This is a genomic window from Rhizobium sp. TH135 (assembly GCF_002855515.1).
Taxonomy (GTDB): Bacteria; Pseudomonadota; Alphaproteobacteria; order Rhizobiales; family Rhizobiaceae; genus Allorhizobium.
The window spans coordinates 333828-385677 of the sequence record NZ_PKRP01000006.1 but is presented as its reverse complement, the minus strand read 5'-3'; the positions used below and the strand labels follow the sequence as shown (position 1 = coordinate 385677).

Sequence of the window (51850 nt, the reverse complement as noted above, 5' to 3'; positions counted from 1 at the left end):
GTCGATCGCCTCGGGCGCCTCCGCCACGCGACCCCAGGCATAGAGAGAGCGCGACAGGATCGATTCGCGCAAAGGGTCGGGAAGGGCAGCCGCGATCTTGTCGAGCACGCGGGCCGATGCCTCGCGCAGCTCGAGATCCGCCGTGCGCTTGGTCAGCGCCATGCCAAGCACGATCGCTTCCGTTTCCTCCGGCGTGAACATCAGCGGCGGCAGGTGAAATCCGGGGCGCAGGATATAACCGATCCCGCGTTCGCCCTCGATCGGCACGCGCATCGCCTGAAGGGCAGCGATGTCGCGGTAGATCGACCTTTGCGTTACCTCAAGCTGTTCCGCCATCTGCTGCGCCGTTATCGGGTGGGCAGCAAGGCGAAGGATCTGGATGATCTCGAACAGCCGGGACGCCTTGCGCATGGGGGATCCTCGATCTCAACTGACACACCTTTGTCACTAGCCCTTGTCTAAAGCATCTCCAACGCATTGAAAACAGGCCATTCCCTGCGGAAGGCCTACCCATTTAAGGAGAGCCTACTGACATGACCTATGCCGAAAACCTCTGGCTCTTTTCCGCCCTACTGGCGGGCATCATCATCGTTCCAGGCATGGACATGATCTTCGTCATCGCCAATGGGCTGACCGGTGGCCGACGCGCAGGCATTGCCGCGACATCAGGCATCATGCTCGGTGGCGCCTTCCATACCCTGTTCGGCACCGTCGCCGTGACAGCGCTCTCGACGCTGGTGCCTCAGCTCGCCGGCCCGATGCTGGTGATCGGCTCTGCCTACATGATCTGGATCGGCTATACGCTGGCCAAAAGCGCCATCGTCATCGACGGCATCGAGGCCTCGAAGCTGCATCGAACAGCGCGCATCTTCGGCCAGGGCCTCATCACCTGCCTGCTCAACCCGAAAGCCTGGTTGTTCATCCTTGCCGTCTATCCGCAATTCATGCGCCCCGAATACGGCCCCTTCTGGCGCCAGGCGCTGGTCATGGGCGCGCTTACCCTCCTGCTGCAGGCACTCGTCTATGGCGGATTGGCCTTTGCTGCGGCCAAGGGGCGGGATGCGCTGGTCTCGAAGCCCAAGATCACCATCTGGATCGGCCGCGCCGCCGGCTGGCTGCTGGTCGCGGTGGCAGCGTTGATGCTGGTCGAAGGGTGGCGCAGCTGGTGAGTTGCCGGGGAGGGCAGCAGGGGCCTTACAACCCCACCGCCTTGCGCAGTGCCTCGTTCATCCGCGACTGCCATCCCTCACCACCCGCCTTGAACCGCTCGATCACCTCGGCATCGAGCCTGAGGCTGATTGCCTTCTTCGGCGTCTCAGATTTCGGCCGCCCGAGCTTGCGGTCGATCGAGGCAGCGAGTTCGGGAAAGACCTCGCGGAAGGGCCGCAGTTCTGCGAGCTCGGCCTCTGTCATCTCGGGATTGTCTTCCACTTCGTCCCAATCGGCCTGCGTATAGCCGCGGCCTTCGCGAAAACCGGGCGACACTGACTTTGTCTTCTTCATCGCAATGCCCTCCTTTCAGCCGGATTGGCCGCACGCATCGAAATCACAGAGAGTCCCTCTGTTCCGAGCCGCACGAAAATCACGGCAACGGTCCCGTCTGCCAGACGTCCGATCGCCTGCAGCCGGCCTCGTTTCGCCGCGCGGATCAAGGCGCGCTCGAAGAACTCAAGCGAAAGGTCGGAGAAATCCAGCCCATGCTTGTCGACATTCGCGAGCCGCTTCGGTTCATCCCAGACGATCACCATAGTTTATGTATATACGGAAATTCCGCAAGCCGGCATCCTGCCTTTTGAGGGGGATTCCGCTCAGCTCCTGGCCGGTAACAGGATCACCGCCGCCCCGACGAGGCAGATCGCGGCCCCCGACAGGTCGAACCGATCCGGCCTTCGCCCCTCGATCAGCCAGAGCCAGCAAAGCGAGGCCGCGATATAGACCCCGCCATAGGCGGCATAGGCGCGGCCTGCGGCATCGGATGGCACGAGGGTCAGAAGCCAGGCGAACAGCGCAAGCGACAGAACGCCAGGTGCTATCCAGAGCGGCGAGCGGTCGAGCTTCAGCCAGGCCCAGAAGGCGAAACATCCGGCGATTTCGGCAAGGGCTGCGAGCGGGTAGAGGATCAGGGTCATGGCGCCGATCCTGCCATGGGTGGCAAATTGGCGAAAGGGCAGGGGGGGCAAGCTCAGCCGGAGCGGCCCTGCAGGTTCAGCACATGGCAGACGCGCGGCAAAAGCTCTGCCTCCTTCGGGAAGCAGACGAAGAAGCCCTGCACGCTGTCGAAGCCAAGCTGCACGGCGGTTTCCATCTGTGCCTCGCTCTCGACACCAGCTGCCGTCACGATCATCCCGAGATCATGGCCAAGCGCAATCACATGGCGCACGATCGCCTTGTCGACCGGATTGGTCGAGGCCGAGCGCATCAGCCCGTGGTCGATCTTCAGGCGCCGGAAGCTGTGATTGCGCAGCGCTGATAGGCCGGCATGGGTCGCGCCGAAATTGTCCATGGCAAGCGAAAAGCCGCAGTAATGCAGTGCCTCGAGCGCCAGCCCCACCGCCTTCGACAGCGGGCCGTAGAAGGCAGGCTCTGCCACTTCGATCTCGAGCATATCGGGCGTCAGGCCGAAATCCTGCACCATGTCGCTGAGCCTCAGCGCAAAATCGCCGGCGCAAAGGTCAAAGGCCGTGGCATTGACGCTGATCCGCCCGAAGTCATGGCCCTCCGCCCGCCAGCGCGCCGCCTGGCGCAGCGTGGTCGACAGCACGAAGTCGCGGATCGACAGCGATAACATCGGGTCGCGAAACACCGAGCGAAAATCCTGCGCCACAGCCAACCGGCCGGGCGAAATTCGCCAGCGCAACAGCGTCTCGACGCTGTCCACTTCACGGTGGTCGACGGAATAAATGGGTTGATAGGTGAGCTCGAAGCGACCGCGTTCAAGCGCGCGCTTCGCGTTGTTGACCAGAACGATGTGATCCAGACTGCTGTCCACGCTCAACCCCATGTAACCCCCGGGCGCACCTGCCCAGGAATTGTGGTGATCTTCATTCTATATCAGGGATGGTTGCACGGAAGTGAACAAAAACTGGGGGTGAATGGCGAGCTTTCGCCACTCAGTTCTTGTGTTTTGCCGATAAACCGCAACTTCACCGCCGAAGACTGCCCAGAATGCCACGCACCAGCGCCCGACCGACCGAGGTCGCAACCGAGCGCGCCGCACTCTTCATTGCCGCTTCGATCACCGTCTCGCGCTGATAACCGGAGCTGCGCTTTGTCGTCCGCGTGCCTTCCTTGTCGGCTGGCTCGTCGCCAAATCCGGGCAGCGTCCAGCGTCCGGCAGCGCTATCGCCACCTTCGGCCTTCTCCTCGGCCGCCCGCTTGGCCGCTTCCGCCTCCGCCGCCTTCTTGGCGCGGGCAGAGAGGATTTCGTATGCCGATTCCGAATCGAGATCGATGTCGTATTGCCCGGCGACCGGCGAGAGGTTCATCACCTTCTCCCGCTCGGCATCGCTGATCGGCCCGACGCGCCCCGATGGCGGGCGGATCAGTGTGCGCTCGACCATGGAGGGAATGCCCTTGGCCTCCAGCGTCGAGACCAGCGCCTCGCCGATGCCGAGCTGGGTGATTGCGGTGGCGCAATCGAAAGCCGGGTTCGGGCGGAACGTATCGGCCGCCGTCTTCACCGCCTTCTGCTCCCTCGGCGTATAGGCGCGCAGCGCATGCTGCACCCGGTTGCCGAGCTGGGCGAGCACGGTTTCCGGCACGTCGAGCGGGTTCTGCGTCACGAAATAGACACCCACACCCTTGGAGCGGATCAGCCGCACGACCTGTTCCACCCGCTCGATCAGCACCTTCGGCGCGTCGTTGAAGAGAAGGTGTGCCTCATCGAAGAAGAACACCAGCTTCGGCTTGTCGAGATCGCCCACTTCCGGCAGCTCCTCGAACAGCTCGGAGAGCAGCCAGAGCAGGAAGGTCGCATAAAGCCTGGGGTTCATCATCAGCTTGTCGGCGGCGAGGATAGAGATCGCGCCACGCCCGTCATTCGTCGTGCGCATGATGTCGGTCACCTTGAGCGCCGGCTCGCCGAAGAAGTTCTCCGCCCCCTGCTGCTCGAGGATCAGCAACCCGCGCTGCAGCGTCGCGATCGAAGCGTTGGAAATCAGCCCGAACTGGCTGGAAAGCTCGGTCGCGTGCTCGGCCATGTAGGTGAGCAGCGCCTGCAGATCCTTGAGATCCATCAGCGGCAACCCGCCTTCGTCGGCGATCTTGAAGGCGATGTTGAGTGCGCCTTCCTGCGCTTCCGAGGCATTCATCAGGCGTGAGAGCAAAAGCGGCCCCATCTCGGCCACCGTCGTGCGCACCCGGTGACCCTTCTCGCCATAAAGATCCCAGAAGATGACGGGGAATTCGGCCGGCGCATAATCGGTAAAGCCGATCTGCTCCGCCCGCTGGGTAATCCAGTCCTTCGGCTCGCCCATGGCGGCAATGCCGGAAAGGTCGCCCTTGATATCGGAGGCAAACACCGGAACGCCGGCCTCGGAGAAGCTCTCGGCCAGCACCTGCAGCGTCACCGTCTTGCCGGTGCCGGTCGCCCCGGTCACGATGCCGTGGCGGTTGCCGTATTTCAGCGCCAGATATTCGGCCTTGTTCAGGCTGTCGTCCGGATTGCGGCTGGTGCCGAGATAGAGCGAGCCTTCTTGCAGCATGCGGACGTTTCTCCCTGCGTCATCAACACTTCAGCTTGCTCTTATAGGAGGAGTGTGGAACATCGACAACGGTTGGATGTCTCAAGCTGAAACAGGCCCGGCCAGGACCGTCAAAGGTGCCGCCGTCGTGCCTCGCAGATCGACTGCGGGCGCCGTCGCATCCCCGGCAATTTTCGCCGGAGGCGGCCCCGGGTGCTTGAGTTCGGAAACGACTTCCATTACGTTGACGTTAACGTCAAAAAATCGCCTCAGGAGGACTTCGAGAATGAGCGAAATCGTCACCCGCATCGCCGACAATGTCGGCATTTCCCCGGACAAGGCTGAAACCGCCCTCGGCATGATGCTCGGCTTCCTGCAGCGCGAAGCAGCCGACGGCCCGGTCGCCCGCATGATCGAAGCCATCCCCGGTGCCGCTGAACTCGTCGCCAAGCACAATGGCGAAGGCGCCGGCGGCGGTGGTCTGCTCGGCGGCCTGATGAGCGCCATCGGCGGCGGCGGCATCATGGGCCTCGGCCAGCAGCTGATGTCCCAGGGCCTCGGCATGGGCGAAATCTCGACGCTCGCCAAGGAAACCATGGCGGTTGCCCGCGAATACGCCGGCGCCGACGTCGTCGACGAAGTCGTCGCCTCGGTCCCGGGCCTCAGCCAGTTCGTCTGAGACGAGCAGCAGGCTTAGAAATGACAAAAGCCGTCGGGGCAACCCGGCGGCTTTTTTGCGTTTCAATCATTGGCGCTACAACGCCGGCGACTGCTCCTCTCCCCTCGGGGAGAGGGTGGCCGAGCGCAGCGGAGGTCGGGTGAGGGGGAACCGCAAGCGCCTTTCCGCCCTATGGTTGCAGGCATGATCCGCCGCGACGACTGACGCCTCACACCTGAACCGGGATCCCAGCCCCCATCGCGCCTAACCCGCATCACCAGGCCGGAAAATCCCCCTCCTGCCCGGCACATCAAGGCAAGTGAGCACCCCCGCATTCAACCTCTGTGCATGGTCCTGACAGTGCTCGCGCATCACGTTTATGATTTTTAACAATTCGCAAGACTACATTCAGTAACCATTAACGCGACCGTGTTTTAGATTGTGGCAATGTGCAATGAGGGCGCTGCCAATGCTTTCGAATATCCTGAACGCGAATAAGCTTGCCGACGACATGAAAGCGCTTTCAGCGACCCAGGCCATGATCTGGTTTGCGCCAGATGGCACGGTCCTGGATGCCAATGAGAACTTTCTGAAAACCCTCGGCTACCGTCTCGACGAGATCGTCGGCAAGCATCACCGCATCTTCTGCGAGGACGCCATCCGCCAGTCGCCGGATTACCAGCGCTTCTGGTCCGATCTCGCGGCTGGCCGTTTCCAGGGTGGGCAGTTTCGCCGCCAGACCAAGGCTGGCGAAGATGTCTGGATCGAGGCGACCTACAATCCCGTCTATTCTGGCGGCCGGGTAACTCGTATTCTGAAGATCGCATCCGATATCACCGCAACCAAGATCGTCGCCCTGCATGACAACAATCGGCTGCGCGCCATCGATCAGTCGCAGGCGATCATCGAATTCGAACCGGATGGCACCATCGTCGAGGTCAACGACAACTTCCTGAAGGCTATGGGCTATGACCGCTCGGAGGTTATCGGCAAGCAACATCGTATGTTCTGCGACCCGAACTATGTCGGGACCTCCGACTATGCCGGTTTCTGGGACGACCTGCGTGCCGGCAAGTTCACCGCTTCGAACTTCGTGCGTTATGGCAAGGGCGGCCGCGAGGTCTGGATCCAGGCCGCCTACACGCCGGTGTTTAATTCCCGTGGCAAAGTCTACCGGGTCATCAAGGTCGCAACCGACATCAGCGGACGCATGAAGGCCGTGAAGATCATCGGCGCCGCGATCAAGAAACTTGCCGAAGGCGACCTGACCGTGCGCCTCAACGATCCCGTGGACGCGGTGCTGGAGGCGACGAGACTGGATGTCAACACCGCCGCCCATGCGCTGGATGATACCTTGAGCGGCATTGTTCATGCCGTCCAGGCCCTGTCGGACAATGCGGCCGTCATCAATGATATCGCCAATGGCATCGCCACCAATGGCGAGCGCCAGGCGGCAACGGTGGAAGAAACGGCCGCTGCCCTGGAAGAGATCACCACCACGATCAAGGACACGACGGGCCGCACACAGGCAACCACGAAACTGGTCGGCGAGATGCGCTCCAATGCCGAAGGCTCCGGTCTCGTCGTCAAGCAGGCGACAACGGCCATGGGCGAAATCGCCAGCTCTTCCAAGGAAATCGAGAACATCATCGGCGTGATCGACGAGATCGCTTTCCAAACCAACCTTCTCGCGCTGAATGCCGGCGTGGAAGCCGCCCGTGCAGGCGAAGCCGGCAAGGGCTTTGCGGTTGTCGCCCAGGAGGTCCGCGAGCTTGCCCAGCGCTCGGCCAGTGCCGCCAAGGATATCAAGGGCCTGATCGCCAAGGCCTCCGATGCCGTGCAGCACGGCGTCAGCCTGGTCGACAAGACCGGTCATGCCTTGCAGTCGATCGTCGACCAGGTGCAGGAAATCGACGGCAATGTTGATGCCATCGCCATTGCCGCCCGTGAGCAGTCGCAGGGCATCGGCGAGATCAACGGCGCCATCAACACGCTCGACAAGGTGACCCAGCAGAGTGCGGCGACCGGCGAGGAAGCGAGCGCCACGGCAGCCTCCCTTGCCGAAAGCGCACGCGAACTGTTCACCATGGTCTCCCGCTTCCAGACCACGGGCGCAAGGGGCGGACAGGCGCCGCGATCGATGGGTCGGGCGGCCTGACACTGCGCTCTCTACGCCGCGACCGCTGAGCCTAACACCTCATACCCTTTTACATCACGCGTCCTGCCATCCACCTGGCGGGACGTTTATTTGCTGGCCTGGCACACGAAGACAACGACCAGGCTCATGCCGGACCGCCGCGCCTTGTCCTGCGGCATGCCCATTCCGTCGCGCCAGTCGCAAGCCGCGGGCAGCGGAATTCCAGATGCGCTCGTGCAACACATCTGCCAGCCCCCTCCATCAGTTCAAACCGTCTCCTGCGGAACGAAACCCGGCAGCCTGTCGTTGGGTGAGAGATAAAGCCCGAACCCAGGGACGGAGAACCTCGATGACCAGCGACAACAGCACTCACCCGAAAAACGATCCCCGCAATCCGACCGATCGGACCAGCCCTCCTGCCGACCGCACAGCCGAAGGCAATGATCGCCAGTCGGTTGACCGCGACCTCGACGAGCAAATCGATGCCACCCGTCAGGACGCCGCGCGCGAGGCAGGCCGCCTCGGCGGCACCGACACCTTTCTGGTGGATCAGGACATGGAAGACGTCGACCAGCGCGAAGCCCCGGATGGCCCCGACGGCCGCCCATCGCCACTCGCCAATGCCGACAATGCCGAGCGCTGAATTGCGGTCCAGGATTGGCCGCTGATATCAGGCTTCTCATAACAGAAGGAGGATCGGCATGGACTGGCAGAGCATGCTGTTTCAGGGCTGGCCCGGCATCGGGCGCACGCTTCTCGTCGGCACGCTCGCCTATGCCACGCTTGTGCTTTTTCTGCGCATTTCGGGCAAACGCACGCTGTCGAAGCTGAATGCATTTGATCTTGTGGTCACGGTTGCCCTCGGCTCGACGCTCTCTGCCATTCTGCTGCAGGAATCGATCGCGCTGGCCGACGGCGCAACGGCGCTTGGCCTGCTCATCCTGCTGCAATATCTCGTCACCTTCGCCTCTGTCCGCTCGCCGTTGGCGGCCAAGGCGATCCGCTCGGAGCCGACGCTGCTCGTCCGCCACGGAAGTTTCTGCCGTCAGGCCATGCTGCAACAGCGCATCACCGAGGACGAGATCATGAGCGCGGTGCGCTCCAATGACCGTGACGATCTGGAACAAGTCGAGGCCGCGGTTCTCGAAAGCGACGGCACACTCAGCATCATCAAGCGATGAACACAGCGTGTCGAAGCAGCATCAGCCTCGATCTTCCCCGCCTCGCTCGTCCGCGTCCGCCTTGCCGCGATGCAGGGACAGTTCGCTGCGCTCGCCCTGCCAGGGCCAGCGCCCGGAGATCTCGACTTCCAGCGACAGGCTGAGAAAGGTGCGGATGGCCACGATGACGGCGAGCACCAGCACGGAATCGAGGCTCGGCTCCACGGCCACCGTGTTGATGATGTCGCCGGCAACCATCAGCTCCAGCCCGAGCAGGATCGCCCGACCCATGCCCGCCCGCAAATTGCGATAGGACGACAATGTGCGTGGGGCTGTCAGATAGCGATAGCCCGCCCCGGCAATCCCGACAACGATCACCGCCACCCCCACCGCCTCAATGGCCCGGGTGACGATATGCATGATGCTGGTAAAATCCATGATCAGCGCTCCCTCCGAAGGCTGAACGCTTACGGTCCCAATCCGTTGCAAAGATCGCGCGGCCTCCGTGGCACCTTTTTCAAACTCGCGCGTTGAAGCTCTGAACAGAAAAACAAAGGGAGAGACCCGATGCAGGATTTCGATCTGAGCGCCATGACCGCAGACGAACTCGACCAGCTGATCGCCGATGCGACCAGGGAGCGCGAGACGCGCAACGCCCCGGGCGAACATGCGCGCACCGAAGACGGCGTGAAAGGCCAGGACGTCAACGATCCGAACCATGGTGCAATCACCACGCCTTCGCCGCATCAGGTCCGCGATGTCGGGTTTGATGGTCTGCAGCCCGGTGCCCGGGTTGAAGGCACGCGCGTGATCGATGCCGACGAAGTGTCGTCTGCCGAGCGCATCGAACAGGCCGCCCGCCGGGTCGTCTGACAGACCCTAGAGTACTGATGGCCAGCCCCCGGGCCATCGAGGCCGCCATGCATCGTCCCCCGGATGCATGGCGGCCATTCCATGTCTGGCATCCGGTTTGTGCAGTCTTGCCTCGCCCGATTGTGAGCAGCCGATGATCGGTGCCGCTCACCGCCGATTGCCAGCGCCGAACGCCCGCGCTAGACCGGCTGCGTGATCACCGCTTTCGCTTCCTATCTCGCCCTGTTTCTGGCTGCCTTCATCGCCGCGACCATCGTGCCGGCGCAGTCGGAAGCCGTGCTTGTCGGCCTGATCGTCGCGGGCGATCGCTCGCTCGTCCTTCTGCTGCTCGTCGCAACGACAGGCAATGTGCTGGGTTCGGTGGTCAACTGGCTGCTCGGCCGTTTCATCGAGCGTTTCCGCGACCGGCCCTGGTTTCCGGTGTCCCGGCCAAGGCTCGCTCAGGCCGAGGCCTGGTATCGCCGCTTCGGCATCTGGTCGCTGCTTTTGTCCTGGGTGCCGATCATCGGCGATCCGCTGACCGTCGTCGCCGGCGTCCTGCGCACGCCCTTCCTCACCTTCCTCGTCCTCGTGACGGTCGCCAAGGCCGGGCGCTATCTGGTCCTCGCGGCGGTGACGCTCGGCCTCATGTGACGTGACAGGGCAGGGGGGCGGGCGCTTTCCGCCTTAGGCGGTGATCTTCACCCCGGCTGCCAGTGCTGCCGAAATCAGCGCCTTGCGGCCGTCTTCTTCCTTTGCCTTGCCCTGGGCCACAGCGCCGAGCACCAGCAGGGCCTTGTCCAGCGCCTCGCTCTCTTCCTCCGGCCAGTCCTCGATCAGCGCCCAGGACGCGCCGAGCGAACAGTCGACCACAACGTCTTCGCCCTCTTCGCCGATCCCGTGCAGGATTACGGGTTTGCTCCAGGTCTGGCTCATGTCTTCACGTCTTTCCATCGTCTCAAGCGGCGCGTCAGCACCTGTTCGTGGCGGCTCTATAACGGTCAAATCGCTTTTCCGCCATCGTCGATCCACTCAAGCGCGTTTCGGCAGCAGCCCGTCGAGCGATGGGAAGATCTCGTCCGGCGCAAACTCCGCATATTCGTCCGGCGCACCGGATCGATTGATCCAGTGGCAGCGAAAGCCAAAGGCCTTGGCACCCGCGATATCCCAGCGGTTGGAAGACTGGAAGGCGATGTCCGGTGTGGCAATCCTGTAGGTCGAGGTGACGAGCGCATAAGCGGAAGGTGCGGTCTTGTAGATCTTCAGCGCATCCACCGAGAAGATATCGTCGATCAGGTGCCCGATGCCGGCGGCGTCCACCGCCTCGTCCAGCATGCGTGGCGTGCCGTTGGAGAGGATGGCAATCTTCGCGCCGGTCTCTCGCAGAGCGCCGAGAACCGACGGCACCTCGGCAAAACAATCGAGCCGCTTGTAGGCCTCGAGCAGATCAGCCCGCACTGCAGGTTTCACTGCCGGATACCGGGCAAGGCAGAAGTCGAGCGCATCTTCGGTCAGCGCCTGAAAATCCCGATACTGCCCCATCAGGCTCGTCACCCAGGTATATTCGAGCTGCTTCACCCGCCAGAGATCGGAAAAGGCTGCCGCATCCGGCCCGATCGCGTCGGCATGCCGGCGCACGGCCGCATGCACGTCGAACAGCGTGCCATAGGCGTCGAAGACATAGGCCGCTGGCCCGGTATTGAGCCCTTCCTCATCCTGCGATGCGATTGCGTCTGTCATGAAGCGTCCTCCTTGAAGGAGGGTAGGGCGCAGGCGCCCACCGTTCAAGCGGCGAGCGACCCGCGCGAGGCCGTAATCAGCTGAGGCGTGCCGCAAGCCGCTTTCGGTCGTGTTCGACGGTCGAAAAGCCACGCGTCGTCAGCCGGAACTGGCGCTTCTGAAACTCGCCACGGATCTCGATCAGACCCTGTTCCTCAGCCTCTGCCAGGGTCTTCAGGCTCGTGCCCTTCGGCGGCGTCTGCCAGTCCCGGCCTTGAGCCGCATGCAGCAAAACCATGATCTTAATCATCGGGGTCTCTCTCCGGACATTGCCGATCTTAGCCCACTCAGTCTTGAGGCCAGGCCGCAGATCGGATGACGCGGGCACAGCGAATGTCCGCCGGCGCGTCAAAACTTGAATTGCGTGCTGCTATGCCTGAGCTTTTCGCGAGCGTCGATTCGAAATTTCGCGAGCGCTCCACCCTTCACCTAGCATTGAGACGGCCGCCCGGAATGATTACCCACCCAGATCCTGGTCAATCTCCGTCAGCGCCCGGTCCACATGGCCCTCGAACACCAGCGTCTCTTCCTCGGTGATGATGAGGATCTCCGGCGCGCCGCGCACGCGTACATGCTGCGATTGCGCCAGCCCCTCGTCGAGGCCGCGGGTCAAGAGATCCATGAAGCGCGTGCCCGGCCCGGTGATCGCGATCGGCATCGTCTCCTCGGCAAGGCTCAGCATCCGCGACAGCCCCTGACCGAGGGCCAGCCCCGCCTGGCGGAAGGCATATTGCGAGGCACGGTGCCCCTGGCGGGCGCGGCTGGCAATCTTTTCCATTTCAGCAAGCGGCACGAACTTCGCTGGGATCGTGTCCGGCGGCACTTCGAATGCCATGCGCAGGATGCCGTAGAAGCCGGCCGAGGCCTCGATGCAGCCGATCGCCCCGCAGCGGCAGAGCTTGCCGTCATCGGCATGCAGCATATGGCCGAAATTCGGCGCCCGAATTTCGAGATCCCCGTGCTGGTCGCGATAGGCAATCCCAAGCCCGATCGAATGGCCGAGCGACAGCGTGGCAAGCGAGGCGAGCGGCGTGGCGCGGTTCTTGGCCAGCCGAAGCGCCAGCGCATGGGTCACCAGCAGGCTCTCGTTGAAGAGATGGATGCGGCTATTGCCGAAATCCGAAAGCGCCGTCTCGAAGTCGAGTTCCTCATAGCCGAAGACCGGCGACCACAGGAGCTTCGCCCCCTCCCGGTCGACCAATCCCTTGCTGGAAATCGAGATCGTCGAGATGGCGGAGGCCGGCAGGCGCGAGCGCTGGATAAGCCGGCCGATCGCGGCGCGAAACCCGTCGAGAAAACGTCTGGGTGATTCCGGCCCCTGTTCGCGCGCCTCTTCGAACCGGTCGATCATCGTGCCGCGATAATCGGCCAGCGAATACTGCACCGCATGCGAGGAGATTCGGACCGCAATCACATGGGCTGCATCCCGCCGCCGGGCAAAGAGCGCACGTGGCCGACCGCGCTGGCCAGGGTTGGAAACCTCGCGCCGCTCCAGCAATCCATTCTTTTCGAGATGGGCGGTAATCGCAGAAACCGTGGCGGACGAAAGCCCCGTCGCTGCCGAAAGATCGGTATGCGCCAGCGGCCCCTCACGCCGGAGCACCTTCAATACCAATCCGTTGTTCTGGTGGCGAACGGCCTCCGTGCTCGCCCTTGGACTGGCTGTCATGATGGGCTTGTCGCCCGGTCTCGTCTGGTCCACCGCATGCTCCTCCCAAAGCATTTGGTCACTGTCTTGGCAAGCCTCCTCCGGGCCGTGTTGACAGCGTGAGAATCTTCTGACAGTTATTTTCTCGACTGTCGAGAAAAACCATTGGACGGGGGTCCATGGGGTAAGGGCAGTTTCGCAGCGGGTCGTATGGTTGGGAGGTCTTCCGACGGTCCGCTATCACCTTGGGAGGTTTAAAATGAAATCCGTTATGAAGCTGATGGCAGCGACTGCCGTCATCGTGAGCCTGCATTCTGTTGCCAATGCCGAAGGCCTGACCGTCGGCGTCTCCTGGTCGAACTTCCAGGAAGAGCGTTGGAAGACAGACGAAGCCGCGATCAAGGCAGCCCTTGAAGCCGCCGGCAACAAGTACATCTCTGCCGACGCTCAGACGTCTGCCGCCAAGCAGCTGACCGACATCGAAAGCCTGATCGCACAGGGTGCAAACGCCCTGATCGTTCTGGCCCAGGATTCGGAAGCCATCGGCCCGGCCATCGAAAAGGCCACTGCTGAAGGTATCCCGGTCGTCGGTTACGACCGTCTGATCGAAAACCCGGACGCCTACTACATCACCTTCGACAACAAGGAAGTGGGCCGCATGCAGGCTCGCGAAGTGTTCAAGGCGAAGCCGGAAGGCAACTACGTCTTCATCAAGGGCGCCTCGACCGACCCGAACTCTGACTTCCTCTATTCGGGCCAGATCGAAGTTCTGAAGGAAGCCATCGACGCCGGCAAGATCAAGAACGTTGGCGAAGCCTACACCGACGGCTGGAAGCCGGAAGCTGCCCAGAAGAACATGGAGCAGTTCCTGACCGCCAACAACAACGCCGTTGACGCCGTTGTTTCGTCCAACGACGGCATGGCCGGCGGTGTTGTCGCAGCTCTGGAAGCCCAGGGTCTCGCAGGCGCCGTTCCGGTCTCCGGTCAGGACGGCGACAAGGCCGCTCTGAACCGCGTTGCTCTCGGCACCCAGACCGTGTCCGTCTGGAAGGACAGCCGCGAACTCGGCAAGAAGGCTGCTGAAATCGCCAACGAACTGGCCGCTGGCAAGTCGATGGACGAAATCGAAGGCACCGTGAAGTTCTCCGGCGGCCCGAAGGGCGTCGAAATGAACTCCTACTTCATCGCTCCGCTGCCGATCACCAAGGAAAACCTCAACACCGTCATCGACGCGGGTTGGATCTCCAAGGAAGAAGCATGCCAGGGCGTTGCCGCCGGTTCCGTTGCTGCCTGCAACTGATCCGTCCGTGACTGACCACAGAGCTTGAGCCGGAACGCCGCAGCCGTTTGCGCTGCGGCGTTTCGACTGATCGAGAGCATGGCAGCAGGAGAGTGTCGGACGGCTTCAAGGGGCCACCGCCGGCGTGATCCATCAGCCGCCGAAGAATGAGATGCCTCGATTCGCATGGCGGGTAGAACGCCCGAACGCCCGCGCGAGACGCGAGCCCTTCGCAAGCCGACAAACGACTGGGGAGAATTATTCGTATGGCGGATCACAGCCTTGCCACGCCCGCACATGGTGCTCGGGCATCCAATGTTTCAGCGGTAAAACGCTTCTTTCAAGCCACGGAAATCGACACGCGCCTGCTGGGCATGGTGATCGCGCTGGGGATCATCTGGGTCGGCTTCGACATCCTGTCGGACGGCCTGTTCCTCACCTCGCGTAACCTCTGGAACCTCTCGGTTCAGGCGGCTTCGGTTTCGGTCATGGCGACCGGCATGGTGCTGGTCATCGTCACCCGCAACATCGACCTTTCGGTCGGCTCGATCCTCGGTTTCGTCGGCATGATCATGGCGGTGCTTCAGGCCCGCATCCTGCCGCCGATCATCGGCTTTGAGCATCCGATGATGTGGATCATCGCGCTCACCGCCGGCATCCTCGTCGGCACCGCGATCGGCGCCCTGCATGGCGTCATCATTGCCTTCCTCGGCGTGCCCGCCTTCATCGTCACGCTCGGTGGCCTGCTCGTCTGGCGCGGTGCGGCCTGGATGGTCACCTCGGGTGCTACCGTCGCGCCCATGGACACCACCTATCGCCTGATGGGTGGTGGTGCGGATGGTTCGATCGGCGTCACCGCCAGCTGGATCGTTGGCCTCGTCGCCTGCCTGATGATCGTGCTCACCATTCTCAACACCCGCCGTCAGCGTCGGCGCTTCGGCTTCCCGCTGCGTCCGATCTGGGCTGAATACTTCCTCGTCGCCTCCGGCTGCGTGGCCGTGCTCGGCGCCGTCTGGGTGGCCAACAGCTATTACATGCCGGTGAACCTCGCCCGCAAATACGCCGAAGCAAACGGCATCGCCTGGCCGGAAGGTGGTCTGCAGATCGGTCTCGGCATCGCCGTTCCCGTTCTCATTGCCATCGGCATCGCCATGGTCATGGCCTTCATCACCAACCGCACCCGCTTTGGCCGCTATGTCTTCGCGATCGGCGGCAACCCGGAAGCGGCTGAACTTGCCGGCATCAAGGTGAAGTGGGTGACCGTCAAGATGTTCGCGCTGATGGGTGCACTCTGCGCCATCGCCGCTGCCATCTCGACCGCCCGCCTCAACGCTGCGACCAATGCGCAGGGCACGCTCGACGAGCTCTACACCATCGCCGCAGCCGTCATCGGCGGCACCTCGCTTGCCGGCGGCGTCGGCACCATCGCCGGTGCCATGCTCGGTGCCATCGTCATGCAATCACTGAATTCGGGCATGGTTCTGCTCGGTCTCGACACACCGCTCCAGAGCATCGTCATCGGTATCGTGCTCGTCGTCGCGGTCTGGCTCGACACCGTCTACCGCGCCCGTGCGAAGTAAGGGGAGTTGAACTCATGTCGGAAAATCGTACCCCCCTCGTGGAAATGCGCAACGTTTCCATCTCCTTCGGCGGCATTCACGCCGTCGATGACGCCTCGATCGACCTGTTCCCGGGCGAAGTCGTGGCACTGCTCGGCCACAACGGTGCCGGCAAGTCGACCCTGATCAAGATCCTGTCGGGCGCCTACAAGCGCGACAACGGCGATATCCTGGTCCGAGGCGATTTCGCCGATATCAACAATCCGCGCGACGCCAAGAAGTATGGCATCGAGACGATCTACCAGACGCTCGCCGTCGCCGATAACGTCGATGCCGCCGCCAACCTTTATCTCGGCCGCGAGCTGCGCACCGCATGGGGCACACTCGACGACGTCGCGATGGAAGCCAAGGCCCGCGAAGTCATGGGGCGTCTCAACCCCAACTTCCAGCGCTTCAAGGAACCGGTAAAGGCACTGTCCGGTGGTCAGCGCCAGTCGGTGGCGATCGCCCGTGCGATCCTCTTCGACGCCCAGATCCTGATCATGGACGAACCGACGGCGGCCTTGGGTCCGCAGGAAACCGCCCAGGTCGGCGAACTGATCCAGCAGCTGAAGAAGGACGGCATCGGCATCTTCCTGATCAGCCACGACATCCACGACGTCTTCGACCTCGCCGACCGCGTCTTCGTCATGAAGAACGGCCGCGTTGTGGGCCACGCCCGCACCGAGGATGTCACCAAGGACGAAGTGCTCGGCATGATCATCCTCGGCAAGTGCCCTCCGGGAGCAGTGCCCGGACCGGGTGCCATGCAGACGGCTTGAACGTCGCGACAATGAAGTGAGACAGGCGAGGGGGCGTTAAGCTCCCTCGTTTGCGTTTTGGGCGCGCTGATACGCACCCCAAGGTCGGTAGCCTAACCGGTCACCTTTGGCGCTGAGGCCCCGCCAGTCCGAGAAAGACCAGCATCGCCTGATTAAGCCGTACGATGTCCTCGTCATCCAGTCGCCCGACCCACTCACCGAGTTTGGATTTCGAAACCGTCGTGATCTTGTCCACCATCAGCCGAGAGGGCTGCCGCAGGCCATTGCTGGTGGTCGGGAGAACCGGGAGCCTGAACAAAGGCGCTTCGGTCTCGTCGGAGGTGAAGGCGCATAGGGTGACCGACCCAGTCTGGTCAAAACTGTCGTCTTGCACGATGACCGCCGGGCGCGGTTTTTCGGCATAGTCATTGCCCCCGGCCACCGTCCAGATATCTCCGCGTCTCATTCATCGGTCCAGTCGGAAACCGCGTCGATGAAGTCTTGGTCGACCTTTGCCTGCTCGCTTTTGGCGACAGCCAGCGACTGCCGGCTGGCTTCCGCCTTGAAGGAAGGAGATCTGATGTCCGGCACCCAGATCTGGATGGGTCGAAGTCCCTGCGCTCGTAGCCGCTGGCGATGCTCGGCGACCTTGATGCGTGACGACTTAGGCTTGGATGCCGATGTCATGTAAGGCTCCTACAAGCATGGTTACATGTAACCTATCACGTACTGCAAACACGCCAAGATATCCCGATATGCACTCTGCCCTTGGTCCTGCATGTCACCCGCCTGTGGTCCGCCCCAACGCAAAGAACCGGGCACAAGGCCCGGTCCCATCTGTTTTGCCATCCGTACTCGCGTCGCCGCGCGATGCCTTACAGCGTGTAAGCGTAATCCGCCGGCTGGAAGCGGTAGTGGTCGCCATCGACGAAGATCCGGCCGAAGCTCGGGAAGGCGATATGGGTGGCGGCGATCAGCATGTTGTCGGCCGAGACCATGTCGAAGATCCGGCGACGGCTGGCGGCGGCCTCGGCAGGATCCATGTCGAAGGCAAAGCCGACATCCGGCTTCTCGGCATGGATAGCCGCATTGTGCACGGTATCACCGACGATCAGCATCTGGTCGGCGCCTGAGGCGACGCGCAGGATGCTGTGACCGGGCGTATGTCCGGCAGACAGGATCATCTCGACGCCTGGGAAGATCTCGCCATCCTTTGCCAGACGCGTGCGCGCCTCATAGGGCTTAAGCGCCTTGCGGGCGAGATCGAACATCGGCTTCAGGCCGTCAGGGGCGCTGGAAAGCGCGCCGTCATCGAGCCAGAAGCCTGCTTCCTTCTCATGCAGAACGAGTTCGGCATTGGCAAAGATTGCCGCGCCATCCGCGCCGACCAGGCCATCGGCATGGTCGGGATGGGCATGGGTCAGGATCACCGCATCGATCTGGTCGGGCGTGATGCCAGCGGCAGCGAGGTTCGCGACCGTGCGGCCAAGCGTCGGGCCGAACATCTGGTTTGCACCAAGCCCGGTATCGACGAGATAGGTCTTCTCGCCGGAATTAATGACGAAGGCATTGACCGAGGTCGGCAGGCTTTCGGTGAGGCCGGCCTGGTTGAGAATGCCGACGAGGTCGGCCTTGTCAGCGCCGGAGAAGTTGTCGACCGACAGCGGGGCAAAGCCATCGAGCAGGGCGGTGATTTCGAGGCTTCCGACCTTGCGGCGATAAAAGCCCGGCGCCTGGACACCCGCAAGCGGTGCTGCGGCAAATGCCGAGGTGGAAAGAGCAGCGCCAAGGCCGGCAGCAGCCCCGGTCAGCAACAGGGAACGACGATTGATCAGCATGGTAGATCTCCCATTCGAGATAGCTCGGAGCACCATTTCCGTCACGCGGACACCGCGCGCAATAGGTTGCGCGAACATATCTGTCACGCGAGAGATTTGCGCACAAGTCGTAATATCGCCTGACGTGATATAAGTTGCTTTGAGGTTGCCTGTGTCGGGTCGCCCAGCCTATACCACCTGCCGATGACAAGACGTTGTCAGTACAAGCGGTGACCAGCCCGGTCAGTGAAGGGCGCGGCACCCGGATGGAGACGAACGCATGGCGGACAAGGATGAAAAGAGCCTGGACCACCAGCTTTGCTTTGCCATCTATGCGACCTCGCTTGCCTTCACCCGTGCCTATCGTCCGCTGCTGGAAGAACTCGATCTCACCTATCCGCAATATCTGGCCATGCGGCTGCTCTGGGCCGAAGATCGGCTCACCGTCGGGCAGCTTGCCGAACGGCTGGCGCTGGAATCCGGCACGGTCACGCCGCTGATCAAACGCCTGGAGCAGGCAGGCTTACTCACCCGCTGCCGCTCACGCATCGACGAGCGCCAGGTCAATGTCCATCTGACCGAGAAGGGCATCGCGCTGAAACCGGTCGCCGACCGTCTGAACGAGGATTTGAAGGCTCTGGTCGGCCCGCGCTTCATCGATGACGAAAACCTGGTCGAAACGCTTCAGTCGCTGCGCAAGGTGCTGGTCGGCGACAGCCGCTGATCCCTGATCCCCGATTCCTAAGCCTTGAAGGCGTTCAGGCCCCCTTGATCAGCGCCCCGATTGTCCCGACCACGAGAAGCACGATGCCGATCAGAAACGTGAGTGCTGCCCCCGGCCCACGCTTTTTCGCATCGTCGTAGTACTCGGCCGCATAAAGCGCACGCGCTGCGGTCCAGCCGAGGCCGAGCAGCCCGGCCAGCATGTCGGAAACGTAAAAGCCGAAGATCCAGAGCGAGGGCAGGAAGAGCACCATCTGCTCGACTGTGTTCTGCTGCACGCGAAAGATCCGCTCGAAATCTGCATTGCCCGTCGTCTTCGGCGCCTCGACGCCGAACTTGCGGCGCGCCTGGCCGACTTTCAGCAGGAACCAGCAATAAGTGAGCAGTGCGGAAAAGGTCGCAAGGATGGTGAAGCGCATGATTTTTCTCGGCAACAAATTGGCACGGTAACCATTGATTGGTAGGCGCCGTGTCACGATTGCGCAAGCAAGGAAGGTTACGGTCACGGTGCGTTTGTGAAGTCAGCGCCGCTTGTGAGACCGGGCCATTTCCGCCATCATCCCGAGCATTGCTTCGCCACCCGAAACCGACGCCCCCTGAGAAAAGACGAAGAGACCAGATGAATACCGAGAACTTCAAGTTTGGCCGCGCCTACGACCTGCACGAGCTGGTCGCCGACGGGATCATCCATGGCATCGGTGTCGTCTTTGCGCTGGTCGGCGCCACCGCGCTGATCTTCTACGCCACCGTCTATTCCGACTATGCCAATATCGCCGCCAGCTGGATCTATGGCCTTGGGCTGATCATCTCGCTCGGCGTCTCCTTCACTTACAATATGTGGCCGCATTCGCGCGTGAAGTGGATCCTGCGCCGCTTCGATCACTCCGCGATCTTCATCCTGATTGCCTCCACCTACACGCCCTTCCTCGTCCAGGGCGCCGATCGCCCGCTGATCCTGGCGCTGCTCATCGGCATCTGGATCACGGCCTTTACCGGCATCTGGCTGAAATTCCGCTTCCCCGGTCGTTATGATCGCCTGGCCATCCTGCTCTATCTCGGCATGGGCTGGAGCGGCGCGCTCGCCATGGGCCCGCTCTCGGAAATCATCCCTGGCGTCACGCTGACCCTGATCATCGTCGGCGGCTGCATCTATTCCGCCGGTGTCGTCTTCCACGTCTGGGAACGCCTGCGCTTCCAGAACGCCATCTGGCACGCCTTCGTGGTAACAGCCGCCATCGTGCATTATTCGGCCGTGTTTACGGCGATCAGCCTCGGCTGAGGGTGGTCAGGGTCTAGACGACCGTCATCCTCGGCCTTGTGCCGAGGATCTGCCAAGGGTGGCCCCGGCCTGGACGTCTCCGCTCACGCCTCACCCTCCGCAAATTCAGCAGATGCTCGGCACAAGGCAGAGCATCACGACCGAGACGAAATCGCCTCAAATCTCCGTCAGCTTCGCCTGCTTTTCGAGGTGCTTGGCCACCTGGCCGGCGCCGATGCGGAAGCCCGCCAGCGTCACCGGAAAACTGAGCGCCAGCGAAGCACCCGCCAGCACCAGTGCCGCCGTGATGGGCGTCATGTCCATCTGGCCGGCCAGCATCTCAAGCTCCACACCGGTGATCCCGTTGATCATGACAACGCCGACGAGGATCAGCCCGCCGAGCAGCACGGCGACGACGGCGAGCAGGGCGGAAAGCTTGAGGCTCATGCCCCAGCTCGGTCGTGCTTTCAGCCGCTCCGCAACAAAGCTGCCGGCCGAGGAACCTGCTGCAATCAGCACCGCCACATTGCCGGCCGATGACAGGCTGTCGCCCCAGCCGAAGCTATCGAGCACCAGCACCAGCAGGTAGATGAAGAGCTGCGCGGCGATGAAGACGACGGTGAAGCGTGTCAGGAGGCCGGGAAGGAGTGAGGTCATGATGATTGTTTTCCGTCTGTCGTGGTCTTGCCTTTAGCCCCTTGTTGCCCGATGTGTCGACGCGGCGAAGTATCGCCCGTCACATCATCGTCTCGCGCGGCGCCTTTTCCGCTGCAAACTGCAAAAGTCCTGTTATGACCATGCTCCCAATTCTCCGCGACGCAACGAAAGCCGACCTGCCGGCCATCCTCGAGATCTACAATCACGCCGTCGCCGAGACCACCGCGATCTGGAACGAGACGCTTGTCGATCTCGACAACCGCCGTGCCTGGTTCGAACTGCGCCAGACGCGCGGCTTCCCGATCCTGGTCGCAGAAATCGACGGCCGCATCGCCGGCTACGCCTCTTATGGCGACTGGCGCGCCTTCGACGGCTTCCGCCAGTCGGTCGAGCATTCCGTCTATGTCGAGAAGGATTTCTACGGTCGCGGCCTCGGCAAGGCCCTGATGACGACCCTGATCGAACGCGCGAAGGCTGGCAACATTCACGTCATGGTCGCCGCCATCGAAGCCGGCAACACCGGCTCCATCGCCCTCCACAAAAGCCTCGGCTTCCGCCTCGTCGGCACCCACCACGAAGTCGGCCAGAAATTCGGCCGCTGGCTGGATCTGACGATGATGGAGCTGAAGCTCGACTGAGGCCCCCCCTCTCCCTTGAGGCCTCCACCTCCCCCTTGAGGTGGGAGGTCGCCGCAAAGCGGCGGGTGGGGGTGACCCTGTTGGCCGTCCCGACGTTCACCGCACCCGGAGCTCCGCTCCGACCCTCCCCCTCAAGGGGAGGGTGGAACCATTGCCTTACAGCAGCTTTAGCAACGCCTTGGCCGCCTCTTCCGAAGAGGCTGGGTTCTGGCCGGTGACCAGCTTGCCGTCGGTCACCACATGCACGCCCCAGTCGGCGCCCTTTTCGTACATCCCGCCACGCTCTCGCAGCATGTCCTCGACGAGGAACGGCACGACCTCAGTCAGCCCGACCGCCTCTTCTTCCGAATTGGTGAAGCCGGTCACCTTCTTACCCGAAACGAGCGGCTTGCCGTCCCGACCCTTGACGTGGCGCAGCACGCCCGGCGCATGGCAAACCGTTGCGACCGGCCGATCCTTGGCGGCGAAGGCCTCGATCAGGGCGATGCTGTCCTTGTCTTCGGCGAGATCCCAAAGCGGGCCATGGCCACCGGGATAGAAGACGCCGTCGAAATCGGCGGGATCGATATGCGAGAGTGGCGTGGTCGAGGCGAGCAGCTGCTGCGCCGTCTGGTCCGCCTTGAACCGGTCGGTCGCCTCGGTCTGCGCATCCGGTTCGTCGCTCTTCGGATCAAGCGGCGGCTGGCCGCCCTTCGGCGAGGCGAGCGTGATCTCGGCGCCGGCATCCTTCAGCACGTAATAGGGAGCGGCGAATTCCTCCAGCCAGAAGCCGGTCTTCTTGCCGGTATCGCCAAGCTGGTCGTGGGAGGTGAGAACCATCAGGATTTTCATGGGTGTCAGTCCTTTGTGTTGAAGTGTCTTGGGAATTTGGATGTCACGATATTGGGGCGACCCTCATCCTGAGGTGCCCTCGCAAGGCGAGGGCCTCGAAGGATCAGTCGCGCAGGATTAGTTGTCCGGCCCGACGCGGATGACCCGCTTGCCGAAAGCCTCGCCGCGCAGCAGACCGATGAAAGCACGCGGGGCTTCTTCCAGCCCGTCGATCATCTCTTCGCGATACTTGATCTTGCCGGCCTCCACCCAGCCGGCCATCTCCTTGGCGAACTCGGGATAGAGATGCCCGAAATCATCAAAGACGATGAAGCCGCGCACGGTGATGCGCTTCTTGAGGAACATGCCCATCAGCCAGCCCAACCGGTCCGGCCCCTCAGGCAGGCTCGTCGCATTGTACTGCGCAATCAAGCCGCAGAGCGGAATGCGCGCAGCTGTGTTTAGGAGCGGCGCAACCGCGTCAAAAACCTTGCCGCCGACATTCTCGAAATAGATGTCGATACCGTCGCCCGTTTCCGCCTTCAGCCGCTCGGCAAAGTCATCCGCCTTGTAGTCGACACAGGCGTCGAAACCGAGCGTGTCGACCGCATGGGCGCATTTGTCCGGCCCGCCGGCAATGCCGACGACCTTGAGGCCGAGGATCTTGCCGATCTGGCCCACGGTCGCGCCCACAGGCCCAGTCGCACCGCCGACCACCAGCGTCTCGCCCGCTTTCGGTTGGCCGATCTGCTTGAGACCCGACCAGGCCGTAAAGCCCGGCATGCCGGTCACGCCGAGCGCCCAGGAGGGATGCGAAGGGGTTGCGCCGAGCGAAGTCACGCCCTTGCCGTCGGACAACGCATAATCCTGCCAGCCGGTAAAACCGACCACCCAGTCACCTTCGTTGAAACCCTCAATCCGGGATTTGACCACACGCGAAACCGTGCCGCCCACCATGGTCTGGCCAATCTCGACCGGTGCCGCATAGGACGGCGCATCGCTCATCCGTCCGCGCATGTAGGGGTCGAGCGAGAGGAACACGGTGCGAAGCAGCATCTGGCCGTCGCCGGGCTCAGGAATATCCGCCGTCTCCAGCCGCAATGTCCGCTCGTCCGGCTCGCCCTTCGGGCGCTCGGCCAAAACGAAACGGCGATTGGTGATGGTCGCTTGGGGCATGGATATCTCCTGTATTCGGGATCGGGTCTCTCGCCCTGCCGCCATCGGCCGCAGCACTTGGCGGTTCATCCCTTGCGTGATGACCGCAGAGCACCCTCGATGTTCCATACAACGGCACGCCCCGACCGTTGTTCCATACCATCCTGTCGCAGTGATGACGGGTCGCCCTGGGCATGAAGCCAGCCTTGCGGCAGGATCCCTCCTGCGAGGATCAGCCAGAATGCTAAGGGCGCCGGAGCAATCCGGCGCCCTCTGAATGCCCCCGATCCCCAGTCATCGGATCGTCGCATGCACCATCTCGCCCCGGATGGAGATTGACGGTTTCGCACCCGGCGTGTTCGGCAAGGCGCTGTCGACATAGGACGCGACCGCGTCGATGCCGTAGCTGATCGGCGTTGGCGTCAGGAAGCGCAGCGATGCGTCGAGCATCTTGCCCGAGATCCGGATTTCCTCCGTATTCAAGACCCGCTCGAAGGCGAGCTTGGCGCGCAGCGCCGCCCCGGAGACCGCAACAGTCGCCGCATGTCCGGTAAAGGCGAAGTCCCCCGCATCGCTCTCGACGTCGATTGCCGCAAAATCCCCCGAAAGCTGCATGCGCGCGGCATTCTGCCGGATCGACACCCGCGCCTCCGGCGAAAGCTCCGCCGTGAAGGTCAGCGTGCATTCGTCCCAGTCGTTCCAGCCGAAGAAACCGCCCCGGTCGCCCATATCGACCGTCAGGGTCGCGCCGTCACGCGTCATCCGCGCCTGTCCGGCGCAATCCCCGGCAAACCAGCCCGAGCGCCAGATCGCGCCCCAACCGTGCCGCGTGCCGGAGAGCACGGCCTCGCGAGCGCCATCGCCCCGGGTCGAGATGCGGATGTCGCTGGCCGCTCCCGTCACCGAAAGCTGTGTCACGCCGGTAAGGTCGACAGGGCCGGAGATCGCCTCGCTCGCCCGGATCATCTGCACGCTGCCATCAAGGATCGCGAGCCCGACGAGACCGCCGAGGATGGAGAGGAAGATCGTCTTCTTGCGCATGGAATTCACCTCTTGAGGTTTGGCCGTGCCCCATCGGCAGGCCGGTTTCGATGCCTCCATCTGCTGCCTGAAGCGCATCATCCGCGACCTCGATCACGATCCGGGTCGACCGGGATCGCGCTTTCGGTCATGGTCGCTACATCCCATTCCGATCTCCCCACATCGAAAACGCCCGCATGCTCTTCGTCCCACTCTCCTTCCTGGTTGCCCTGTTCCTCGCCGTCTTCCTCGTGCGACTGCTGCGCGAGGGCAGCGAGAGCTGGAGCCGCAACGGGCTCTTCCTCGCGCTGCTTGCGCTTTATGTGGTGCAGAGCCTGCTGGTCGGCCTGCGCTGGGGTTATGGGGTGATGGCGGTGCTGCCGGTTCTGCCTGTCATGGCGAGCCTGGTGCCAGCTCTGTCCTACCTCGCCTTCCGCGATCTCACCCGTGAAAGCCCCGGCCTCTCCTGGACGGACTGGCCGCATCTCCTGCCGATGCTGGCGACACTGATCCTGCTCGTGATCGGCCGTGCGCCGGTCGATCTCGTCATCATCGCCAATTTCTTCGGCTATGGTCTGGCCCTGCTCTGGCTCGCCCGGCTCGGTCCCGACGGTCTGCTCGCCGCCCGCCTCGATGGTGCCTTGCGCTCCTATCGCGCGCTGCAACTGACCGGCCTCGCGCTCATTGCCTCGGCCCTTACCGATGTCGCGATCAGCCTCGACATGCTCTGGTCCGGCGGCCGTTATTCGCCGATGGTCGTCTCGGCTGCCACCACGCTCATCTTGCTCCTGCTCGGCATCGGCGCCGTGACCGCTGGCCAGGAAGAGGTGGGAGAGCAAGAGGCAGGCGAGGGGGAGGCGCCTGTTGACGGGCATGGCTTCGAAACCCCCGATGCGCCGAGCGATACTGCGTTCTCAACGAAGTCCGCCACGGAAGACCATCGCCGCCTAGCCGCCGATCTCGACCGCCTGATGACCGAAAGACGCCTCTGGGCCGATCCCGATCTCAACCTCGCTCGTCTCGCCCGCCGCCTCGGCATGCCTGCGCGTGCCGTCTCGGAAGCCGTCAACCGCGTCCACGGCGTCAGCGTCTCCCACTACGTCAACAACCACCGCATCACCGAGGCCTGCCGCCTGCTCGCCGACACTGATCTGCCGGTCACCCGCATCCTCTTCGAGGCAGGCTTCATGACCAAGTCCAACTTCAACCGCGAATTCCTGCGCGTGACGGGCGAGAACCCGAGCGACTGGCGGCAGCGGCTTTCTCTTCTCCCCAGCGGGAAGAAGGGAACGCAGAGCGCCTGAAATTTTCATCCCACCCCGGAGCTTCGCTCCACTGGAAACAATCTCCCTTCGAGGATATGATAAAGCCCTCGAAAGGATATGCTGCCATGCCGCTTTACATCAAGGACCCCGAAGTGGACCGGCTTGCCACCGAACTGATCGGCCTTACGCAAACGAGCAAGGTCGATGCCGTCAGGGAAGCGCTGAAAGACGCCATCGCCAGCCGCAAGGCGAAATTGTCGATGCGCGACCGGCTGGCCAAGACCCTTGCCATGGCTGAGGCTGCGGGTCCTTTTCATCCCGGGGACCACAAGCAGGAAACCGATGACGTGTGGGACGAGGCCGGCTGATGCTCTTCATCGATGCCTCGGTCGCCGTCGCGATCATCACTCAGGAAAACGATGCCGGTGCCCTGATGGAGCAGTTGGAGCGGCAGGGCGGCCCTTTCTACGTCTCTGCCATCATGCGGCTTGAGGCGACGCTTTCCATCGCACGCCGCTTGTCAGGCAGCGACACGCCGGCAACCCCGGACATGGTCGCAACCGCTCGCCGCCTGGTTGACCAGTTCATTGCCGATCTCGAAGCCCGCGAAATCGATGTGACGGGCGATATCGGGGACAAAGCCCTGAACGCTGCCCAGCAGTTCGGAAAGATCGTCAATCATCCGGCACGGCTGAACCTCGGTGATTGCCTCACTTACGCCTGTGCTGCAGTCTCGAAGTCCAGGATCGCCTACAAGGGCGATGACTTCGTCCACACCGATCTGGGTTGGTGAACTTCGACCCTCCCCGTCCAAGGGGAGGGTAAAAACTCATCGCGAATAGGCCGTGATCACCTCAAGAAACGCATCGCCATAGCGCTCCAGCTTGGATTGCCCGATGCCGGAAATGCCGAGCATTTCGTCGTCGTCCATCGGCCGCTCCGTGGCGAGCGCGACAAGCGTCGTATCGGGGAAGATCACGTAAGGTGGCACCGCCTGTTCGCGGGCAAGCTCCATGCGTCTCGCCCTCAGCGCCTCGAACAATTCCTGATCCGCCTGGTCGAGCCCGGCCTTGGCCTGAGCGGTGCGCGAGGAGGCGGCTCCCCTTGCTGCCTTGCCGGTCGTCGGGCGGTCCTTGCGGAAGCGCACCTCCACCTCACGCTTGAACACGGCCCGTGCCGTCTCTTCAAGCTTCAGCGCGCCAAAGGCCGTATGATCGACCCTGATGTACCCGGCGGCCAGCAGCTGGCGAAACACCGATTGCCAGGTCTTCGACGGCAGATCCTTGCCCGCCCCGAAGACCGGCATGTCGGAGTGGCCGAAGCGCTGCGTCTTGTCGTTCTCGGTGCCGAGCAGCACGTCGATCAGATGCCCGGTGCCGAAGCGTTCGCCGGTTCGGTAGATCGCTGCCAGCGCCTTGATCGCCGCGTCCAGCCCGTCCCAGGTCTCGACAGGCTTGAGGCAGGTGTCGCAATTTCCGCAGCCGCCGGCGTGGCTCTCGCCGAAATGCTTCAGGATCGCCTGCCGCCGGCAGCCCGGCGTCTCGCAGATCGCGAGCAGCGCGTTAAGCTTCGCCCGCTCCACCCGTTTGATCTCGTCGGCAGCGCCGCCCTCGTCGATCATTCGTCCGCGCTGGATGACGTCGGCCATGCCATAGGCCATCCACACCTCGGATGGCAGTCCGTCGCGCCCCGCGCGGCCCGTCTCTTGGTAATAGGCCTCGACCGAACCCGGCAGGTCGAGATGCGCGACATAACGCACATTCGGCTTGTCGATGCCCATGCCGAAGGCGACGGTTGCCACAAGGCAGAGGTCTTCTTCTTTCAGAAACGCATCCTGATTGGCGTCCCGCAGCGACCGGTCCATGCCGGCGTGATAGGGAAGCGCCCGGATGCCCTGATCGTCGAGCCAGGTTGCGATCTCCTCGACCTTGGCGCGCGAAAGGCAATAGACGATGCCGCTCGAACCCTTGTGGCGCGAGAGAAAACGCAAGAGTTGCTGGCGCGGCTGGTCGCGCTCGACGATTTCATAGGCAATGTTCGGCCGGTCGAAGGAGGTGGTGAAGACCTCCGCGCTGTCGAGGCGCAACCGCTCGATGATGTCTTCGCGCGTATGCGGATCGGCGGTCGCCGTCAGCGCCATGCGCGGCACGCCGGGAAAGAGGTCGGTCAGTTTGCCGAGTTCACGATACTCAGGCCTGAAGTCATGCCCCCACTGCGAAACGCAATGGGCCTCGTCGATTGCAAAGAGCGCGATCTCCACCCCTTGCATCATCTCGATGAAACCCGGCGTCGCAGTCCGCTCCGGCGTCACATAGAGAAAGTCGAGTTCGCCGCGATCGAGCGCCCGGCGGATCTCGACATATTCCTCGCGCGACAGCGTCGAATTCAGTGCGGCGGCCCTGACACCAAGGCCTTTCAGGGCCTCCACCTGGTCGCGCATCAAGGCAATCAGCGGCGAAACGACCACGCCGACGCCCGGCCGGCAGAGCGCCGGGACCTGGAAACACAGCGACTTGCCGGCCCCCGTCGGAAACAGCACCACCGCATCGCCACCCGACACGACATGGCTGACCACCTCCGCCTGGCGCCCGCGAAAGGCCGGATAGCCATAGACGCGCTTCAAGACGGCAAGCGGGCTCTCATGGGCCTGGTCGGAAAACAAGGGATCGGTCAGGGAGTGAGTCGGCATGCGCAGAGGTTTAGCCGACGGGGGAGGGGATGGCCACAGGGGGCGGGGTTCAGAACGACCAGGGATCGATCACTGTCAGCCCACACTCCGCGAAATCCTGGACGTTGCGCGTGGCGAGAGGCGCACCTCTCGAGAGCGCGATCGCCGCAATCATGCCATCCGGCGCCGTCATGCGACGACCGTGTCGAGAGGCCCGGCCCATGACGTCACCATAAATCAGGGCCGCTTCCTCATCAAAAGCGAATATCCGGCCGGCGAAGCGGAACCGCCACGCATCCAATGCCGCAGCAAGACGCGGCGCACGCTCGTCCTCTCGGATCTTGGCGATACCGTAAGCGATTTCACCGATGACAACTGTGGATAAGGCGAGTTCGGCATCGTACCGCGTCAGCCAGGCCATGACAGCAGGCTCCGGGTCCTTGCGAAAACTCTCCGAGAGCACGTTGGTGTCGACGAAGATCAAAGCTCGAGACCTTCGTGGTCGCCATGCCCGTGTCGCAAGTCTGCCGCCAGATCGAAGTCGAGTGCCGTCTCGCGGCTGATCCGCTTGTAGAAGGCCTCGGCGGGTTCACGCCCCGCCTGCCGGTCCTCGTAGGCCTCCAGTGCACGCTCGACGATGTCGGCGATGGTGCGGTTTTCACGCCGGGCCAGACGATGGGCGAGGTCACGGGCGCGCGCACTACGAACGGATAACTGCGGTTCTGCCACTGGTTTCTCCTTCGCGGACGGTGCCGGGATAACTTCTTGCCATCAAGATGGCAGTTGATGGCAAGCCACCAATACTACCGCGAGTTCTTTGCCTGTGCAAATTGCGCGTAGAGGTCCGACCCACCCTTGCCAGCCCGCCCTTCGGCTGCTCCTCATCACCCACTCCCAACCACCCGGATCCTCCCTTCATGTCCTCGCCCCTGAAACTTTATCTCGCCGGCCCCGAAGTCTTCCTGCCCGATGCCCGCGCAGTGCTTGATGCCAAGGCAGCGCTCACCCGCACATACGGATTCGAGCCGATCTGCCCCGGTGACCTCACCATTCCGCCGGCCCCGACGAAGCACCAGTTCGGTCTCAACATTTCCGAGATCGACGAGAGCTTCATGAACCGCGCCGATGGCGTCATTGCCAATCTGACCCCGTTTCGCGGCATCGCCGCCGATCCCGGCACGGTCTTCGAACTCGGCTATATGTGCGGCGCAGGAAAAATTGTGGCCTGCTACACCAATGTTGCTGAAACCCATTATCAGCGCACGCTCGCCTGGTATGGCGGCGCGCTCAGCCGTGATGCCGAAGGCCGCATGCGTGGGGCAGACGGCCATTCGCTGGAGGATTTCGACATGATCGAAAACCTCATGCTGCATGGCGGCGTCGCCCGCCGCGGCGGCCCGGTCTGTGTCCATGCCGCCGATCCAGCCACGCTCTTCACCGACCTCACGGCCTTCGAGCAATGCTTGAAGGCACTGGCGGAAAGAGTCTGAATTCAGAGGCTTGGGCGTGCCTGCTGAGGCAGGCGAAAAGCAAGGTCGAAGTCAGGCGGGGTGATCAGAGCTTCACCTCCCCCTTGAGGGGGGAGGTCGCCGCAAAGCGGCGGGTGGGGATGATCCAGGCCGGTAATGAGGTTCACCCCACCCCGGAGCTCCGCTCCGACCCTCCCCCTCGAAGGCGAGGGTGGCCCGATCACTCGATCGGCGTGAACACCATCGAGTGCCCGTTGATGCAATAGCGCAAGCCCGTCGGCTTCGGCCCATCCGGGAACACGTGGCCGAGATGTCCGCCGCAATTGGCGCAGCGAATTTCGGTGCGCACCATGCCGAAGGCGGTGTCGCGATGTTCGGTGACGGCATCCGGCTTCACCGGTTCGAAATAGCTCGGCCAGCCGCAGCCGGCGTCGAACTTGGTGTCGGAGACGAAGAGCGGCTCGTCGCAGGCCGCACAGCTATAGAGGCCCTTCTGGAAGTTATCCCAGTAAGGGCCGGTAAAGGCACGCTCGGTGCCGTGCTCGCGCAGGATCCGGTATTGCTCCGGCGTCAGCTGGTCGCGCCATTCGGCATCCGACTTGACGATCTTCGGAGCGGTGGTGGAAGCGGTCATGATGTTCTCCTTGTGAGCGGCGGATGGGCAACAAGCAAAGCCCGTCCGGTGTTGCGCTATAGATAGGGTGCGCCACGCCGAGCGGCAATTGTCCCTCTCATGCCTTTGGTCGTCTGGCGCGGCCCGTCCTTTCACGCAAAGCTGAAATACATGGGCCCCTTTTCACCGAAACGTGGGTTGACGCGTCCGTGAAGGCGCGAATGTCCGTTTTTGCTTGAGACGAAGGTTGGCTTGTCCTAACACGGTCGCACCTTGTATCGACAGATGATCGAGACCCGATCCGATGCCCACGGGGAGATGGAATGCCTGAGTTGACGAGCGACCTGACCTGGGTCGCGATGCTGTTGCCCTTCGCCGCCGCTCTTTTGGCACCCTGGCTCACGGCCCGCCTAGGAGCGAATGCCGCCTGGCTGCTGGCGCTCGCACCGGCACTGGCCTTCGCCCACTTCGCAGGCTTCCTGCCGGAAATCGCAGCCGGGGAGCGGGTGACCGGCGGCTTCGCCTGGGTGCCGAGCCTCAATCTCTCCTTCTCCTGGTTCCTCGACGGCCTGTCGCTCACCTTCGCGCTTCTGATCACAGGCATCGGTGCGCTGATCGTGCTCTATGCCGGCGGCTATATGAAGGGCCATCCGCAGCAGGGTCGCTTCATCGGCTTCATCCTGCTCTTCATGGGCGCCATGCTCGGCCTCGTGGTCTCCGACAGTTTCCTGATGCTCTTCGTCTTCTGGGAACTCACCTCGATCACCTCCTTCCTGCTGATCGGCTTCGACCACACGCGCGAAGCCTCGCGCCGTGCGGCCCTGCAGGCGCTCGTCGTCACCGGCGGCGGCGGCCTTATCCTGCTTGCCGGAATGATCTTCATCTGGAACATCACCGGCGTCAGCCAGCTCTCGCTGCTGCTCTCCACCGGCGATGCGCTCCGCGAAAGCCCCTTCTATCTCGCAGCCCTTCTCCTGGTGCTCGGCGGCGCCTTCACCAAATCCGCCCAGTTCCCCTTTCACTTCTGGCTGCCCAACGCCATGGAAGCGCCGACCCCGGTCTCGGCCTATCTGCATTCGGCCACCATGGTGAAGGCTGGCGTCTATCTCCTGATGCGCGTCAATCCGGTCATGGGCGAAACGCCTGCCTGGGAAATCCTGCTGCCATTCTTCGGTGGCATCACGCTTTTGGTCGGCTCGGTCATGGCCGTTCGCCAGACGGATCTGAAGCTGATGCTGGCCTATACGACGGTCGCCTCGCTCGGCCTGCTCGTCATGCTGACGGGCTTCGATACCGAACATGCGGTCGAAGCGGCAGTGCTCTATCTTGTCGCCCATTCGCTGTTCAAGGGCGCGCTCTTCATGGTCGCCGGCGCCATCGATCATGAAGCCGGAACCCGCGACATCACCCGCCTCGGCGGCCTCGGCAAGCTCATGCCGATCACCTTTGCTGCGGCACTTCTCGCCGGCATTTCCATGGCCGGCCTGCCGCCGCTCTTCGGCTTCCTCGCCAAGGAAGAAATCTATTATGCGCTGGCAGGCACAAGCCCGCGCGCCATCCTCTTCACGGCTGTCGCCGTCATCGGCAATGCACTGATGTTCGTCATCGCCTTTGCCGTCGGCCTCAAGCCTTTCATCGGCAAGCAAGGTGATACCCCCAAGCATGCCCATGAAGGCCCTGTCCTCCTCTGGCTCGGACCTTTGACGCTCGCCGTCGTGTCGCTTGCTGGCGCACTCTTCTCCGGCATCGCCCACCGCTTCATCTCCTCGCCCATGGCATCCGCCGTGGATGGCGAACTGCAGTCCGTCACGATCAGCCTCATCCCGTCCCTCGGTGCGGCTCTGGCGCTCTCCGTTCTGACGGTCGTCCTTGGCGTCGTTCTCTATCTCGGCCTCGACCGGCTGCGCGCCGCCGTCGACCGTCTCGTCACTGGCCTTGGCATCAGCCCGGACCGCGGCTTCGACCATTTTGTCAGCGGCCTCGTGCATCTTTCGACCCGCGTCACCCGCTTCGTCCAGAACGGAAAGCTCGAGACCTACATCACGCTCTCCTTCATCTTCGTCGCGATCGTGCTTCTGGCAACGCCCATCCTCTATGGCGAATTGCCGATGAACCTCGCCATGCCGGCAGAATTCGACTTTCATGAAATGGCGATCCTCGCGATCGCCGTGATCGGGGTGATCGCGGTGCTGACCGCCAAGGATCGCCTGACCGCGATCGTCTGCCTCGGCATCCAGGGCTTTGCCGTCGCCGTCATCTTCCTGCTCTATGGCGCGCCGGATCTCTCCTTCACCCAGTTCATGGTCGAAACGCTCTCGGTCGTCATCCTGGCGCTTGCCATGACCCGGCTCAAGCTTTCGCCCTCGGATCACCGGCCCATGTCGGCCCGCCTGCTCGATGGCTCGCTCGCGATCGCCTGCGGCCTCGGCTTCGCCCTCATGCTCGCCGCCTCGACGGCAGGTCCGTTCGATGGCTCGCTATCGGCCTTCTTCTCCGAGCATTCCAAGATCATCGCCCACGGCGCCAATGTGGTGAACGTCATCATCGTCGACTTCCGCGGCGTCGATACGCTGGGTGAGATCGCGGTCGTGATGATCACCGGTCTCTCTATCCTCGCCCTGATCCGCATCCGCGTCGGCGGCGCACCGGCAGCGCCGGCCATGGCGCCGACCGATGCGTCCGCCGAAGTGGTGCGTCCGTCCAAGACGAAAGGTGGCAAGCGCTCATGAACACCCTGATCTTCCGCACCTTCGCGCCCTTTCTGACGGCGCTGATGCTGATCTTCTCGATCTTCGTGCTGCTGCGCGGCCACAATGAGCCCGGCGGCGGCTTCATCGGTGGACTGATCGGCGCCGCAGCCTTCGCCATGTATGGCATCGCCTTTGGCGTCCAGGCCGTGCGCCGCGCCATGGTCTTTCATCCGATGTCGATCGCAGGCTTCGGCCTTCTGGTCTCGACCCTCTCGGGCGTGATCTCTGCGCCGCTCGGCTACCCCTTCATGACCGGCATCTGGATCTATCCGAGCCTTGCCGGCATCGAAGTGCCGCTCGCCACCGTGATCTCCTTCGACATCGGCGTCTATCTCGTGGTCGTCGGCACCTTTGCGTCGATCGCCCTTGCACTTGAAGAAAGGGATGACGGCTGATGGAAGTCATCTTGTCACTCGTCGTCGGCATCTTCTTTGCTGCCGCAGTCTATCTGATGCTGTCGAAGAAGATCATCCGGATCCTGCTCGGCATCGTGCTTCTCGGCAATGCCGTCAACATGCTGCTCTTCACGGCCGGTCGCCTCACGCCCGCCATCCCGCCGATCATCCCCGGTGGGGTCGACGTGCTGCCGGCCGGCACTGCCAATCCGCTGCCGCAGGCCCTCATCCTGACGGCGATCGTTATTTCCTTCTCCTTCTTCTGCTTCCTGCTGGTGCTCACCTACCGCGCCTACCAGGACCTCGGCACCGACGACACGGGTGAAATGCGCGTCGCCGAGCCGCTGGACGATCCGTTGCCGCCGAGCGGCTACTGAGCAGGAGACACGAGGACCTCATGGCTGCCCCCACAACGACACCTGCCGATTACGCTAGCGCCTATGTGATGGAGCCGATGACGGCTGCCCACTGGCTGGCGGTCACGCCCATGGCGCTCTGCATTACCGTCGGAGCCATTCTGATGATGATCCGCCACCGCACCCACTGGCATCCGCCCGTGGCACTTGCCGGCCTGGCGCTGCTCGTCCTCAACAATGTACTGCTGCTGATGCAGGTCATGGCCGATGGCCCGATCACGATGATGATGGGCCGCTGGCTGCCGCCCTTCGGCATCGCGATCACGGTGGACCTGACCGGCGCGCTGATGGCGCTTGCAGCCGCCATCGTTGCCTTCTGCGGCGCGCTCTATGCCCACGTCGAGATCAATACTAGCGGCCGCCGCTATGGCTTCTATCCGCTCCTGATGCTGCTGATGGCCGGCGTCTGCGGCGCGTTTCTGACCGGCGATATCTTCAACCTTTATGTCTGGTTCGAAGTCCTGCTGATCTCGTCTTTCGGCCTCCTGATCCTCGGCTCCGAGCGCGAGCAGATCGACGGCGCGCTGAAATATGCCGTCCTCAACCTGATGGCGACGACGCTCTTCCTGATCACGGTCGGCTATCTCTATGCCATCTTCGGCACGCTCAACATGGCTGACATCGCCATGAAGGTCCGGGACTATGCCGACACCGCGCCGCTGATGACGCTGACGGCGCTCTTCGTTCTTGCCTTCTCGATGAAGGCCGCAGCCTTCCCGGTCAATTTCTGGCTGCCGGCCTCCTATCACACGCCGCGCGTCGTCGTGTCGGCGCTGTTCGCCGGCCTGCTGACCAAGGTTGGCGTCTATGCGCTGCTGCGCGTCGTGGTCATGCTGTTCCCGGTCGAGCGTGAGGCGCTGAGCCTCGTCATCGCCGTGGTCGCCGCCCTCACCATGCTGCTCGGTGCCATGGGCGCGCTTGCCCAGAACGACATCCGCCGCTTCCTCGGCTTCGTCGTCGTGGCCGGCATCGGTAACATGATGGTCGGTATCGCGATCGGCAGCAATCTCGCGGTTGGTGCGGCGATCTTCTACGCTCTGCATTCGATCCTGCTGATGACGGCCCTTTACTTGGTCGGCGGTGAGATCGCTCGGATCGGTGGCCATTACCGGCTTGATCGGGTCGCCGGTCTCTGGACGATTGCCCCCGTCTTCAGTGCCGTAACGCTTGCCTTGTTCTTTGCCGCAAGCGGCCTGCCGCCATTCTCCGGCTTCTGGCCGAAGGCGCTCTTGGTCAAGGCGTCCATCGACATCGGCGCCTGGTGGCTTGCGGCCTCCGTGCTGGTTTCCGGTTTCCTGACGACGATCGCCTTCGGTCGTGTCTTTCTCTTCTCCTTCTGGCGCCCTATGGCGGTTGAGGGGGATGTGGCCGCGACCTCAGCGCCCGCAATCACCGTCGGCGCGCAGCGCTGGCGCATGGCGCCGATCCTCATCCTCACCGGCTTCGTGGTCTGGTTCGGCCTTTTCCCGGATAGCCTGATCGTCCTCACCCAGGACGCTGCCTCCGGCCTGCTCGATCCGACGACCTATATCCGCTCGGTCTTCCCTGAAGGAGGTGTCCGATGAGCCTTTATGCAATCAGCATCCTGATGGCGGTGATTTGGGCCACCGTGTCGGGCAGCTTCACGCTCCTCAACCTGATCTTCGGCTTCGTCCTGTCGTTGCTGACGCTCTATCTGCTGCGCGAGCGCTTCGTCGGCGCCGGCTATACCAGCCGCGCGCGGCGCATCCTGTCGCTCGTCCTGCTCTTCCTGGTCGAGCTGGCGAAGTCCGCCTGGAAGGTCGCAACGCTCGTGCTCAGCCCGAACATGGATCTGAAGCCCGGCATCTTCGCCTATCCGCTGACGGTCAAGAGCGACTGGGAAATCTCGCTGCTCGCCAATCTGATCACGCTGACACCAGGCACACTCTCGGTCGACGTTTCCGAGGATCGCCAGACGCTCTATGTGCATGCGCTGGACTGCTCGGACGTCGAAGCCGCTCGGCGTGACATCGCCGAAGGCTTCGAGAAGAAGATCATGGAGGCCTTTGCCTGATGACCCCTGAACTCATCGTCGAATGCGCCTCCGTCACCGCCATTGCGATCCTCGTCGTCGCACTTTTGCTGACCGTCTATCGCGCCGTGATCGGCCCAACGCTGCCGGATCGCATCATCGCGCTCGACATGCTGGTCGGCATCGTCATCGGCTTCATCGCCGTCATTGCGCTTCGAACCGGCTATACGCTCTATATCGACATCGCCATTGCGCTTGGCCTCGTCGGTTTCCTGGCGACTGTCGCCTTCGCCCGCTTCATTCTGGCGCGTGGCTATGTCGGAGAAGGGGAGGAGGTCCAGGCCGGCCCTCCCGTATCCACTGCGGCGCCGACAAAGGGCACGTCGAAAGCCGCCGCAAAGACCAAAACTGGAAAATCGGGCAAGTCGCTCGGCAAGGAGGCCAAATGATCTCGCTCCTCGCAGCCATCGCCATCGCGGTCCTGATGATCGGCGGCGCCCTGTTTTCCCTGGTCGCCGCGATCGGTCTCAACCGCCTGCCGGACCTTTACACGCGCATGCATGCGGCCTCAAAGGCAGGCACGGTCGGCTCCGGTCTGCTGCTCCTCGCCGTCGGTCTGCACGCGGCAGATATCGCGACCTTTGGCCGTGCGCTGGCCGGTATTGTCTTCTTTATCTTGACAGCACCCATCTCCGCGCATCTTCTCGCCCGCTCCGCCCACAAGGTTGGATACAGGCTTTGGTCGAAATCGGCACGTGATGATATGATTAGATAATCATTATTGGGTATTGCTGGTTGAGTTCACGTGGTTTTTGAAATCGGAACTGTCTGATTTCACTGTAACCATGGACCAACGTCTAATAAAAAAGATTTATACCCGTCAAATCTAGTAGAAATAACTGGTGGACATTTGCGCTCGGGATGTTAATTCACTCTCAAGGGCGCTGACCTGTTGCGTTCCCGGTCTGTTGGCGAAGTTGAGTTGCCGGTTTTAGTGCCGAAACTCAGCTGATCTTCTCCAAAGCCGGCGAGCAGAAAAACGGACGGTTTGGGGACCGTGCCGGAACGATTGGTGATCTTTGTGGGGCTTAGTTTGATCTTGTCTGTCTGCGCAAGCAGGTGGACCGGAAAGTGGAATGTTGTCTGCGAGGGACGGCGGATCCCCGCACGATGAGAACAGGAGAAGTGAATGAGTGAAGTACAGCAGGGACCGAGCCAGCAGTTGCTCGTGGAACTGACAGCCGACATCGTAGCGGCCTATGTCAGCAACCACATGGTCCAGGTCAGCGATCTGACGAATTTGATCGCCGACGTCCATCAGGCCTTGAACAACACTGCCTCGCCGACCCCGGTGCCGGCTGTTGTTGAAAAGCCGAAGCCGCCGGTTCCGATCCGCAAGTCGATCGAGGACGACTATCTGATCTGCCTCGAGGATGGTCAGAAGTTCAAGTCGCTGAAGCGCCACCTGATGACCCATTACAACATGACCCCGGAAGAATATCGCGAGAAGTGGGGCCTGCCGGCCGACTATCCGATGGTTGCTCCCGCCTATGCCGAAGCGCGCTCGCGCCTCGCCAAGGAAATGGGCCTCGGCCAGCGCCGCAAGCGCGCCAAGTAAGCCCTCTGGCGTCAAGACGGCGATCTCGATATGGGCCGGTCTTTGACCGGCCTTTGTCATGTTTGGAGTAAGGAAAATATACCTACGTCTCCCCGTAGGCTGGCGGAGTTCGACCGCGACTCCTCCAGAAATCGCCATTACCCTAAAATCATGGGGTTCCCAAACCCGCCAGACTTGCTAGCTTAAATAGGAAGAAAATCCTATTACGAGGTGAGCCATGGCGATCGACCCACAAATTCCCCCTTTGCCGCCCGGAGCCCTCTCTGCGGCGAGCGCCGTCGAATGGGATCCGGCAGACATCGCCCTGGATGATCTCGACCCGGACGGCATTCGCCCGATCACCCCCGAACGGCGTCTGCTCTGCATGATCGTCCGCCAGCTCACGGAGGAACTACTCCGTGCGACCGGCCTCGAACACGACCAGGATCCCGGCCGTCGCGCCACGAGCCATGTCCGGCAGGTCGCCATGTATGTCTGCCATGTCGCTTACTCCATGCCGATGGGAGAGGTTGCGCAAGCCTTCGGTCGTGATCGCTCCACGGTCGGCCATGCCTGCCGCATGGTCGAAGACCGCCGCGACGACCGCGCCTACGACACCTTCGTTGCCATCGTCGAGCGTATGGCAAGTGCTGTCCATTTGCTCGCCGGCCGGCCTGTGTGAAGGGGAGGGGCAAGCGATGATCGACAAGAACAGCCAGATCAACGAAAACCACATCGAAACGGGCAACCTAGCCGGCAGCCATACTGCCGGGGAGAGAGGCCGAGCGCCAACATCACCCGCCATGTCCTCGGCCGGCGTCCTCGCCTCGACAGTGACGCGCACCGAGCGCAAGCAGATCCGCCAGATCCTCCGGCGCGCGCTGTCAGGCCCGCTCACACCGGCGGCTGAACGACATCTCCAAGGCGAGCCGCCGACGGCAGATATTCTCGCCCGCCTGGCCTCCGAGGGCCTGCTTTCACCATCCTCGGAAGGTTACAACGCGACCGCCGAGACGGCCGCATGGCTGCGCCGCGATCTCTGCGATGTGCCCGACGAGGCCCACGCCACCCAGCATCGCGCAATCGAGGTCGAGACGCTGGTCACCCCCGAAGGCCGTCAGCCGGTGCGCCGCAACCTGCAGGAATCCCCACTCTTTCCGCTTCTGCGCCTGAAGGAAAAGGACGGCAGGCCCTTCCTGTCGAAGGAGGCGCTGGCCGCCGGCGAACGGCTCGCTGCCGATTTCGACTTTGCCGGCCTCCAGCCCAGGATCACGGCCAGCTGGCAACCGCGTCTTTCTGCCAGGGCCAAGGGGGCTGCCCCGGCTGCCGTCGAACTCGCCGACAACAGGATCGCCGCGAGAAGCCGCATCAATCGCGCTGTGGATGCCATGGGACCGGAACTGTCAGGCGTGGCACTCGACATCTGCTGCTTCGGCAAGGGTCTGGAAACCGTGGAGCGCGAACGCCAATGGCCGGCCCGCTCCGCCAAGCTCATGCTGCGCGCAGCCCTTCTCGCACTCGCCCGCCACTACGCGCCCCCGCCATCAAACGCCCGACCGCGCCACTGGGGCGACGACGACTTCCGGGCACGGATCGGGTGATATCAGTTGAGCCGCAACGTCACACCAGCCGGCGGGCGGCCTCTTCGCGGATGCGCTGGATCATCGAGCGCAGGCCATTGGCTCGCTGGGCGGTCAGATGTTCGAGAAGTCCGATCTGCTTGAACAGGTCGAGCGCATCGAAAGCGACCACGTCGGAGGCCTTTTTCTCCGAATAGGCTTCCAGCACGATGGCCACGAGCCCGCGCACGATGAAGGCATCGCTGTCGCCGCGAAACTGCATCACGGGGTCAGCACCGTCGCCGGATGAGACCGAGAGCCAGACCTGGCTTGCACAACCCTGCACCTTGTTCTCGGCCGTCTTTTCCGCATCCGGCAGGTCGGGCAGCGCCTTGCCGAGCTCGATGACGTAACGCATCCGATCCTCCCAATCATCCAGGAAGCCGAAGTCGTCGATCATTTCGTTTAAAGTCGCCATGCTGCCCACCGATACGTTTCGTGGGACCGATATAGGCCAGACCCACAAGCTTTTGAACCGGCTGCGGCAAGTAAACCTGTCGATGGTCGGTCCAACACAGACTGAGACGTCACTTGTCCGCTAGCGTGTCCGGATCATCGATCTCAGGCATGGCTATTTGCATACGTCCATGGCGTATCGCCACGATCTCGATAACAGCATCTCGAAGTCGATAGTCGAGCAGGTATTCGCCTACGACGAGGGTGCGAAAGCCCGCGATCTGGAGCCCGTGCATTGTGTTGCCGGCATGCGGAAAGTCCTGCAGGAGCGTGCGTGCCCGCTTCATCGACTGGACGAAAGCCTTTGCGGCGGAGGGGCTTCGCTCTCTGAAATAGGTGCTCTCGCGCCTTACATAGTCTGCGGCCTTGCGAGAAAGCCGGATGGAGATCATGCCACCTTACCGGCCATGATGCGGTCCATTTCGGCGAGCACGGCATCGAAGTCCTCATGCTCGCCCGCGTCCAGCTGTGCGCGCCCTTCAATGGCCGCGAGCAGATCCGCCCCCTCATGAAGAAGGTAACCCTTCAAGGCGCGAAGAATGATGTAACTCCGGGAGCGCTCTGCAGCCTCTGCAATCCGATCGATATCGCAGAGGATGTCAGACGGTATCCGCAGCGTGACGGACTCTGTTTGCTTTACCTCGGCCATGACATGCTCCTGCTGTGTGAAAGACAATGTAAGACAAATCATTGTCCCTCTCAACAGCCTCAAGCCCCTTACCCGGCACCCCGAAAAAGAAAAGCCGCGCAGCTTGCGCTACGCGGCCCGGCAAATGCCGAATTCAGTCAGGGACAGGCAGACAGGCATCCGGTCCATGGCAGGACCGGCTGCAAGCGGGGAGGGGGCGGGCAAACGCCCCGGAATTCTTAGGTGATTGCGTACTGGCAATCGAGGGAAGCGCTTGAGCCCTCAGGGCCTCGGCGGCTGGTAGGGTTTGGGCAGATGCCGCGGCCGCTCGGTCGGTGTCACCGTGCCGGTGATGACAGGCGCCTCGGCCTCGACATTGGCGATCTCAGGTGTCGCGACGGCCGGCTGGACGATCTCGACAACGCCGCGCTTCGGCGCAGGGCTCTCGTCCGCCACGGCAGTCGCGCCGTCATCGGTGAACTGCTTGTCGAGCAGCTGATAGGCGACAAGGGCCCCTTCGCGGGCCCGCTGGCCGAGTGCCTGGAATGTCTCGGCACCCTTTTCGCAAACCTCTGGCTTCTCGACGCAGAGCGACGTCACATACTCATAGGCACCGCTCGCCGCGGTCATGGCCGCACCCATGTCGAAGCCAGCGCCATCGCGCTCCTCGGCCGGCGGTGCCGCGAGGAAGGACAGTGCGACCAGCGTCGCGGTGCAATAGAAAGTTCCCTTGATTAGAAACCACATGGTCTTCACCAAATCCCTGTTGCCGGTCTTTGCCGGAACGGTCCGGGTTTCTCCCCGAACTCATGGATACGACCCTAGGTTTGATTCGCCAAAATCGCTTTTCGAAAGCCGCTCGGTTTTGAAGCGAATTTGACTAAAATTTGAGTGATCTCGCCGTTTCGGGACGCATGCATAAAAGTTTAGCCTTTGGCGTTAAGCATAAATGTGGCGGTGACCCGACAATCCACCGCTTCTCGCCGGCATCGCCCACCACAAGTCTTAACGCTCTTCAGAAAAGTTGAATGATTTCAGCGCTTACGCCCCGTTAACCATGTTGCTGAAAGCATCATTCTCCTGTCCTGTTTCGGATCAGATCGGCCTCTGGAGGCCCCATCCGGGGCTCAGCCTTATCTATTCCTTAAGCGCGTCCGGCCTATCGTCTGGCGATAAATCAGATGAACCGGTCGCGGATTTCTGGCGTGGTTGTATTGCGTAAAATGTCGGATGGACTGACGAGAACGATGGACGGGCTGCTTGCCCGGCTCCTGTCGCGTCATGCCGCTGGCCGTCCGGCCGAACGGGCCGAGATCGCAGCCCTGCGCAAGCTGACTTTTGCCCTGTCGCCGGCTTTCATTGCCGTGCCCGTCGGCCTCACTCTCTTCTTCGGTGCAGCAACCGGCCTGCCGATCGGCTTTGCGCTGGCCACCGCCATTTATCTGCTCGCTGCCGTCGCCCTTGTTGCCGGTCGCCGCCTAGGCGCCGATAGCGCCGAGGCGCGTCCCCTGCTGGCCGACGATGCAGCCGGCGACCCCTATGAATATTGCCCGGGCCTGTTCCTCGCCCTCGATGCCACCGGTGTCGTCCGGCAGGCGGGTGGGCGCGATCGCCAGATGTTCCTGTCCTTCCTGCGCGAGCCTCTGTCGCGTCCTTTCGTCGAGCAGGTGCATGTCTCCGACCGGCTGGCCTTCGTCCAGGCGCTCGATGAACTGCGCCTCGGTGCCGATGTCGTCGTCACCGATCTGCGCCTCGACCGCCCGGTGATCGGCCTCGATCAGGCCCAGTTCCTCAACGTCCGCCTCGACATGACCGCCGTGCGCGCCGAAGACGGCACGCTCTCCGCCGTCCGTGCCCAGATGCTCGACATCGAGGGCGAGATGGCAATGCGCGATGTGGTCGTGCGCAAGGAAGAAGAGGCAAGTGCGGCCCACGAGATCAAGAGCCGCTTCCTGGCAGCCGTCAGCCACGAGATGCGCACGCCGCTCAATGCCATACTCGGCTTTTCCGACATCCTCATCGGCGAATATTTCGGCAAGCTCGAGAATGATCGCCAGCGCGAATATGTCCAGTTGATCCGCCAGTCCGGCGCCCATCTGCTGTCTGTGGTCAATACCATGCTCGACATGTCGAAGATCGAGGCCGGCCGCTATGAACTCATGCTTGAGGACTTCGACCTCGCCGACACCCTGACGGAATGCGAGCGCATGCTGTCGCTGCAGGCCCAGACCAAGGGGCTGAAGCTGACGAGCCGCCTGCCCAAGGGCCTTGGCGAGGTCACGGCCGATGGCCGGGCGCTCCGCCAGATCGTCATCAATCTTGTCGGCAACGCCATCAAGTTCACCGATGCCGGCGGAGCAGTCACCATTGATGCCGCCAGGAGCGGCAACGAGGTCACCATCAGCATCAGCGATACGGGCATCGGCATCGCAGCGGAGAAGATGGCGCTGCTCGGCCGCCCCTTCGCACAAGTGCAGAACGATCTCAATCGCAACTACGAGGGTTCCGGCCTGGGGCTTTCGCTGGTAAAGGGATTGACGGCCCTCCACGGCGGCAGCTTCCGGATCGAAAGCCGGCCGGGCGAGGGCACCGTGGTCATGGTGACGCTGCCGGTCGACGGCTCTGGCGCCAGGGCTGCCTGTGAAACGAACATGGTCGAATTCCCGCCGCGCCTGGCCGAGACGGGAGAGAATCGCAAGAGGGGTGGGAAAGCACCGGGGCATGACGAAGCGAAAGCGAAAATCGCCTGAGAAGAAGAAGGCGGGCAGCAAGGCCCTCCTCGTTCTGTCGAAGGGCGCAGGCGCACTTGTGCGCCTGGCCGGGCGCCATCCGCGCGCCGTCGGCGGCGCCGTCTGCTTTACCCTCGTCTTCGGCACCATCGCTGCCAACGCTCTCTGGTATCAACCCGGCCAGCATCCGTCGCCCTTCCTGCGCACTCGCAACGCCGAGGATTTCACCGCACTTGCCGGCGTGCCGCGCGCACCCCTCCTGAGCGAGCGCGATCCGGAGACCGTCACCACCTTCCGCATCGAGCGCGAAAAGCCGGATGCCGAGGCAACGTCCGCCGCCGATCCGGTTGAACCAGCACCGGCAGCCGAGACGCTTGCCGCACTGCCCGCAAGCCTGCCCGCCAATGCCGAAAAGACCGCAGACCTCATCCGTCAGGTCCAGGCCGAGCTTTTGCGCCGCGGCCTCTATGACGGCGAAGCCGACGGCGTGATCGGCCCGCGCACCGAGACTGCGATTGCCGTCTTCCAGAAGACCGTGGGCATGGAGGCAAACGGCCTCGTCACCCCCGAGCTTTTGGCAGCGCTCACCCTCGACCGAGGCGTCACCGCCGCCGTGCCCGCCCAGCGCCCGGTGATGGACGTCAATACCAGCGGTGAGGATCCGGTCGCCGCCGCCATCCGCCGTGCCGAAACCCAGGTCGTCACCGCACCGCGCCGTCCGGTCGTGCCCGTCCAGGCCTTGCCGCCACGCGCTGTCGAAGCGGCTGCCCCACCGCCGGTGCAGCAAGCCAATTTCGATCCCGGCCTGGTCATGGAAATCCAGCGCGGCCTCTCCAACATGGCCTACAAGAACGTTACCATTGACGGTGTTCCCGGCGAGGATACCCGCGCCGCCATCCGCCGCTTCGAGCGCCATTACCAGCTGCCCGAGACCGGTGAGCCGAGTGCTGCAGTCCTCAAGAAACTCAGAGACATCGGCGCTCTCTGAGCCTTTTGTCTAAGTGAATTTTCACAGTCCCTAAAGTAATCCCTCATTAATCATACGAATGATATCCTTCTCCGATTGGAGGAGGATGAACCATGACAGCTGCGATGATCGCGCACCTTGACGACGACCCGCATTCCGGGGAGCCGGTGACAGCACCGCGCCCGGAGGCTGACGCCGCCACCCTGCGGGGCATTGTCCAGCGCCTGGCCGAAGAGGCCTCCACTCTCGGCGTCGACCTCGTCGATATCGCTGGCGCGATCCAGGATGTCGCGGGCATTTCCAAGCGCCATGCCGTCACCTTCGACGGCATTACCCGGACAGCGCTGTCCATCGCCGAAACCAATAGGGACGTAGCCTCCACCCTGCGCGAGACCGACCAGACGGCCGGCGAGGCGCGCCGCATGCTGACCGACAGCGCCACGCGCCTCACGGGCGCCGTCGACAAGATCGACCACATGGTCTCGACGTCTGAGGAGATCGGCACCGAGATCGGCAGCTTCTCCCAGTCGCTCGCCGAGGTCGACAAGGTCGCCGAGGAGATCGGCACGATCGCCCGTCAGACCAACCTTCTCGCCTTGAATGCGGCCATCGAGGCGGCAAGGGCGGGGGAGGCGGGCAAGGGCTTTGCAGTCGTCGCCGCCGAAGTTCGCGCGCTGGCACTGCAGACCTCCCAGGCCACCGGCGCCATCCAGGAAACCCTCAATCAGATCCGCGTCAAGATCGTCCGCCTGACGGATGCAGGCCGAGGTGCAACCGCCAGCGCCCGCGACGTGCGCGAGACCTCGCAGGCCATGAACAATTCCTTCTCCGCCATGGAGCAGGTCATCACCCGCATTCTCGACGGATCCTCGGCCATGGCCCAGACGACCGACCAGGTCGACCGCCAATGCTCGGAATTCGTGGCCACCTTGAGCGACATGTCCGCGGAAGTCCGCCAGTCCGACCACCACCTGCAGCAAACCGCTGGCCGCGTCGACAAGGTCGTGGCGCTCTCCGAAACCCTGATCCAACTGACCGCAAGTGCCGGCATCCGCACCGCCGACAGCGACTGGATCGACACCGCCGTTGATGTCGCCGCCCGCATTGCCCAGGTCTTCCAGCAGGCCGTCGACAGCGGCCGCATCAGATCCAGCGACCTCTTCGATCGCAACTACCGCCCGATCCCTGGCACCGATCCCGTGCAGATGATGACGGCCTTCACCGAATTCACCGATCAGGTTCTGCCCGCCATCATCGAACCGATTGCGGCCTCGTCAGACCGCATCGGCTTCTGCGCCGCCATCGACGAAAACGGCTACCTGCCGACCCACAACAAGAAATTCTCCGCGCCGCAGCGCCCGGGCGATACGGTCTGGAATACGGCCAACTGCCGCAACCGCCGCATCTTCAACGACCGCGTCGGCCTCGCCGCCGGCCGCTCCACCGCCCCCTTCCTCGTCCAGACCTACCGCCGCGACATGGGCGGCGGCAATTTCGTCCTGATGAAGGACATCTCCGCCCCGATCTTCGTCGCAGGGCGTCATTGGGGTGGGCTGCGGCTGGCGGTGAAGGTGTAAAGCGTCGCTTGACGCTTTGCGCCGTCGAGCCTATCTTTCGTCATGAAGATACGGTCGGTGTTGCATGAGGGATTGCGGCGTTTGATCGAGGCGGACGATGGGTCCGGACTCCAGCCGTCTGTCGTTCCCAAGCTGCGACGCATGGTGTCCTTCCTGCAGGACATGCAGCGTGAAGACGAGCTCAAGGCCATCCCTAGCTGGAAAGCACATCGTTTGACTGGAGACCGGAAAGGCACCTGGAGCCTCTTCGTGACGAAAAACTGGCGACTGACCTTCCGGATTGATGGGGCCACGATCGAAATCGTGGATCTTGACTATGAAGACTATCACTAGGAGTGGCGCATGACCGTCGAAGCGGGATATCGGATGAAGTCTCCAGCGCATCCAGGGGAGTTCATCCGCCATGAGATCATCGAGCCTCTTGGCCTCAACGTGACATCTGCGGCCGCTGCCTTGGGCGTCACCCGCGCTGCGCTCTCCGCCTTGTTGAACCAGCGCGCCGGTCTGTCCTCAGAAATGGCCCTTCGCATCGAAAAAGCCTTCGGCGTGTCGATAGACACCTTGATGCGCATGCAGAACAGTTTCGACATCGCGGCAGCAAGGCGCCGTGCGGACGAGATCGTGGTCCAGCCATACAAGGCCGCCGTCTAGCATAGACTGCCACTGTCGGGCGTCTTGGCGCGCCTCTCACCCTCGACGCCAACCCCGCGTTCCCCTAGAACGTCCCAATGCGCATCCGCTCCGACATCTTCGTGTCCGCACTCACCCGCCGCGTCTTCTCCGACGGCGGCTATGCGGCAATCGTCGCCAAGGGCTCGGAGGCATCGGGTGCGATCTTCGTGCGCCAGCGCTTCCGCGATGGCCTGGAGACGCTGTATGGCCCGGCGCCACAGGCCATGATCTGCGAGCAGGATCGCGACGACCGCATCTTCGAGCCGCGCCTGACACGCGCTGAACCCGAGGCCGTCGAGGCGCTGATTGCCCGCGAGCAGAAATTCGACAGTGATCTCTGGCTGGTCGAAATCGAGGTGGAGGATCTCGGCACCTATCTGGTGCTGACAGATCCGAAGAATTGACGGCAGCGTCGGCCATCGCATCCACCCTCCCCTTGAGGGGGAGGGTCGGCGCAAAGCGCCGGGGTGGGGTGACCACCGCGCCGACAGAGGCCCAGGTCGACCACCATTACTCTACGGCTGAAGCCTTGTCCCTTACCGCTTGCGCGCCCGGAGGACCTGGCGCCCATGCTCGTCGCCCACCGGCTGGCGCTTGGGCGAGGCCTGGTTGGCCGCAGCAAGCGGGGTGACGGCTGCGGCCGTCTCGCGCCCGCCGGCATCGCGCGGCTCGGCCGGCAGTTCCTCGCCGGCAAAGGTATAACGGTCGGCGCGGACCCAGCTATCGATCCGGGCCTCGGCCTGATCCGGATCCAGGCTGAACAGCAGGTTTTCCGCCCTGCTCGCATCATTCTCGCGCCGTGCGAGATGCGGATAGATGTGCTCGAGGATGAAGATCGCCTCGCGCTCGTCCATGGCAACGCCGGCAAGCGTCGTGGCAAGCTGCCGGCCGGAAATGTCGAGCAGGATGCGCTCGGCAAGCCAGCGGCTGGAGGACAGCATGTCGGCCAGCGTCGCGGCAAAGAAGCCGCCGTCATGGGCGCGCGCAAAGCGAACGAGAAGCGCCGTCTGCACCGGCGTCGCCTGGCGGCGACCGAGCCGGTCGCTGGCCGCCGGGCGTTGCTGAGCGGCCATGCGCTTGATGGTCTGGCGCAGCGCCTCTTCGCGCGCCACAGGCTCTGGCACGGTCTTCTGGGGTGCAACCGCGCCCGACAGATCGCTCATCTCGAGATCCGCCATCACCTTGTCGAAGCTCGACGGGGCAGTCTTTTGTGGTGGCTCGACTTTCGCCTCTTCCGCCTTTGCCTTTTCCGGGCGCGGCGGCAGCGCATGGCGCAGCGACACCAGCGCGTCGATCACGGTTGGCGACAACCGCTCGCGCTTGACGATGGCGCGGGCATGGTCGGCACCTTGCGTCCGGGCAATCATGATCAGCATGTCGTCCGAGAGCGCAGGCGATGCGGCAAGGAAGGGCGCGGCGATCGAGATCGGTTGGCTGGCGATGAAGGCCGCGACCGAAAGCGGCAGGCTCGGGCTCTGCGAGAGCGCCGCCACGGCCTCGCGCCGGGCTTCCATGGATGAGCCTGCAAACAGCGGCTGGAACAACTCGGCAAATTGTCGGAGCTCCGACTTGCCGGGGAAGGAGAGCGCCTGGAAACTCGTGACCGTGGCCATCAGAACGACATCCTTGTTCCGCGCGCCGGCCGGCCTCTCAAGCTCCCTGAACTGTTCGCTCACGACTACCCACTCCAACGCAATACAGATGTGCGCCAGATTAGAACGAATTTGTTAGCAAGCTGTTAACTAACCTATGGCTTCTTGTGCACAGGCGGATGGCCAAGACAGACGATTCGCCGCATGTTTCCGATATTAGGCATATGCGTACCCCGTTTCGTGGGGTGAACCGCGACAGGGGGAACGCGTCGGAGAAAGGCGCAGATGACCCTGGTTTGTGTGTGACTTTCCGCAACATGAACCGGATTGTGCCGGCCCTCGTAAGCGGAGGGCAGGGCGAGATGACCCTCTCGACCCTCTCGATCTTTCTTCTCGAAAGGAGACGAGCATGGCGGATATCATCAGGATTTCGGATCGGCTGAACCTCGCGCGCCGCGCCGTCCGCACGGGCGGCCACAAGGCTGAGATCCTCTTCTTCACCGGCATTCGCTACGAGCGGCTGGACCCCAACGCCATCTGGCCACGGGTGGAACTGCCGACCCTGCCGGCATTGCCTGCACCGCAAGGCCCCGTGTTCGGCCCCGGTCGTCGGCCCTACTGAAGAGTGGGGCTTCGCTCCAGGCGCTCTCTGAACCCAGTTGGGCCGCGTCATCGAGCAAGGCCGCGCGCGCGTCAAAGGCTTGGCGTTTCAAACCTCATCGCAGCAAGATCCGGTTGGCTCGCTGGCGTTGTGCACAATCTGTGGACGTCGGCGAAGTCATTCACGGAGTATCAATTACTTTTATAACATACAATAAACCATGAAATTGCGGTATATCACTGCAATGCCTCCAGGCCCTGCTTCAGGTCCTGTCTCTCGCGGAGCGCCGCTGACTTAAATGCTGGTGAAGATTGCCAAGGACCGCATCCGCAAGGGCATGTTCGTTGAGAGCGTTGCCTGTCCCAGCCGGGAATTCGCGCAACGCCGTTTTCTCATCAAGACCGACGCCGAACTGAACGACATCATGGCGACCTCTGCCGTCGAGGTGTCGATCAATGTGCTGCTGGGCCTCGACCCGGACGGCCGCGCTCCCGAGGCTCGGCCATCGAAGTCCAAGTCCGATCGGGCCCGTGCCGAGGTGCGCAATGAAATCTCCCAATCGGCCAAGGCGTTGAAGGCAAGCCTCGGCGATCTCGTTGCCGGCCGCTCCGTCGATATGGCGCATCTGACCCAGGCCGCGGAAGACAATGCCGGCATCTGGTCGGATAGCACGGTCGTTGCGCTCGAAGTCACTCGGCTGAAGAGCAAGGACGAAACGACCTATGTGCATTCGCTCGCGGTGAGCGGCATGATGACGCTTCTGGCGCGCTCGCTCGAAATGGATGAGGAAACCACCGGCATCCTCGGCGTCGCCGGCATGTTGCACGATATCGGCAAACTGCTCATCCCAAGCGAGATCCTGACCAAGCCCGGCAAGCTCACCGACCAGGAGCGCCTCGTCATCCGCAATCATCCGGAAGCCGGTTATCGCCTGCTCCAGTCCTATCCGGACCTGCCGCCCGTCGTGCTCGATATCTGCCGCCTGCATCACGAAGCGCTGGATGGCTCCGGTTATCCGCTGGGACTGAAGCAGAAGGATCTGAGTGTGCCGGTTCGCCTCAGCACCGTCTGCGATGTCTTCGAGGCCCTGACCTCGGTTCGCCCCTACAAGCGCCCCTGGACATCGACGGAAGCGCTGGACTGGATGTTCGCAAGACCGCATTTCTTCGATCGCAAGATGGTCATCCGCCTCGGCAGCGTCATCGCCGATGCGCCGCTGCACTGAGCTTAGCCCTGATCAGCGCCCGGTAAACGGCAGGCATTCGGCGTCCGCCAGAAAGCCCTTCGCATCCGCCTCATAGCTTTCCTGCGGGGCAAGAACCCTCAGCACCACATAGCCTTCCGTTCCCGGATGCTCGACAAGGATCGTCTCGGCAAGCGCCGCGATCGGTGTCTTGCGAAGCTGCGCCACCTGCACGGGGGTCGCCACCAGCACATCGAGATCGCCAGCGACCGAGGTGCGGTCGTTCATCGAAAACACCTCATTGGCATCCCGGTCGTAAAGCGCGACCGACCAGAAGTCCACGCCGCCCCCCAGTGCGACGAGCGACAGCGGCTGACGCTCGATGTCGAAATGGCAGACCGCGACCCGGAGATAGGGATCGAGGCTGGAAAGCCCGGCCGCATCCGGCGCTGCCGAAAGCGCATGGAAGACGAAGGGCACGCCTTCCGACGTCACCCGGGTATAGGCGTCGCGGCCGGTGAAATGCGGCACGCCGAGAATGATGATGATGTGCAGCAGCACGGCGCCGAAAAGGCCGGTCAGCACGGCATAAAGAAACTTGCTCATTGGCCGCATCCGACCTGCTCGATCACTGGCATCGACAGGCCCGACAGGCCGGTGGAGGCCGCAGCCGGCGTATCGAGCAGCGTCAGCACCAGCTGAAAGGCCCCGGCATCGGGAATGGCAAGCCAATTCCCAGCCTTCGCCGTGCGCGAGATCACGATGTCAAAGGACCCGTCGCGACGCCTCAGAACCGTCTGCGAATTCTTCGCCGTCGGTAGCTCCGCGCCCGCATTGAGCCGATTTCCATCGGCATCCGCGGCATACAGAGTCCACAGCCGCGTTGCAGGCGTCCGCCCGCTCATCCGGTAAGAACAGGTGCCCGTCAGCGTCAGCCCCTGGGCATCTCGCGCGGCCGTAAACTGCAAACCTTCCGCCGATCCATAAAGCAGCCGCCCGCCCTTCGCCCGATGCGCCTTGGCATAAGGATCCGCCGCCGCCGTCTGCGCCGCCGGAAACGCCCGCCATCCCGCAACCTCGATCGCCCCGAAACCAACGGACGCATTCAGCATCGAAAGCGCCGACAGGATCCCGCCGGCAAAGGCGATGATCAGCGCAGTGGCGACGATGAGCGGAACACGAAACACGGGCGGGACGAAACCTTGAGGACACGGGCGCAGAACGCCAGGCGGCAGTGCCCGAGGGGTATCACTGATTCGGGAGTGAGGGAAGTTTGGGGGTGTGGGGGAGGTGCAAAGCAAAGATGGACAACAGCCCCTCATACGCCTGCCGGCACCTTCTCCCCGCACGCGGGCATTAGGCCGAGATCGAGACCGCTTGCTCCACCCTCTCCCCGCCTGCGGGGAGAGGGCAGGGTGAGGGGCGATTTCCCAACATGAGTGAGTTTTTCGGGCCGGCTATCGCAAAACCCCCGCCGCCAGCGCCCGCTGGATCCCGCGCACATCCGTGCCCTTCTTCAGAGTCTTCGTCACCGGGTCATTCGCGCCGGAAACCCAGATCTTCAACTCGCTGTCGAGATCGAAGGTGCCAGCGGTTTCGACGGAGAAGCGGGTGATGGCCCGGTAGGGCACCGACATATAGTCCACCTTGGAACCGGTGATGCCCTGCACGTCGATCAGGATCAGCCGCTTGTCGGTAAAGACGAAGACATCGCGGATGACCTTGAAGGCAAGCGAAACCTGCTCGCCGTCGATCAACACGCCGTCCAGGCGTTTGGCAAGATCGCCCGGGTCGACGCTCGATCCATGGCCCAGCAATCCGTCGAACAGTCCCATCGTCATCCTCCTGTGGTGTCGAAGCGGAAATGGGAAGGGGGCGCGAAGCCGTCAAGACCGCTTCGGCCGTCCAATCCCCGCCTGGCGCTCAGCCCACCCTCTCGTAAAACGCCTCGATCGTCGCCACTTCGACCCCGAGCTTGGTCAGCGACGCATGCACGCTCATATGCTTTTCGTCATGCAGGATGAACCA

Annotated in this window: 67 protein-coding genes (2 of these 67 only partly in view); 35 read left to right on the top strand and 32 right to left on the bottom strand. The window is 62.9% G+C overall.

Annotated features, from left to right (window positions below):
- Positions 1-411, bottom strand: the 5' portion of a protein-coding gene (locus tag C0V73_RS19445; RefSeq protein WP_102021641.1) for a YafY family protein. The gene continues 282 nt to the left of window position 1, outside the view; the window shows 411 of its 693 coding nt (coding positions 1-411); its start codon is at positions 409-411; its stop codon lies beyond the left edge, outside the window.
- A gap of 122 nt (positions 412-533) precedes the next feature.
- Here C0V73_RS19445 and C0V73_RS19440 point away from each other — a divergent pair, with 122 nt between their 5' ends.
- Positions 534-1169: a LysE family translocator gene (locus C0V73_RS19440; protein ID WP_102021640.1), complete on the top strand. Its 636-nt coding sequence runs from the start codon at positions 534-536 to the stop codon at positions 1167-1169.
- A gap of 25 nt (positions 1170-1194) precedes the next feature.
- Here C0V73_RS19440 and C0V73_RS19435 read toward each other — a convergent pair whose 3' ends face one another.
- From C0V73_RS19435 to C0V73_RS19415, 5 genes are all read right to left on the bottom strand, one after another.
- Positions 1195-1503 (bottom strand): BrnA antitoxin family protein, encoded by a 309-nt coding sequence (locus tag C0V73_RS19435; protein ID WP_102021639.1) that lies wholly within the window; start codon positions 1501-1503, stop codon positions 1195-1197.
- A complete protein-coding gene (locus C0V73_RS19430; RefSeq protein ID WP_102021638.1) occupies positions 1500-1748 on the bottom strand; it encodes a BrnT family toxin in 249 nt (82 codons plus the stop codon). Before C0V73_RS19430 ends, C0V73_RS19435 begins: the two co-directional genes overlap by 4 nt.
- Positions 1749-1808: 60 nt before the next feature.
- The gene (locus tag C0V73_RS19425) at positions 1809-2129 is read right to left on the bottom strand and encodes a YnfA family protein (RefSeq protein WP_102021637.1); all 321 of its coding nucleotides are present in this window, start codon (positions 2127-2129) and stop codon (positions 1809-1811) included.
- Between the two features lie 53 nt (positions 2130-2182).
- Positions 2183-2989, bottom strand: coding sequence for an EAL domain-containing protein (locus C0V73_RS19420; protein WP_245408036.1), 807 nt, complete (start codon positions 2987-2989; stop codon positions 2183-2185).
- 154 nt (positions 2990-3143) lie between these two features.
- On the bottom strand, positions 3144-4703 hold the full coding sequence (locus C0V73_RS19415; RefSeq protein WP_102021635.1) for a helicase HerA-like C-terminal domain-containing protein: 1560 nt from the start codon (positions 4701-4703) through the stop codon (positions 3144-3146).
- A gap of 265 nt (positions 4704-4968) precedes the next feature.
- On the opposite strand from C0V73_RS19415, the gene C0V73_RS19410 reads away from it, so the two are divergent.
- The 4 genes from C0V73_RS19410 to C0V73_RS19395 all read left to right on the top strand — a co-directional run bounded on the left by C0V73_RS19410 (position 4969) and on the right by C0V73_RS19395 (position 8658).
- On the top strand, positions 4969-5361 hold the full coding sequence (locus tag C0V73_RS19410) for a DUF937 domain-containing protein (RefSeq protein ID WP_102021634.1): 393 nt from the start codon (positions 4969-4971) through the stop codon (positions 5359-5361).
- 448 nt (positions 5362-5809) lie between these two features.
- Entirely contained in the window at positions 5810-7498 is a 1689-nt protein-coding gene (locus tag C0V73_RS19405) for a PAS domain-containing methyl-accepting chemotaxis protein (RefSeq protein WP_102021633.1), read from the top strand.
- A 328-nt stretch (positions 7499-7826) separates the two neighbouring features.
- Positions 7827-8120: a hypothetical protein gene (locus tag C0V73_RS19400; protein ID WP_102021632.1), complete on the top strand. Its 294-nt coding sequence runs from the start codon at positions 7827-7829 to the stop codon at positions 8118-8120.
- Between the two features lie 58 nt (positions 8121-8178).
- A complete protein-coding gene (locus tag C0V73_RS19395) occupies positions 8179-8658 on the top strand; it encodes a YetF domain-containing protein (RefSeq protein WP_102021631.1) in 480 nt (159 codons plus the stop codon).
- Positions 8659-8679: 21 nt separating this feature from the next.
- On the opposite strand, the gene C0V73_RS19390 is transcribed toward C0V73_RS19395, so the two are convergent.
- Positions 8680-9075 carry a DUF1622 domain-containing protein gene (locus C0V73_RS19390; RefSeq protein WP_102021630.1) on the bottom strand — a complete coding sequence of 132 codons (396 nt, stop codon included), beginning with the start codon at positions 9073-9075 and terminating at the stop codon, positions 8680-8682.
- A 129-nt stretch (positions 9076-9204) separates the two neighbouring features.
- Here C0V73_RS19390 and C0V73_RS19385 point away from each other — a divergent pair, with 129 nt between their 5' ends.
- Together C0V73_RS19385 and C0V73_RS19380 are read left to right on the top strand one after the other, a co-directional pair.
- Positions 9205-9510, top strand: coding sequence for a hypothetical protein (locus C0V73_RS19385; protein WP_102021629.1), 306 nt, complete (start codon positions 9205-9207; stop codon positions 9508-9510).
- A 195-nt stretch (positions 9511-9705) separates the two neighbouring features.
- A complete protein-coding gene (locus C0V73_RS19380) occupies positions 9706-10143 on the top strand; it encodes a YqaA family protein (RefSeq protein WP_102021738.1) in 438 nt (145 codons plus the stop codon).
- A gap of 33 nt (positions 10144-10176) precedes the next feature.
- Here the strand turns inward: C0V73_RS19380 and C0V73_RS19375 are convergent, their stop codons facing one another.
- From C0V73_RS19375 to C0V73_RS19360, 4 genes are all read right to left on the bottom strand, one after another.
- Positions 10177-10425, bottom strand: coding sequence for a DUF982 domain-containing protein (locus C0V73_RS19375; protein ID WP_102021628.1), 249 nt, complete (start codon positions 10423-10425; stop codon positions 10177-10179).
- A gap of 96 nt (positions 10426-10521) precedes the next feature.
- Positions 10522-11229, bottom strand: a complete 708-nt coding sequence (locus C0V73_RS19370; protein ID WP_102021627.1) for a haloacid dehalogenase type II — start codon at positions 11227-11229, stop codon at positions 10522-10524.
- Positions 11230-11305: 76 nt separating this feature from the next.
- Positions 11306-11518, bottom strand: coding sequence for a hypothetical protein (locus tag C0V73_RS19365; RefSeq protein WP_245408035.1), 213 nt, complete (start codon positions 11516-11518; stop codon positions 11306-11308).
- A gap of 207 nt (positions 11519-11725) precedes the next feature.
- Positions 11726-12937 (bottom strand): ROK family transcriptional regulator, encoded by a 1212-nt coding sequence (locus C0V73_RS19360; RefSeq protein ID WP_172450242.1) that lies wholly within the window; start codon positions 12935-12937, stop codon positions 11726-11728.
- A 238-nt stretch (positions 12938-13175) separates the two neighbouring features.
- On the opposite strand from C0V73_RS19360, the gene xylF reads away from it, so the two are divergent.
- From xylF to C0V73_RS19345, 3 genes are all read left to right on the top strand, one after another.
- Positions 13176-14216 (top strand): D-xylose ABC transporter substrate-binding protein, encoded by a 1041-nt coding sequence (xylF, locus tag C0V73_RS19355; RefSeq protein ID WP_102021625.1) that lies wholly within the window; start codon positions 13176-13178, stop codon positions 14214-14216.
- Positions 14217-14461: 245 nt separating this feature from the next.
- Positions 14462-15775, top strand: a complete 1314-nt coding sequence (locus tag C0V73_RS19350) for a sugar ABC transporter permease (RefSeq protein ID WP_102021624.1) — start codon at positions 14462-14464, stop codon at positions 15773-15775.
- Between the two features lie 14 nt (positions 15776-15789).
- Positions 15790-16575, top strand: coding sequence for an ATP-binding cassette domain-containing protein (locus C0V73_RS19345; protein ID WP_102021623.1), 786 nt, complete (start codon positions 15790-15792; stop codon positions 16573-16575).
- A gap of 100 nt (positions 16576-16675) precedes the next feature.
- On the opposite strand, the gene C0V73_RS19340 is transcribed toward C0V73_RS19345, so the two are convergent.
- The 3 genes from C0V73_RS19340 to C0V73_RS19330 all read right to left on the bottom strand — a co-directional run bounded on the left by C0V73_RS19340 (position 16676) and on the right by C0V73_RS19330 (position 18392).
- Positions 16676-17020: a type II toxin-antitoxin system PemK/MazF family toxin gene (locus C0V73_RS19340; protein WP_102021622.1), complete on the bottom strand. Its 345-nt coding sequence runs from the start codon at positions 17018-17020 to the stop codon at positions 16676-16678.
- A complete protein-coding gene (locus C0V73_RS19335) occupies positions 17017-17241 on the bottom strand; it encodes an antitoxin MazE family protein (RefSeq protein ID WP_102021621.1) in 225 nt (74 codons plus the stop codon). Before C0V73_RS19335 ends, C0V73_RS19340 begins: the two co-directional genes overlap by 4 nt.
- A 188-nt stretch (positions 17242-17429) precedes the next feature.
- Positions 17430-18392, bottom strand: coding sequence for an MBL fold metallo-hydrolase (locus C0V73_RS19330; protein WP_172450233.1), 963 nt, complete (start codon positions 18390-18392; stop codon positions 17430-17432).
- A 259-nt stretch (positions 18393-18651) separates the two neighbouring features.
- Between C0V73_RS19330 and C0V73_RS19325 the strand changes: the two genes are divergently transcribed.
- Complete coding sequence (locus tag C0V73_RS19325; protein ID WP_102021619.1) at positions 18652-19095, top strand: MarR family transcriptional regulator; 444 nt, start codon at positions 18652-18654, stop codon at positions 19093-19095.
- A 34-nt stretch (positions 19096-19129) separates the two neighbouring features.
- Here the strand turns inward: C0V73_RS19325 and C0V73_RS19320 are convergent, their stop codons facing one another.
- Entirely contained in the window at positions 19130-19513 is a 384-nt protein-coding gene (locus tag C0V73_RS19320; protein WP_102021618.1) for an MAPEG family protein, read from the bottom strand.
- 200 nt (positions 19514-19713) lie between these two features.
- On the opposite strand from C0V73_RS19320, the gene C0V73_RS19315 reads away from it, so the two are divergent.
- Positions 19714-20373: a hemolysin III family protein gene (locus C0V73_RS19315; protein WP_102021617.1), complete on the top strand. Its 660-nt coding sequence runs from the start codon at positions 19714-19716 to the stop codon at positions 20371-20373.
- 156 nt (positions 20374-20529) lie between these two features.
- Here the strand turns inward: C0V73_RS19315 and C0V73_RS19310 are convergent, their stop codons facing one another.
- A complete protein-coding gene (locus C0V73_RS19310; RefSeq protein ID WP_102021616.1) occupies positions 20530-21009 on the bottom strand; it encodes an ABZJ_00895 family protein in 480 nt (159 codons plus the stop codon).
- A gap of 134 nt (positions 21010-21143) precedes the next feature.
- Between C0V73_RS19310 and C0V73_RS19305 the strand changes: the two genes are divergently transcribed.
- Positions 21144-21647 (top strand): GNAT family N-acetyltransferase, encoded by a 504-nt coding sequence (locus C0V73_RS19305; RefSeq protein ID WP_102021615.1) that lies wholly within the window; start codon positions 21144-21146, stop codon positions 21645-21647.
- Positions 21648-21803: 156 nt separating this feature from the next.
- On the opposite strand, the gene C0V73_RS19300 is transcribed toward C0V73_RS19305, so the two are convergent.
- The 3 genes from C0V73_RS19300 to C0V73_RS19290 form a co-directional block, all read right to left on the bottom strand.
- The gene (locus C0V73_RS19300; RefSeq protein WP_102021614.1) at positions 21804-22478 is read right to left on the bottom strand and encodes a type 1 glutamine amidotransferase domain-containing protein; all 675 of its coding nucleotides are present in this window, start codon (positions 22476-22478) and stop codon (positions 21804-21806) included.
- 117 nt (positions 22479-22595) lie between these two features.
- Positions 22596-23633 (bottom strand): NADP-dependent oxidoreductase, encoded by a 1038-nt coding sequence (locus tag C0V73_RS19295; protein WP_102021613.1) that lies wholly within the window; start codon positions 23631-23633, stop codon positions 22596-22598.
- Positions 23634-23906: 273 nt separating this feature from the next.
- Complete coding sequence (locus C0V73_RS19290; RefSeq protein ID WP_102021736.1) at positions 23907-24653, bottom strand: hypothetical protein; 747 nt, start codon at positions 24651-24653, stop codon at positions 23907-23909.
- Between the two features lie 176 nt (positions 24654-24829).
- Between C0V73_RS19290 and C0V73_RS19285 the strand changes: the two genes are divergently transcribed.
- The 3 genes from C0V73_RS19285 (at position 24830) to C0V73_RS19275 (ending at position 26690) form a co-directional block, all read left to right on the top strand.
- Complete coding sequence (locus tag C0V73_RS19285; RefSeq protein ID WP_102021612.1) at positions 24830-25936, top strand: AraC family transcriptional regulator; 1107 nt, start codon at positions 24830-24832, stop codon at positions 25934-25936.
- A gap of 86 nt (positions 25937-26022) precedes the next feature.
- Positions 26023-26265 (top strand): type II toxin-antitoxin system VapB family antitoxin, encoded by a 243-nt coding sequence (locus C0V73_RS19280; RefSeq protein ID WP_102021735.1) that lies wholly within the window; start codon positions 26023-26025, stop codon positions 26263-26265.
- Positions 26265-26690, top strand: coding sequence for a type II toxin-antitoxin system VapC family toxin (locus C0V73_RS19275; RefSeq protein WP_102021611.1), 426 nt, complete (start codon positions 26265-26267; stop codon positions 26688-26690). The genes C0V73_RS19280 and C0V73_RS19275 overlap by 1 nt, the downstream gene beginning before the upstream one ends.
- Before the next feature lie 36 nt (positions 26691-26726).
- On the opposite strand, the gene recQ is transcribed toward C0V73_RS19275, so the two are convergent.
- Genes recQ through C0V73_RS19260 form a run of 3 tightly spaced genes read right to left on the bottom strand, consistent with a single transcriptional unit; the run spans position 26727 to position 29294 of the window.
- Complete coding sequence (recQ, locus tag C0V73_RS19270; protein WP_102021610.1) at positions 26727-28586, bottom strand: DNA helicase RecQ; 1860 nt, start codon at positions 28584-28586, stop codon at positions 26727-26729.
- A gap of 49 nt (positions 28587-28635) precedes the next feature.
- A complete protein-coding gene (locus C0V73_RS19265) occupies positions 28636-29049 on the bottom strand; it encodes a type II toxin-antitoxin system VapC family toxin (protein ID WP_102021609.1) in 414 nt (137 codons plus the stop codon).
- Complete coding sequence (locus C0V73_RS19260; RefSeq protein WP_102021608.1) at positions 29046-29294, bottom strand: type II toxin-antitoxin system VapB family antitoxin; 249 nt, start codon at positions 29292-29294, stop codon at positions 29046-29048. Before C0V73_RS19260 ends, C0V73_RS19265 begins: the two co-directional genes overlap by 4 nt.
- A gap of 188 nt (positions 29295-29482) precedes the next feature.
- Here C0V73_RS19260 and C0V73_RS19255 point away from each other — a divergent pair, with 188 nt between their 5' ends.
- Positions 29483-30055, top strand: a complete 573-nt coding sequence (locus tag C0V73_RS19255) for a nucleoside 2-deoxyribosyltransferase (RefSeq protein WP_102021607.1) — start codon at positions 29483-29485, stop codon at positions 30053-30055.
- A gap of 199 nt (positions 30056-30254) precedes the next feature.
- Here C0V73_RS19255 and msrB read toward each other — a convergent pair whose 3' ends face one another.
- Positions 30255-30668 carry a peptide-methionine (R)-S-oxide reductase MsrB gene (gene msrB, locus C0V73_RS19250; protein WP_102021606.1) on the bottom strand — a complete coding sequence of 138 codons (414 nt, stop codon included), beginning with the start codon at positions 30666-30668 and terminating at the stop codon, positions 30255-30257.
- Positions 30669-30970: 302 nt separating this feature from the next.
- Here msrB and C0V73_RS19245 point away from each other — a divergent pair, with 302 nt between their 5' ends.
- The 10 genes from C0V73_RS19245 (at position 30971) to C0V73_RS19200 (ending at position 39399) form a co-directional block, all read left to right on the top strand.
- Positions 30971-33376: a putative monovalent cation/H+ antiporter subunit A gene (locus C0V73_RS19245; protein WP_102021605.1), complete on the top strand. Its 2406-nt coding sequence runs from the start codon at positions 30971-30973 to the stop codon at positions 33374-33376.
- Positions 33373-33792, top strand: a complete 420-nt coding sequence (locus C0V73_RS19240) for a Na+/H+ antiporter subunit B (protein WP_102021604.1) — start codon at positions 33373-33375, stop codon at positions 33790-33792. Before C0V73_RS19245 ends, C0V73_RS19240 begins: the two co-directional genes overlap by 4 nt.
- Positions 33792-34169 (top strand): Na+/H+ antiporter subunit C, encoded by a 378-nt coding sequence (locus tag C0V73_RS19235; RefSeq protein ID WP_102021603.1) that lies wholly within the window; start codon positions 33792-33794, stop codon positions 34167-34169. Before C0V73_RS19240 ends, C0V73_RS19235 begins: the two co-directional genes overlap by 1 nt.
- 20 nt (positions 34170-34189) lie before the next feature.
- On the top strand, positions 34190-35773 hold the full coding sequence (locus tag C0V73_RS19230) for a Na+/H+ antiporter subunit D (RefSeq protein ID WP_102021602.1): 1584 nt from the start codon (positions 34190-34192) through the stop codon (positions 35771-35773).
- The gene (locus C0V73_RS19225) at positions 35770-36243 is read left to right on the top strand and encodes a Na+/H+ antiporter subunit E (protein ID WP_102021601.1); all 474 of its coding nucleotides are present in this window, start codon (positions 35770-35772) and stop codon (positions 36241-36243) included. The genes C0V73_RS19230 and C0V73_RS19225 overlap by 4 nt, the downstream gene beginning before the upstream one ends.
- Complete coding sequence (locus C0V73_RS19220; RefSeq protein ID WP_102021600.1) at positions 36243-36650, top strand: cation:proton antiporter; 408 nt, start codon at positions 36243-36245, stop codon at positions 36648-36650. Before C0V73_RS19225 ends, C0V73_RS19220 begins: the two co-directional genes overlap by 1 nt.
- Positions 36647-36976 carry a monovalent cation/H(+) antiporter subunit G gene (mnhG, locus tag C0V73_RS19215; protein WP_102021599.1) on the top strand — a complete coding sequence of 110 codons (330 nt, stop codon included), beginning with the start codon at positions 36647-36649 and terminating at the stop codon, positions 36974-36976. The genes C0V73_RS19220 and mnhG overlap by 4 nt, the downstream gene beginning before the upstream one ends.
- A gap of 414 nt (positions 36977-37390) precedes the next feature.
- A complete protein-coding gene (locus C0V73_RS19210) occupies positions 37391-37819 on the top strand; it encodes a MucR family transcriptional regulator (RefSeq protein ID WP_102021598.1) in 429 nt (142 codons plus the stop codon).
- A gap of 217 nt (positions 37820-38036) precedes the next feature.
- Positions 38037-38480, top strand: coding sequence for a helix-turn-helix domain-containing protein (locus C0V73_RS19205; RefSeq protein ID WP_245408034.1), 444 nt, complete (start codon positions 38037-38039; stop codon positions 38478-38480).
- Between the two features lie 16 nt (positions 38481-38496).
- Complete coding sequence (locus C0V73_RS19200) at positions 38497-39399, top strand: DUF6456 domain-containing protein (protein WP_245408033.1); 903 nt, start codon at positions 38497-38499, stop codon at positions 39397-39399.
- A gap of 19 nt (positions 39400-39418) precedes the next feature.
- Here the strand turns inward: C0V73_RS19200 and C0V73_RS19195 are convergent, their stop codons facing one another.
- From C0V73_RS19195 to C0V73_RS19180, 4 genes are all read right to left on the bottom strand, one after another.
- Positions 39419-39835 carry a SufE family protein gene (locus C0V73_RS19195; protein WP_102021597.1) on the bottom strand — a complete coding sequence of 139 codons (417 nt, stop codon included), beginning with the start codon at positions 39833-39835 and terminating at the stop codon, positions 39419-39421.
- 109 nt (positions 39836-39944) lie between these two features.
- Positions 39945-40265, bottom strand: a complete 321-nt coding sequence (locus C0V73_RS19190) for a type II toxin-antitoxin system RelE/ParE family toxin (protein WP_102021596.1) — start codon at positions 40263-40265, stop codon at positions 39945-39947.
- The gene (locus C0V73_RS19185; protein WP_102021733.1) at positions 40262-40522 is read right to left on the bottom strand and encodes a ribbon-helix-helix protein, CopG family; all 261 of its coding nucleotides are present in this window, start codon (positions 40520-40522) and stop codon (positions 40262-40264) included. The genes C0V73_RS19190 and C0V73_RS19185 overlap by 4 nt, the downstream gene beginning before the upstream one ends.
- Positions 40523-40783: 261 nt before the next feature.
- Positions 40784-41248: a DUF5330 domain-containing protein gene (locus tag C0V73_RS19180; RefSeq protein ID WP_102021595.1), complete on the bottom strand. Its 465-nt coding sequence runs from the start codon at positions 41246-41248 to the stop codon at positions 40784-40786.
- Positions 41249-41706: 458 nt separating this feature from the next.
- Here C0V73_RS19180 and C0V73_RS19175 point away from each other — a divergent pair, with 458 nt between their 5' ends.
- The 6 genes from C0V73_RS19175 (at position 41707) to C0V73_RS19150 (ending at position 46850) form a co-directional block, all read left to right on the top strand.
- Entirely contained in the window at positions 41707-43251 is a 1545-nt protein-coding gene (locus C0V73_RS19175) for a HAMP domain-containing sensor histidine kinase (protein WP_245408032.1), read from the top strand.
- The gene (locus tag C0V73_RS19170) at positions 43223-44218 is read left to right on the top strand and encodes a peptidoglycan-binding domain-containing protein (protein WP_102021593.1); all 996 of its coding nucleotides are present in this window, start codon (positions 43223-43225) and stop codon (positions 44216-44218) included. Before C0V73_RS19175 ends, C0V73_RS19170 begins: the two co-directional genes overlap by 29 nt.
- Before the next feature lie 92 nt (positions 44219-44310).
- Complete coding sequence (locus tag C0V73_RS19165; RefSeq protein ID WP_245408031.1) at positions 44311-45774, top strand: methyl-accepting chemotaxis protein; 1464 nt, start codon at positions 44311-44313, stop codon at positions 45772-45774.
- 42 nt (positions 45775-45816) lie between these two features.
- Complete coding sequence (locus C0V73_RS19160; RefSeq protein WP_102021592.1) at positions 45817-46107, top strand: type II toxin-antitoxin system RelE/ParE family toxin; 291 nt, start codon at positions 45817-45819, stop codon at positions 46105-46107.
- A 9-nt stretch (positions 46108-46116) separates the two neighbouring features.
- A complete protein-coding gene (locus C0V73_RS19155; protein WP_102021591.1) occupies positions 46117-46425 on the top strand; it encodes a HigA family addiction module antitoxin in 309 nt (102 codons plus the stop codon).
- 77 nt (positions 46426-46502) lie between these two features.
- Positions 46503-46850, top strand: a complete 348-nt coding sequence (locus C0V73_RS19150; RefSeq protein ID WP_102021590.1) for a DUF1491 family protein — start codon at positions 46503-46505, stop codon at positions 46848-46850.
- A 132-nt stretch (positions 46851-46982) separates the two neighbouring features.
- Here the strand turns inward: C0V73_RS19150 and C0V73_RS19145 are convergent, their stop codons facing one another.
- Positions 46983-48122, bottom strand: a complete 1140-nt coding sequence (locus tag C0V73_RS19145) for a DUF2336 domain-containing protein (protein WP_245408029.1) — start codon at positions 48120-48122, stop codon at positions 46983-46985.
- A 325-nt stretch (positions 48123-48447) separates the two neighbouring features.
- On the opposite strand from C0V73_RS19145, the gene C0V73_RS19140 reads away from it, so the two are divergent.
- On the top strand, positions 48448-48660 hold the full coding sequence (locus tag C0V73_RS19140) for a hypothetical protein (RefSeq protein WP_102021589.1): 213 nt from the start codon (positions 48448-48450) through the stop codon (positions 48658-48660).
- A gap of 277 nt (positions 48661-48937) precedes the next feature.
- Positions 48938-49864, top strand: a complete 927-nt coding sequence (locus C0V73_RS19135; RefSeq protein WP_102021588.1) for an HD domain-containing phosphohydrolase — start codon at positions 48938-48940, stop codon at positions 49862-49864.
- A 12-nt stretch (positions 49865-49876) separates the two neighbouring features.
- Here the strand turns inward: C0V73_RS19135 and C0V73_RS19130 are convergent, their stop codons facing one another.
- The 4 genes from C0V73_RS19130 to C0V73_RS19110 form a co-directional block, all read right to left on the bottom strand.
- Positions 49877-50428: a DUF1254 domain-containing protein gene (locus C0V73_RS19130; RefSeq protein ID WP_102021587.1), complete on the bottom strand. Its 552-nt coding sequence runs from the start codon at positions 50426-50428 to the stop codon at positions 49877-49879.
- Positions 50425-51009: a DUF1214 domain-containing protein gene (locus tag C0V73_RS19125; RefSeq protein ID WP_102021586.1), complete on the bottom strand. Its 585-nt coding sequence runs from the start codon at positions 51007-51009 to the stop codon at positions 50425-50427. Before C0V73_RS19125 ends, C0V73_RS19130 begins: the two co-directional genes overlap by 4 nt.
- A gap of 270 nt (positions 51010-51279) precedes the next feature.
- The gene (locus C0V73_RS19115; RefSeq protein ID WP_102021584.1) at positions 51280-51657 is read right to left on the bottom strand and encodes a PH domain-containing protein; all 378 of its coding nucleotides are present in this window, start codon (positions 51655-51657) and stop codon (positions 51280-51282) included.
- An 88-nt stretch (positions 51658-51745) separates the two neighbouring features.
- Positions 51746-51850, bottom strand: partial view of a DUF3833 family protein gene (locus tag C0V73_RS19110; RefSeq protein ID WP_172450232.1) — the 3' portion only. 375 nt of this gene lie beyond the right edge of the window; 105 of the gene's 480 nt are visible here — the last part of the coding sequence; its start codon lies off the right edge, out of view; it ends in the stop codon at positions 51746-51748.

Bases quoted from the DNA above. Each gene is read 5' to 3' on its own strand.
- C0V73_RS19440 (WP_102021640.1), top strand. From the start codon at position 534: ATGACCTATGCCGAAAACCTCTGGCTCTTTTCCGCCCTACTGGCGGGC.
- C0V73_RS19435 (WP_102021639.1), bottom strand. From the start codon at position 1,503: ATGAAGAAGACAAAGTCAGTGTCGCCCGGTTTTCGCGAAGGCCGCGGC.
- C0V73_RS19430 (WP_102021638.1), bottom strand. From the start codon at position 1,748: ATGGTGATCGTCTGGGATGAACCGAAGCGGCTCGCGAATGTCGACAAG.
- C0V73_RS19425 (WP_102021637.1), bottom strand. From the start codon at position 2,129: ATGACCCTGATCCTCTACCCGCTCGCAGCCCTTGCCGAAATCGCCGGA.
- C0V73_RS19415 (WP_102021635.1), bottom strand. From the start codon at position 4,703: ATGCTGCAAGAAGGCTCGCTCTATCTCGGCACCAGCCGCAATCCGGAC.
- C0V73_RS19410 (WP_102021634.1), top strand. From the start codon at position 4,969: ATGAGCGAAATCGTCACCCGCATCGCCGACAATGTCGGCATTTCCCCG.
- C0V73_RS19405 (WP_102021633.1), top strand. From the start codon at position 5,810: ATGCTTTCGAATATCCTGAACGCGAATAAGCTTGCCGACGACATGAAA.
- C0V73_RS19400 (WP_102021632.1), top strand. From the start codon at position 7,827: ATGACCAGCGACAACAGCACTCACCCGAAAAACGATCCCCGCAATCCG.
- C0V73_RS19395 (WP_102021631.1), top strand. From the start codon at position 8,179: ATGGACTGGCAGAGCATGCTGTTTCAGGGCTGGCCCGGCATCGGGCGC.
- C0V73_RS19390 (WP_102021630.1), bottom strand. From the start codon at position 9,075: ATGGATTTTACCAGCATCATGCATATCGTCACCCGGGCCATTGAGGCG.
- C0V73_RS19385 (WP_102021629.1), top strand. From the start codon at position 9,205: ATGCAGGATTTCGATCTGAGCGCCATGACCGCAGACGAACTCGACCAG.
- C0V73_RS19375 (WP_102021628.1), bottom strand. From the start codon at position 10,425: ATGAGCCAGACCTGGAGCAAACCCGTAATCCTGCACGGGATCGGCGAA.
- C0V73_RS19370 (WP_102021627.1), bottom strand. From the start codon at position 11,229: ATGACAGACGCAATCGCATCGCAGGATGAGGAAGGGCTCAATACCGGG.
- C0V73_RS19365 (WP_245408035.1), bottom strand. From the start codon at position 11,518: ATGATTAAGATCATGGTTTTGCTGCATGCGGCTCAAGGCCGGGACTGG.
- C0V73_RS19360 (WP_172450242.1), bottom strand. From the start codon at position 12,937: ATGACAGCCAGTCCAAGGGCGAGCACGGAGGCCGTTCGCCACCAGAAC.
- xylF (WP_102021625.1), top strand. From the start codon at position 13,176: ATGAAATCCGTTATGAAGCTGATGGCAGCGACTGCCGTCATCGTGAGC.
- C0V73_RS19350 (WP_102021624.1), top strand. From the start codon at position 14,462: ATGGCGGATCACAGCCTTGCCACGCCCGCACATGGTGCTCGGGCATCC.
- C0V73_RS19345 (WP_102021623.1), top strand. From the start codon at position 15,790: ATGTCGGAAAATCGTACCCCCCTCGTGGAAATGCGCAACGTTTCCATC.
- C0V73_RS19340 (WP_102021622.1), bottom strand. From the start codon at position 17,020: ATGAGACGCGGAGATATCTGGACGGTGGCCGGGGGCAATGACTATGCC.
- C0V73_RS19335 (WP_102021621.1), bottom strand. From the start codon at position 17,241: ATGACATCGGCATCCAAGCCTAAGTCGTCACGCATCAAGGTCGCCGAG.
- C0V73_RS19330 (WP_172450233.1), bottom strand. From the start codon at position 18,392: ATGCTGATCAATCGTCGTTCCCTGTTGCTGACCGGGGCTGCTGCCGGC.
- C0V73_RS19325 (WP_102021619.1), top strand. From the start codon at position 18,652: ATGGCGGACAAGGATGAAAAGAGCCTGGACCACCAGCTTTGCTTTGCC.
- C0V73_RS19320 (WP_102021618.1), bottom strand. From the start codon at position 19,513: ATGCGCTTCACCATCCTTGCGACCTTTTCCGCACTGCTCACTTATTGC.
- C0V73_RS19315 (WP_102021617.1), top strand. From the start codon at position 19,714: ATGAATACCGAGAACTTCAAGTTTGGCCGCGCCTACGACCTGCACGAG.
- C0V73_RS19310 (WP_102021616.1), bottom strand. From the start codon at position 21,009: ATGACCTCACTCCTTCCCGGCCTCCTGACACGCTTCACCGTCGTCTTC.
- C0V73_RS19305 (WP_102021615.1), top strand. From the start codon at position 21,144: ATGACCATGCTCCCAATTCTCCGCGACGCAACGAAAGCCGACCTGCCG.
- C0V73_RS19300 (WP_102021614.1), bottom strand. From the start codon at position 22,478: ATGAAAATCCTGATGGTTCTCACCTCCCACGACCAGCTTGGCGATACC.
- C0V73_RS19295 (WP_102021613.1), bottom strand. From the start codon at position 23,633: ATGCCCCAAGCGACCATCACCAATCGCCGTTTCGTTTTGGCCGAGCGC.
- C0V73_RS19290 (WP_102021736.1), bottom strand. From the start codon at position 24,653: ATGCGCAAGAAGACGATCTTCCTCTCCATCCTCGGCGGTCTCGTCGGG.
- C0V73_RS19285 (WP_102021612.1), top strand. From the start codon at position 24,830: ATGCTCTTCGTCCCACTCTCCTTCCTGGTTGCCCTGTTCCTCGCCGTC.
- C0V73_RS19280 (WP_102021735.1), top strand. From the start codon at position 26,023: ATGCCGCTTTACATCAAGGACCCCGAAGTGGACCGGCTTGCCACCGAA.
- C0V73_RS19275 (WP_102021611.1), top strand. From the start codon at position 26,265: ATGCTCTTCATCGATGCCTCGGTCGCCGTCGCGATCATCACTCAGGAA.
- recQ (WP_102021610.1), bottom strand. From the start codon at position 28,586: ATGCCGACTCACTCCCTGACCGATCCCTTGTTTTCCGACCAGGCCCAT.
- C0V73_RS19255 (WP_102021607.1), top strand. From the start codon at position 29,483: ATGTCCTCGCCCCTGAAACTTTATCTCGCCGGCCCCGAAGTCTTCCTG.
- msrB (WP_102021606.1), bottom strand. From the start codon at position 30,668: ATGACCGCTTCCACCACCGCTCCGAAGATCGTCAAGTCGGATGCCGAA.
- C0V73_RS19245 (WP_102021605.1), top strand. From the start codon at position 30,971: ATGCCTGAGTTGACGAGCGACCTGACCTGGGTCGCGATGCTGTTGCCC.
- C0V73_RS19240 (WP_102021604.1), top strand. From the start codon at position 33,373: ATGAACACCCTGATCTTCCGCACCTTCGCGCCCTTTCTGACGGCGCTG.
- C0V73_RS19235 (WP_102021603.1), top strand. From the start codon at position 33,792: ATGGAAGTCATCTTGTCACTCGTCGTCGGCATCTTCTTTGCTGCCGCA.
- C0V73_RS19230 (WP_102021602.1), top strand. From the start codon at position 34,190: ATGGCTGCCCCCACAACGACACCTGCCGATTACGCTAGCGCCTATGTG.
- C0V73_RS19225 (WP_102021601.1), top strand. From the start codon at position 35,770: ATGAGCCTTTATGCAATCAGCATCCTGATGGCGGTGATTTGGGCCACC.
- C0V73_RS19220 (WP_102021600.1), top strand. From the start codon at position 36,243: ATGACCCCTGAACTCATCGTCGAATGCGCCTCCGTCACCGCCATTGCG.
- mnhG (WP_102021599.1), top strand. From the start codon at position 36,647: ATGATCTCGCTCCTCGCAGCCATCGCCATCGCGGTCCTGATGATCGGC.
- C0V73_RS19210 (WP_102021598.1), top strand. From the start codon at position 37,391: ATGAGTGAAGTACAGCAGGGACCGAGCCAGCAGTTGCTCGTGGAACTG.
- C0V73_RS19205 (WP_245408034.1), top strand. From the start codon at position 38,037: ATGGCGATCGACCCACAAATTCCCCCTTTGCCGCCCGGAGCCCTCTCT.
- C0V73_RS19200 (WP_245408033.1), top strand. From the start codon at position 38,497: ATGATCGACAAGAACAGCCAGATCAACGAAAACCACATCGAAACGGGC.
- C0V73_RS19195 (WP_102021597.1), bottom strand. From the start codon at position 39,835: ATGGCGACTTTAAACGAAATGATCGACGACTTCGGCTTCCTGGATGAT.
- C0V73_RS19190 (WP_102021596.1), bottom strand. From the start codon at position 40,265: ATGATCTCCATCCGGCTTTCTCGCAAGGCCGCAGACTATGTAAGGCGC.
- C0V73_RS19185 (WP_102021733.1), bottom strand. From the start codon at position 40,522: ATGGCCGAGGTAAAGCAAACAGAGTCCGTCACGCTGCGGATACCGTCT.
- C0V73_RS19180 (WP_102021595.1), bottom strand. From the start codon at position 41,248: ATGTGGTTTCTAATCAAGGGAACTTTCTATTGCACCGCGACGCTGGTC.
- C0V73_RS19170 (WP_102021593.1), top strand. From the start codon at position 43,223: ATGACGAAGCGAAAGCGAAAATCGCCTGAGAAGAAGAAGGCGGGCAGC.
- C0V73_RS19165 (WP_245408031.1), top strand. From the start codon at position 44,311: ATGACAGCTGCGATGATCGCGCACCTTGACGACGACCCGCATTCCGGG.
- C0V73_RS19160 (WP_102021592.1), top strand. From the start codon at position 45,817: ATGAAGATACGGTCGGTGTTGCATGAGGGATTGCGGCGTTTGATCGAG.
- C0V73_RS19155 (WP_102021591.1), top strand. From the start codon at position 46,117: ATGACCGTCGAAGCGGGATATCGGATGAAGTCTCCAGCGCATCCAGGG.
- C0V73_RS19150 (WP_102021590.1), top strand. From the start codon at position 46,503: ATGCGCATCCGCTCCGACATCTTCGTGTCCGCACTCACCCGCCGCGTC.
- C0V73_RS19140 (WP_102021589.1), top strand. From the start codon at position 48,448: ATGGCGGATATCATCAGGATTTCGGATCGGCTGAACCTCGCGCGCCGC.
- C0V73_RS19135 (WP_102021588.1), top strand. From the start codon at position 48,938: ATGCTGGTGAAGATTGCCAAGGACCGCATCCGCAAGGGCATGTTCGTT.
- C0V73_RS19130 (WP_102021587.1), bottom strand. From the start codon at position 50,428: ATGAGCAAGTTTCTTTATGCCGTGCTGACCGGCCTTTTCGGCGCCGTG.
- C0V73_RS19115 (WP_102021584.1), bottom strand. From the start codon at position 51,657: ATGGGACTGTTCGACGGATTGCTGGGCCATGGATCGAGCGTCGACCCG.